At 72.3% G+C, this 49,232-nt stretch carries 52 protein-coding genes; 17 read left to right on the plus strand and 35 right to left on the minus strand.

The window, feature by feature from the left end:
• The 4 genes from ACXJKB_RS20095 to ACXJKB_RS20110 all read right to left on the minus strand — a co-directional run.
• Positions 1-813 (minus strand): NAD(P)/FAD-dependent oxidoreductase (locus ACXJKB_RS20095; protein WP_457191538.1); only part of this gene is annotated, 813 nt, incomplete at its 3' end.
• Entirely contained in the window at positions 810-2,120 is a 1,311-nt protein-coding gene (locus ACXJKB_RS20100; protein ID WP_457191540.1) for a flavin-containing monooxygenase, read from the minus strand. The genes ACXJKB_RS20100 and ACXJKB_RS20095, both read right to left, overlap by 4 nt.
• Positions 2,121-2,191: 71 nt before the next feature.
• Positions 2,192-2,764 (minus strand): OsmC family protein, encoded by a 573-nt coding sequence (locus ACXJKB_RS20105; RefSeq protein ID WP_457191542.1) that lies wholly within the window; start codon positions 2,762-2,764, stop codon positions 2,192-2,194.
• Positions 2,761-3,237: a MaoC family dehydratase gene (locus ACXJKB_RS20110; RefSeq protein WP_457191544.1), complete on the minus strand. Its 477-nt coding sequence runs from the start codon at positions 3,235-3,237 to the stop codon at positions 2,761-2,763. The genes ACXJKB_RS20105 and ACXJKB_RS20110 overlap by 4 nt, the downstream gene beginning before the upstream one ends.
• Before the next feature lie 137 nt (positions 3,238-3,374).
• Here ACXJKB_RS20110 and ACXJKB_RS20115 point away from each other — a divergent pair, with 137 nt between their 5' ends.
• Both ACXJKB_RS20115 and ACXJKB_RS20120 read left to right on the plus strand, forming a co-directional pair.
• On the plus strand, positions 3,375-3,536 hold the full coding sequence (locus ACXJKB_RS20115; RefSeq protein ID WP_457191545.1) for a hypothetical protein: 162 nt from the start codon (positions 3,375-3,377) through the stop codon (positions 3,534-3,536).
• A 12-nt stretch (positions 3,537-3,548) separates the two neighbouring features.
• On the plus strand, positions 3,549-4,232 hold the full coding sequence (locus ACXJKB_RS20120) for an N-acetyltransferase family protein (RefSeq protein ID WP_457191547.1): 684 nt from the start codon (positions 3,549-3,551) through the stop codon (positions 4,230-4,232).
• Here ACXJKB_RS20120 and ACXJKB_RS20125 read toward each other — a convergent pair.
• From ACXJKB_RS20125 to ACXJKB_RS20150, 6 genes are read right to left on the minus strand one after another with little or no spacing between them, the layout of a single operon-like run.
• A complete protein-coding gene (locus ACXJKB_RS20125; protein ID WP_457191548.1) occupies positions 4,184-5,578 on the minus strand; it encodes an amidase in 1,395 nt (464 codons plus the stop codon). The genes ACXJKB_RS20120 and ACXJKB_RS20125 overlap by 49 nt on opposite strands.
• Positions 5,575-6,222 carry an SRPBCC family protein gene (locus ACXJKB_RS20130; RefSeq protein WP_457191550.1) on the minus strand — a complete coding sequence of 216 codons (648 nt, stop codon included), beginning with the start codon at positions 6,220-6,222 and terminating at the stop codon, positions 5,575-5,577. The genes ACXJKB_RS20125 and ACXJKB_RS20130 overlap by 4 nt, the downstream gene beginning before the upstream one ends.
• Positions 6,219-8,630, minus strand: coding sequence for an aerobic carbon-monoxide dehydrogenase large subunit (gene cutA / locus ACXJKB_RS20135; protein ID WP_457191552.1), 2,412 nt, complete (start codon positions 8,628-8,630; stop codon positions 6,219-6,221). Before cutA ends, ACXJKB_RS20130 begins: the two co-directional genes overlap by 4 nt.
• On the minus strand, positions 8,627-9,142 hold the full coding sequence (locus ACXJKB_RS20140; protein ID WP_457191554.1) for a (2Fe-2S)-binding protein: 516 nt from the start codon (positions 9,140-9,142) through the stop codon (positions 8,627-8,629). Before ACXJKB_RS20140 ends, cutA begins: the two co-directional genes overlap by 4 nt.
• Positions 9,139-10,005: an FAD binding domain-containing protein gene (locus ACXJKB_RS20145; RefSeq protein ID WP_457191556.1), complete on the minus strand. Its 867-nt coding sequence runs from the start codon at positions 10,003-10,005 to the stop codon at positions 9,139-9,141. The genes ACXJKB_RS20140 and ACXJKB_RS20145 overlap by 4 nt, the downstream gene beginning before the upstream one ends.
• Complete coding sequence (locus tag ACXJKB_RS20150) at positions 10,002-11,426, minus strand: uracil-xanthine permease family protein (RefSeq protein ID WP_457191558.1); 1,425 nt, start codon at positions 11,424-11,426, stop codon at positions 10,002-10,004. The genes ACXJKB_RS20145 and ACXJKB_RS20150 overlap by 4 nt, the downstream gene beginning before the upstream one ends.
• Before the next feature lie 151 nt (positions 11,427-11,577).
• Here ACXJKB_RS20150 and ACXJKB_RS20155 point away from each other — a divergent pair, with 151 nt between their 5' ends.
• The gene (locus ACXJKB_RS20155; protein WP_457191560.1) at positions 11,578-12,168 is read left to right on the plus strand and encodes a GNAT family N-acetyltransferase; all 591 of its coding nucleotides are present in this window, start codon (positions 11,578-11,580) and stop codon (positions 12,166-12,168) included.
• On the plus strand, positions 12,146-12,598 hold the full coding sequence (locus tag ACXJKB_RS20160; RefSeq protein WP_457191562.1) for a GNAT family N-acetyltransferase: 453 nt from the start codon (positions 12,146-12,148) through the stop codon (positions 12,596-12,598). The genes ACXJKB_RS20155 and ACXJKB_RS20160 overlap by 23 nt, the downstream gene beginning before the upstream one ends.
• 357 nt (positions 12,599-12,955) lie before the next feature.
• Here the strand turns inward: ACXJKB_RS20160 and ACXJKB_RS20165 are convergent, their stop codons facing one another.
• On the minus strand, positions 12,956-14,212 hold the full coding sequence (locus tag ACXJKB_RS20165; RefSeq protein WP_457191564.1) for a PucR family transcriptional regulator: 1,257 nt from the start codon (positions 14,210-14,212) through the stop codon (positions 12,956-12,958).
• A gap of 81 nt (positions 14,213-14,293) precedes the next feature.
• On the opposite strand from ACXJKB_RS20165, the gene ACXJKB_RS20170 reads away from it, so the two are divergent.
• The 3 genes from ACXJKB_RS20170 to ACXJKB_RS20180 are packed head-to-tail and all read left to right on the plus strand — an operon-like array spanning position 14,294 to position 17,924.
• A complete protein-coding gene (locus ACXJKB_RS20170) occupies positions 14,294-15,034 on the plus strand; it encodes an oxamate carbamoyltransferase subunit AllH family protein (protein ID WP_457191566.1) in 741 nt (246 codons plus the stop codon).
• On the plus strand, positions 15,031-16,527 hold the full coding sequence (locus ACXJKB_RS20175) for an FdrA family protein (protein WP_457191568.1): 1,497 nt from the start codon (positions 15,031-15,033) through the stop codon (positions 16,525-16,527). The genes ACXJKB_RS20170 and ACXJKB_RS20175 overlap by 4 nt, the downstream gene beginning before the upstream one ends.
• Entirely contained in the window at positions 16,524-17,924 is a 1,401-nt protein-coding gene (locus tag ACXJKB_RS20180) for a DUF1116 domain-containing protein (RefSeq protein ID WP_457191570.1), read from the plus strand. Before ACXJKB_RS20175 ends, ACXJKB_RS20180 begins: the two co-directional genes overlap by 4 nt.
• Positions 17,925-18,108: 184 nt before the next feature.
• Here ACXJKB_RS20180 and ACXJKB_RS20185 read toward each other — a convergent pair whose 3' ends face one another.
• Genes ACXJKB_RS20185 through moeZ form a run of 8 tightly spaced genes read right to left on the minus strand, consistent with a single transcriptional unit; the run spans position 18,109 to position 24,387 of the window.
• Positions 18,109-18,786, minus strand: a complete 678-nt coding sequence (locus ACXJKB_RS20185; protein ID WP_457191572.1) for a lysophospholipid acyltransferase family protein — start codon at positions 18,784-18,786, stop codon at positions 18,109-18,111.
• 5 nt (positions 18,787-18,791) lie between these two features.
• Positions 18,792-19,124, minus strand: a complete 333-nt coding sequence (locus ACXJKB_RS20190; protein WP_191194974.1) for an MGMT family protein — start codon at positions 19,122-19,124, stop codon at positions 18,792-18,794.
• Positions 19,121-19,606 (minus strand): hypothetical protein, encoded by a 486-nt coding sequence (locus tag ACXJKB_RS20195; RefSeq protein ID WP_457191574.1) that lies wholly within the window; start codon positions 19,604-19,606, stop codon positions 19,121-19,123. The genes ACXJKB_RS20190 and ACXJKB_RS20195 overlap by 4 nt, the downstream gene beginning before the upstream one ends.
• 20 nt (positions 19,607-19,626) lie before the next feature.
• Positions 19,627-20,907 (minus strand): DUF58 domain-containing protein, encoded by a 1,281-nt coding sequence (locus ACXJKB_RS20200; protein ID WP_457191576.1) that lies wholly within the window; start codon positions 20,905-20,907, stop codon positions 19,627-19,629.
• Complete coding sequence (locus ACXJKB_RS20205; RefSeq protein ID WP_457191578.1) at positions 20,904-21,929, minus strand: AAA family ATPase; 1,026 nt, start codon at positions 21,927-21,929, stop codon at positions 20,904-20,906. Before ACXJKB_RS20205 ends, ACXJKB_RS20200 begins: the two co-directional genes overlap by 4 nt.
• Positions 21,926-22,351 carry a hypothetical protein gene (locus ACXJKB_RS20210; protein ID WP_457191580.1) on the minus strand — a complete coding sequence of 142 codons (426 nt, stop codon included), beginning with the start codon at positions 22,349-22,351 and terminating at the stop codon, positions 21,926-21,928. Before ACXJKB_RS20210 ends, ACXJKB_RS20205 begins: the two co-directional genes overlap by 4 nt.
• Entirely contained in the window at positions 22,348-23,145 is a 798-nt protein-coding gene (locus ACXJKB_RS20215) for a DUF4129 domain-containing protein (RefSeq protein WP_457191582.1), read from the minus strand. The genes ACXJKB_RS20210 and ACXJKB_RS20215 overlap by 4 nt, the downstream gene beginning before the upstream one ends.
• Positions 23,146-23,187: 42 nt before the next feature.
• Positions 23,188-24,387: an adenylyltransferase/sulfurtransferase MoeZ gene (gene moeZ / locus ACXJKB_RS20220; RefSeq protein WP_457191584.1), complete on the minus strand. Its 1,200-nt coding sequence runs from the start codon at positions 24,385-24,387 to the stop codon at positions 23,188-23,190.
• A gap of 283 nt (positions 24,388-24,670) precedes the next feature.
• On the opposite strand from moeZ, the gene ACXJKB_RS20225 reads away from it, so the two are divergent.
• The 4 genes from ACXJKB_RS20225 (at position 24,671) to ACXJKB_RS20240 (ending at position 28,480) form a co-directional block, all read left to right on the plus strand.
• On the plus strand, positions 24,671-26,950 hold the full coding sequence (locus tag ACXJKB_RS20225) for an immune inhibitor A domain-containing protein (RefSeq protein WP_457191586.1): 2,280 nt from the start codon (positions 24,671-24,673) through the stop codon (positions 26,948-26,950).
• Between the two features lie 219 nt (positions 26,951-27,169).
• The gene (locus ACXJKB_RS20230) at positions 27,170-27,757 is read left to right on the plus strand and encodes a TetR/AcrR family transcriptional regulator (RefSeq protein ID WP_300051936.1); all 588 of its coding nucleotides are present in this window, start codon (positions 27,170-27,172) and stop codon (positions 27,755-27,757) included.
• A 75-nt stretch (positions 27,758-27,832) separates the two neighbouring features.
• Complete coding sequence (locus tag ACXJKB_RS20235) at positions 27,833-28,051, plus strand: DUF3107 domain-containing protein (RefSeq protein WP_457191588.1); 219 nt, start codon at positions 27,833-27,835, stop codon at positions 28,049-28,051.
• Between the two features lie 144 nt (positions 28,052-28,195).
• Positions 28,196-28,480, plus strand: a complete 285-nt coding sequence (locus ACXJKB_RS20240) for a GlsB/YeaQ/YmgE family stress response membrane protein (RefSeq protein WP_457191590.1) — start codon at positions 28,196-28,198, stop codon at positions 28,478-28,480.
• 68 nt (positions 28,481-28,548) lie between these two features.
• On the opposite strand, the gene ACXJKB_RS20245 is transcribed toward ACXJKB_RS20240, so the two are convergent.
• Positions 28,549-29,223 carry a ferritin-like fold-containing protein gene (locus ACXJKB_RS20245; protein ID WP_457191592.1) on the minus strand — a complete coding sequence of 225 codons (675 nt, stop codon included), beginning with the start codon at positions 29,221-29,223 and terminating at the stop codon, positions 28,549-28,551.
• 155 nt (positions 29,224-29,378) lie between these two features.
• Between ACXJKB_RS20245 and ACXJKB_RS20250 the strand changes: the two genes are divergently transcribed.
• Positions 29,379-30,788, plus strand: coding sequence for a DEAD/DEAH box helicase (locus ACXJKB_RS20250; RefSeq protein WP_457191594.1), 1,410 nt, complete (start codon positions 29,379-29,381; stop codon positions 30,786-30,788).
• Between the two features lie 18 nt (positions 30,789-30,806).
• On the opposite strand, the gene ACXJKB_RS20255 is transcribed toward ACXJKB_RS20250, so the two are convergent.
• Positions 30,807-31,658, minus strand: coding sequence for a ParA family protein (locus ACXJKB_RS20255; protein WP_457191596.1), 852 nt, complete (start codon positions 31,656-31,658; stop codon positions 30,807-30,809).
• Between the two features lie 60 nt (positions 31,659-31,718).
• Between ACXJKB_RS20255 and ACXJKB_RS20260 the strand changes: the two genes are divergently transcribed.
• The gene (locus ACXJKB_RS20260) at positions 31,719-32,471 is read left to right on the plus strand and encodes an SDR family NAD(P)-dependent oxidoreductase (protein WP_457191598.1); all 753 of its coding nucleotides are present in this window, start codon (positions 31,719-31,721) and stop codon (positions 32,469-32,471) included.
• On the plus strand, positions 32,468-32,965 hold the full coding sequence (locus tag ACXJKB_RS20265) for a GNAT family N-acetyltransferase (RefSeq protein WP_457191600.1): 498 nt from the start codon (positions 32,468-32,470) through the stop codon (positions 32,963-32,965). Before ACXJKB_RS20260 ends, ACXJKB_RS20265 begins: the two co-directional genes overlap by 4 nt.
• Before the next feature lie 16 nt (positions 32,966-32,981).
• Here ACXJKB_RS20265 and ACXJKB_RS20270 read toward each other — a convergent pair whose 3' ends face one another.
• The 3 genes from ACXJKB_RS20270 to ACXJKB_RS20280 are packed head-to-tail and all read right to left on the minus strand — an operon-like array spanning position 32,982 to position 34,948.
• Positions 32,982-33,527, minus strand: a complete 546-nt coding sequence (locus tag ACXJKB_RS20270; RefSeq protein WP_457191602.1) for an adenylate kinase — start codon at positions 33,525-33,527, stop codon at positions 32,982-32,984.
• Complete coding sequence (locus tag ACXJKB_RS20275) at positions 33,520-34,365, minus strand: PHP domain-containing protein (protein WP_457191604.1); 846 nt, start codon at positions 34,363-34,365, stop codon at positions 33,520-33,522. The genes ACXJKB_RS20270 and ACXJKB_RS20275 overlap by 8 nt, the downstream gene beginning before the upstream one ends.
• Before the next feature lies 1 nt (position 34,366).
• The gene (locus tag ACXJKB_RS20280; RefSeq protein WP_457191606.1) at positions 34,367-34,948 is read right to left on the minus strand and encodes a histidine phosphatase family protein; all 582 of its coding nucleotides are present in this window, start codon (positions 34,946-34,948) and stop codon (positions 34,367-34,369) included.
• Positions 34,949-34,997: 49 nt separating this feature from the next.
• On the opposite strand from ACXJKB_RS20280, the gene ACXJKB_RS20285 reads away from it, so the two are divergent.
• A complete protein-coding gene (locus ACXJKB_RS20285; protein WP_457191608.1) occupies positions 34,998-36,167 on the plus strand; it encodes an MFS transporter in 1,170 nt (389 codons plus the stop codon).
• An 18-nt stretch (positions 36,168-36,185) separates the two neighbouring features.
• Here ACXJKB_RS20285 and ACXJKB_RS20290 read toward each other — a convergent pair whose 3' ends face one another.
• Together ACXJKB_RS20290 and ACXJKB_RS20295 are read right to left on the minus strand one after the other, a co-directional pair.
• Positions 36,186-36,371, minus strand: a complete 186-nt coding sequence (locus ACXJKB_RS20290) for a DUF5302 domain-containing protein (RefSeq protein WP_191194958.1) — start codon at positions 36,369-36,371, stop codon at positions 36,186-36,188.
• Between the two features lie 69 nt (positions 36,372-36,440).
• Positions 36,441-37,253, minus strand: coding sequence for a class I SAM-dependent methyltransferase (locus ACXJKB_RS20295; RefSeq protein ID WP_457191610.1), 813 nt, complete (start codon positions 37,251-37,253; stop codon positions 36,441-36,443).
• Positions 37,254-37,289: 36 nt separating this feature from the next.
• Between ACXJKB_RS20295 and ACXJKB_RS20300 the strand changes: the two genes are divergently transcribed.
• Positions 37,290-38,465: a hypothetical protein gene (locus tag ACXJKB_RS20300; protein WP_457191612.1), complete on the plus strand. Its 1,176-nt coding sequence runs from the start codon at positions 37,290-37,292 to the stop codon at positions 38,463-38,465.
• A gap of 55 nt (positions 38,466-38,520) precedes the next feature.
• Here the strand turns inward: ACXJKB_RS20300 and ACXJKB_RS20305 are convergent, their stop codons facing one another.
• The 8 genes from ACXJKB_RS20305 to ACXJKB_RS20340 all read right to left on the minus strand — a co-directional run bounded on the left by ACXJKB_RS20305 (position 38,521) and on the right by ACXJKB_RS20340 (position 47,640).
• Positions 38,521-39,564 (minus strand): MaoC family dehydratase, encoded by a 1,044-nt coding sequence (locus ACXJKB_RS20305; RefSeq protein ID WP_457191613.1) that lies wholly within the window; start codon positions 39,562-39,564, stop codon positions 38,521-38,523.
• A gap of 121 nt (positions 39,565-39,685) precedes the next feature.
• Entirely contained in the window at positions 39,686-40,696 is a 1,011-nt protein-coding gene (locus tag ACXJKB_RS20310) for a sugar phosphate isomerase/epimerase family protein (protein WP_457191615.1), read from the minus strand.
• Positions 40,696-41,856, minus strand: coding sequence for a Gfo/Idh/MocA family protein (locus ACXJKB_RS20315; RefSeq protein WP_457191617.1), 1,161 nt, complete (start codon positions 41,854-41,856; stop codon positions 40,696-40,698). The genes ACXJKB_RS20310 and ACXJKB_RS20315 overlap by 1 nt, the downstream gene beginning before the upstream one ends.
• 31 nt (positions 41,857-41,887) lie before the next feature.
• Complete coding sequence (locus ACXJKB_RS20320) at positions 41,888-42,643, minus strand: sugar phosphate isomerase/epimerase family protein (protein WP_457191619.1); 756 nt, start codon at positions 42,641-42,643, stop codon at positions 41,888-41,890.
• The gene (locus ACXJKB_RS20325) at positions 42,553-43,902 is read right to left on the minus strand and encodes a substrate-binding domain-containing protein (protein ID WP_457191621.1); all 1,350 of its coding nucleotides are present in this window, start codon (positions 43,900-43,902) and stop codon (positions 42,553-42,555) included. Before ACXJKB_RS20325 ends, ACXJKB_RS20320 begins: the two co-directional genes overlap by 91 nt.
• Complete coding sequence (locus tag ACXJKB_RS20330) at positions 43,902-45,014, minus strand: ABC transporter permease (protein WP_457191623.1); 1,113 nt, start codon at positions 45,012-45,014, stop codon at positions 43,902-43,904. The genes ACXJKB_RS20325 and ACXJKB_RS20330 overlap by 1 nt, the downstream gene beginning before the upstream one ends.
• Positions 45,011-46,114, minus strand: a complete 1,104-nt coding sequence (locus ACXJKB_RS20335; RefSeq protein ID WP_457191625.1) for an ABC transporter permease — start codon at positions 46,112-46,114, stop codon at positions 45,011-45,013. Before ACXJKB_RS20335 ends, ACXJKB_RS20330 begins: the two co-directional genes overlap by 4 nt.
• Positions 46,111-47,640: a sugar ABC transporter ATP-binding protein gene (locus ACXJKB_RS20340; protein WP_457191627.1), complete on the minus strand. Its 1,530-nt coding sequence runs from the start codon at positions 47,638-47,640 to the stop codon at positions 46,111-46,113. Before ACXJKB_RS20340 ends, ACXJKB_RS20335 begins: the two co-directional genes overlap by 4 nt.
• A gap of 96 nt (positions 47,641-47,736) precedes the next feature.
• Here ACXJKB_RS20340 and ACXJKB_RS20345 point away from each other — a divergent pair, with 96 nt between their 5' ends.
• Positions 47,737-48,930, plus strand: coding sequence for an ROK family protein (locus ACXJKB_RS20345; RefSeq protein WP_457191629.1), 1,194 nt, complete (start codon positions 47,737-47,739; stop codon positions 48,928-48,930).
• Positions 48,931-48,935: 5 nt separating this feature from the next.
• Here the strand turns inward: ACXJKB_RS20345 and ACXJKB_RS20350 are convergent.
• On the minus strand, positions 48,936-49,232 hold a 297-nt coding region (locus ACXJKB_RS20350; RefSeq protein ID WP_457191631.1), incomplete at its 5' end, for an acyl-CoA dehydrogenase family protein.

The following is a 49,232-nucleotide window of genomic DNA, read 5'->3' on the forward strand; positions in this document are numbered from 1 at the left end:
GATCGGGGTGACCGGCCGGAGCCCGCGCGCCCGGTCCGCGGCGGCAGGACCCGCCGCGGCCAGCAGCCCGGCGAACGCCTGCTCGACGCCGAGGCGGCGCAGCCGACGCATCCGCGCGGGGGTGGTGCCCACGAACACGCACGACGCACCGTCGTTGGTCGGGATGACGCCCGAGCCCGCGCCGTCGCCGTACGTCCACTCGAAGCCGTCGCCCAGCGGGTCCTCGACGTAGCGGTAGAGCACCGCGCTCGACGTCCGCCCCTGCCACGTGGTCCTGGCACCGGCCTCCTCGGCGACCCTGGACCGGATCCCGTCGGCCCCGATGGTGAGCCCGGCGGCGAGCTCGACGCGGACGCCGCCGCGGGTGCGGCCGACGACGCCGGTCACGCGGCCCGAGCCGTCGCGGCGCAGCGACGTCACCGCTGTCTCGTGCAGCACCAGCGCGCCGGCCTGCTCGGCGGCCTCGACGAGGAGCCGGTCGAGCAGGTGCCGGCGGGGTGCGTAGAGCGCGTCCACCCCGGCCCGGGGTCGGATGGTGACGTCGGCGACCTCGCCGTCCGCGTAGCGGAAGACGGTGCGCCGGACGGCCGGCGTCCCGGCGGCCACGACGTCGGCCAGCACGCCCCAGCGGGACAGCTGGAGGACTCCGCCTCGCATGAGCGCGTGCGTGGAGGGGGTGTCGCTGCCACGCCGCCCCCGGTCGACCAGGGCGACCGACAGGCCGGCCCGCGCCAGCAGCAGCGCAGTGGAGGCGCCGGCGACCCGGCCACCCACCACGACGACGTCGACGGTGCTCATGCGTGGGGTGTTCATGCCGCCGGCTCCTGTCGTCCGGTGCCGGACTCAGCGGCCACCGGCCCCGGTGCGCCGCTGGCGGCGAGCAGGTGGGCGACCACCGCAGCAGCGTCGTGCCGCGCCCCGTCGATCTGGCCGGAGTCGCGCCGGTGCTGGAAGCGCTGCCCGACGACGTACACGCCCTCGGCGGGCGTCACGCCCCGGTGCTGGCGGACGGCCCCGTCGGGGTCGGTGATCGGCAGCCGGAGCCACGGGTGGTGGGGGCGGTAGCCGGAGGCCACCAGCACGGTGCCGATGCCCTCGGCGCGCAGGTCGACCCGGCGCCGTGGGCTTCCGATCGCGACGGGACGGGGCCGCGGGCTGTCCCACAGCTGGCCGGCCAGGCCGATCCGCTCGACGAAGTGGTCGAGGCTGTCGAGGAGCCGGTCCAGGTTCGCGTCAGCGGCACCGACGGTGGCGGCGAGGTCGTCGCGGAAGTGAGCGGTACGACCGTCGACGGTGTCGAGCCGTCCGACCAGGCGGACGCCGTGCTCCTGCAGGCGGCCGAGGTCGAGGTCCTCGGTGGACCGCTCGGGGTCGTCGCGGCCCACGAGCTGCAGCGAGGTCTCCCCGCGCGCGGCCACCGGGTCGGCCACCTCGTCGATGGTCCTGGCCAGGCGGCCGGTGTTCTCGAGCCACCAGAAGATGTCGAGGCCGCGGTGCCGCCGTGGCATCCGGGTGTGCCGCCCGACCGCCAGGGTGACCTCGCGACCGGCCCGGTTGAGCTCGTCGGCGATCTGCATGCCGGAAGCCGACGCGCCCACGACGAGGACGCCGCCCGACCCGAGCCGGCCGGGGTTGCGGTAGTGGTTCGAGGTCACCAGGTCGACCCCGGAGGTGTCGAGTCCGGCCAGGCCCGCCGGCACGTGCGGCGTCCCGTGCGGCCCGGTGGCGATGACGACGTGGCGGGCGTGCCACGTGCCGCAGCTGGTGACGACGCGGTAGCGACGTGCCGGGCGGCCGCCGGGCGTGGCGGCGACCTCGTGCACGGTGGTCCCGTCGACCACGGGCGCGCCGAACGAGGCGGCGTACGCCTCCAGGTAGCCGATGAAGGAGCCGACGCTGAGGTAGCCGTCCGGGCGGGGCCCGCAGTAGCTCCAGCCGGGGAGCCGGGTCATCCAGCTCGGCGTGAGCAGGTGCAGGGAGTCCCAGCGCTCGGTGCGCCAGCGGTGGCCGATCCGGCCTCGGTCGAGCACGACGTGCTCGTGTCCGGCGTCCGTGAGCAGCTTGCTCACTGCGAGGCCGGCATGGCCGGCCCCGATGACGACGGTGTCGATGGTGGTCATGCAACGTTCCTTTCAGGTGTTCTCCGTGCCAGCGGCCGGCCGGTGGTCCGGCCGGCCGCCCGCACTGGTCTTCAGCCCGTGACGACGTCGATGTGGACGGGCGTCGGGTTGGTGAGGGCGTCGTAGACCGCCGAGCGACGGCGGGACTGGTCGACGATGTCGCGCAGGGTGGCCTCGTCGGCGTCGCCCTCGATGCGGAGCGTGACCTTGACCGCCTCGTAGCCGTTGCGGACGGTGCCTCCCGAGAGCCCGAGGATCCCGAGCAGGTCGATGTCGCCCGTGACGGACGACGACACGTGCGTGAGCCGGACCCCGCGGGCCGCCGCGATGTTGGCGATGCCGGAGGTCAGGCAGGCCGCGATGGCGTGCAGCAGGTACTCGACCGGCGTCGGACCGACGTCCGTGCCGACGAGCACGGCCGGGTGGTCGGACTCGACCACGGTGTCCTGCGCGTGCCGCAGCTCCTGCATGGCGCCGTAGAAGCCGGCGAACGTCGAGCGGCTGTGCGTCCCGGACACCCAGGTGTTGGTGGCCCGGAACTGGAACTCCGCGATCTCGTTCGTCTGCTTCACGGCGTCGCGCGTGCCGAAGAGCGTGGGGACGTCGACTCCGTTGAGGGGCGCCTTCTCGGTGGTGGTGCTCATGCGATCTTCTCCTGTGTCGGTGCCGGCGATCCGGCGTCTGGGTGGGTGGTGGGTGAGGTGGCGGCGCTAACCACGGGGTCGCGCCAGACGACGGCGGTGCCGTCGAGGACGAGCACGTCGTCCTGGTTCGTGATGCTCGTCGCGAGCGTGGTGACCGGCTTGTCCTCGCGGACCGCGGTGACGACGGCCGTGGCCGTGAGGACGTCCCCGGGCCGGACGGGCGCGAGGAAGCGCCACGAGACGTCGAGGAACACGCTCCCCGGACCGGGCAGCTGCTCGGCGACGAGCGCGTTGAGCAGCCCGGACGTCACCCCGCCCTGCACGACGATGCCGCCGAAGCGGGAGCGCCCAGCGAGGTCCTCGTCGTAGTGGACGGGATTGCGGTCACCGCTGATCGCGGTGAAGAGCTCGATGTCACGACGGGTGACGGCCCTGGTACGTCGGGCCGAGGCGCCGACCTGGTTGCTGGTCATGGCACCGAGGTTGGTCGGCGGACCTTCCCCGGGCCTTCCGGATTCCTTCCCCGGCCGGCACGGGCTGCGGAAGGGCGCCGGAAGGACGTCGGACCAACCTCGGACCACTCAGTCCGACACCGACCCAGGAGCCGCTCATGCACCACTCGCTCACCACCGTCCTCGCCACCTCACGCGAACGGGAGCTGCGCACCGTCGTACGCCGCCCCGACCGCCTGATGGCGCGCGTGCTCGAGCTCCAGGCGCTTTCGCCGACGAGCCGGCGCACGCAGCGCTCGCTCCACGCCACCCGTTCCTGAAGGAGATCCCCCATGACCTGCAGCACCACCATGGCCGCCCCCCGCACCACTGCGCCCACCACTGCGCCCACCACCGGCGCAGCGGCCGGGCGGGTGGTCCACCCGGTCCACGTCCACGTCCACGTCCGGCTCCGGGACGGCGGTTCCGTCCTGCTCCGCCCGCTCGTCGGCGGCGAGGTCGCCGTCCTGGAGACGGTGTTCGAGGGGTTGTCGACGCGGTCGCGCAGACAGCGGTTCCTCGTCCCGATGCCGCGCCTCCCGAGCGGCCACCGACGCGCCCTCGCCGACGTCGACGGCCACCGGCACGTCGCGTGGGTGGCGCTCGTCGACGGGGAGCCCGTGGGCATCTGCCGCTACGTGACGACCGCGCCCGACGCCGCGGAGCTGGCCTTCGAGGTGGTCGACGCCCAGCAGGGCCGGGGCATCGCCTCCGCACTGGTCGACGCCGTCACGACGGTCGCCCGCGCCCGCGGCATCACCTGGATCGAGGCGACCGTCGAGTCCGGCAACCTCGCGTCGGAGGCCGTGCTGGCTCGCGTCGGCATCGAGCTCGTCCTGTCCGACGGCCTGCTCGAGGGCCGCGGCGAGCTCCGCCCGGCCCCGTCACGGTCGCGGGTCAACCAGCGGGCCGTGCTGGCCCTCGCGGGTCAGTGGGCGAGCAGCTCCTCGACGGCAGCGGCGACCTCGAGCAGCTGACGGTCGGCACCGTGCCGGGCGACCAGCTGGACGCCGACGGGCAGGCCGTCGGCGGTGCGGCCGGCGGGGACGGAGATCGCCGGGCACCCGGTGACGGTGATGAAGTAGGCCGAGCGCATCCAGGCGAGGTAGTCGGGCATCTGCTGCCCGTTGATCGTCTCGGGGAACTCCTGCTCGACCGGGAACGGCGGCACCTGGGAGGTCGGCAGCAGCAGCACGTCGTGCTCGCCGAAGAAGAGCCGCATCGTCTCCGACAGTGAGGTGCGCTGCGTGTAGGCGCGGGCCACGTCGGCGCCGGTCAGCGGCTCGCCGGCGCGGATGTTGGCCTCCAGCGACGCCTTGAACGAGGTGGGGTGCTCGGCGAGCAGCGGCCCGAGCTTGGCCTGGAAGTGCCAGGCGCGCAGCGTGCGGAAGGTGTCGTCGGCCAGGGAGAGGTCGGGGTGGGCCTCGGCCACCATCGCGCCCGCGTCGGAGAGCCGCGCCGCGGTCGCGCGTACGACGTCCGCGACCTCGTGGTCGACCTCGAACGCGCCGCCGAGGTCCACCGAGCACGCCACCCGCAGCCCGGCGAGCGGCGCGGGCGTGAGCGGCGGGGCGAACGACGTGCCGGGGTCGCCCAGCGCGAGCGGCGCCCGCGGGTCGGGACCGGCGAGCACGGACAGCAGCAGCGCGAGGTCACCGACGTTGCGGGCCATCGGACCGCCGACGGACGTGCTCTCCCACTGGTTGTAGAGCGGCCACTCCGGAACCCGGCCGAGCGAGGGCCGCATGCCGACGACGCCGCAGAACGACGCCGGGTTGCGCAGCGAGCCGCCCATGTCGGAGCCGTCGGCCAGCGGCACCATCCCGGACGCGAGCGCGCACGCCGCTCCCCCGCTCGAGCCGCCCGCGGACCGTGACGGGTCGACCGGGTTGCGGGTGACGCCGAAGACGGTGTTGAACGTGTGGGACCCGGCCGCGAACTCCGGCACGTTGGTCTTGCCGACGAACACCGCCCCGGCGTTGCGGACCCGCTCGACGAGGAGGACGTCGTGGTCGGCGACGGCGTCGGCGAAGATCGGCGAGCCGTAGGTCGTGCGCCACCCCTTCAGCGCGTGGGTGTCCTTCACCGCGAAGGGCAGCCCGTGCAGCGGACCGACCTCCTCGCCCGAGGCCTGGGCCTGGTCGGCGACGGCCGCCCAGGCACGGGCGCGCTCGGCGTCGAGGGAGACGATCGCGTTGAGCTCGGGGTTGCGCTCCTCGATCCGGTCGAGGTGCAGCTCGAGGAGCTCGGTCGCCGAGATCTCCCCGGACCGTACGGCGGCGGCCTGGGCCCGGGCGGTGGAGTCGACCGACAGACCGGTCACCGGCGACGTCCCAGCAGCACGCCGAGCGCGACGAGCCCCGCGCCGACGGCCACGCCGAGGAGGAAGTCCTGCTGGGAGCCGGCACCCGCGAGGGCCGACGGCTTGGCGGGAGCGGTGAACACCTGCCCACCAGCGGCGGGTGCGTCACCACCGCTGGTCGAGGAAGGCGCGCTCGCGCCCGTCACGAGACCAGCCTCGGCCGGCCCGCCCGCGATCGCCTTCTCGACGTTGCCGAAGAACTCCGCGGCCATCCGTCGCGAGACCGAGGTCAGCATCCGCTGGCCGACGCCGCCGACCATGCCGCCGACGACCGCGTCGGCGTCGTAGAAGAGCGTGGTGGTGCCGTCGGGGTTGCCCTCGAAGCGGACGGCCACGTCGGCGCCCACGGTGCCGGGAGCGCCGGCACCCTGGAGGTTCATCATCAGCGACTCGTGCGGCGTCAGGTCGCTGAGCCTGCACGTGCCGGCGTACGTGCCGCGGATGCTCGCGACCCCGGCGGTGACGGTCATGTCGTAGGTGTTGGCCGCGGTCTCCTCGAGCCGCTCGCAGCCGGGGATGGTGCGGACCAGCACGGCGGGGTCGAGCAGCGCGTCCCACACCTGCTCCACGGGGGCGACCAGGGTGGCCTCTCCGGTGATCTTCATGCGGACTCCTCAGTCAGGGGGTGGGGTTCGTCGGCGTGCGCGAGGCGCAGCTCGAAGAGCTCGGACGGCGAGATGGGCATCGACATGATCGGGAAGCCCTCGGCGTCCTCGATGGCGGCGGCGAAGACGGCGGCCGACGGGATGACGCCCGCCTCTCCGGCGCCCTTGATGCCGAGCGGGTTGAGCGGCGACGGCGTCTCGAGGTGGTCGATGTCGATGCTCGTCGGGACCTCGGTGGCGTAGGGCATCAGGAAGTCCATGAACGAGGCGTTCAGCAGCTGGCCCGACTCGTCGTAGGCCATCCGCTCGTAGAGCGCGCCGCCCACGCCCTGCGCGACGCCGCCGTGGATCTGGCCCTCCACGATCATCGGGTTGATCAGGTTGCCGCAGTCGTGCACGACGGCGTACTTGAGAATCTTGATCTCCGCGGTGTCCGGGTCGGTCTCCACGATCACGGCGTGCATGCCGTTGGCGAAGGTGGAGCGCGGCGGGGAGTAGAAGTCCTTGCCCTCCAGGCCCGGCTCGTCGTCCTCGGCCACCGGCGGCTTGCCGGGGTCGCCGACGGAGAACTGGGTGGCGGCCTTGGACGCCTCGTCGAAGGCGTAGCGCAGCGGGTTGGACAGGACCGCGACGGTGCCGAGGTCGATGGACGCGTCGGTGCCGCGCACCGTCACGACCCCGTCGGCGATCTCGAGGTCGTCCTCGGACGCCTCCAGGGCCTCGGCCGCGATCCGCAGCGCCTTCTCCTTCGCGCGCAGGGCGGCGAGGTGGATGGCCGACCCGCTCATCACGGCCGCACGCGAGGCGAACGTGCCCACCGCGTAGGGCATCTTGCGGGTGTCACCGGTGGTGATCTCGACGTCCTCGAACCGCACCCCGAGGGTGTCGGCGACGATCTGGGCGAACGCCGTCTGGTGGCCCTGGCCCTGCGTGGTGAGGCCGGTCGCGACCTTGACCTTGCCGGAGGTCTCGACGTGCACGTGGGCGCCCTCGTAGGGGCCGACGCCAGTGCCCTCGACGTAGCACGCGAGGCCGATGCCGACCTTGCGGCCCTGGGCGGCCATCTCGGCGCGGAAGTCCTCGAACTCGTCCCAGCCGACGAGCTCCTTGAGCTTCACCAGCGAGGCCGGGTAGTCGCCCGAGTCGTAGGTCAGCTCGCGACCGTCCTGGAACACCAGGCCGTGCTCGTAGGGGAACTCGTCGGGCTGGATGAAGTTGGTCGCCCGCACCTCGGTGCGGTCCTTGCCGAGGTAGGCCGCGATCGCGTCCATCGTGCGCTCCATGACAAAGCAGCCCTGCGGCCGTCCGGCGCCGCGGTAGGGCGTGACGATGACGGTGTTGGTGTAGAGCGACTCGAAGACCACGCGGTAGTTGGCCGGCTTGTAGGGGCCCAGCAGCTGGGTCGAGGTGATGATCGGGACGATGAGGCCGTAGGGCGTGTAGGCGCCGTGGTCGTGCCAGAACTCGACGTTGAGCCCGAGCAGCCGGCCGTCGTCGTCGAAGCCGACCTCGACGTGGTGCTGCTGGGCGCGTTCGTGCGCCGAGGAGATGAAGTGCTCGCGCCGGTCCTCGGTGAACTTCACCGGCCTCCCGAGCGTCATGGCCGCCAGGGGTACGAGGAGCTCCTCGGGCCACGGGTGGTTGATCTTCACGCCGAAGCCGCCGCCGACGTCGGGGGTGACCACGTCCACCTTGGCGAGGTCGAGGCCGAGCTTGGCGGCCACGCAGCCCCGCACGCCGGTCGACGTCTGGGTCGAGGACCACACCGTCAGGCGGGACGTGTCGGGGTCCCATCGGGCCACCGTGCCGCGCCCCTCCATCGGCGTACAGGCGGAGCGCTCGACGTCGAGGTCGAGGGTCAGCGTGTGGGGCGCCGTGGCGATGGCCGCGCGGGCGTCGCCGTTCTCCTGCTCCATGCGGGCGCCGACGTTGTCGGGCACGTCGTCGTGCACGGCCGTCGCCGCCGCACGGGCGGCCGCGATGCCGACGACCGGTTTGAGGAACTCGTAGTCGACGCGGATCCGCGCCACGGCGTCCTCGGCGACGTAGCGGTCGACGGCGACGACGAAGGCGATCGCCTCGCCGACGTAGTTGACCTCGTCCTTGGCCAGCGCGTACTGCGTGCGGCCGTGGGTGAGCGTCGGGTGCGGGATGAGCAGCGGGAGCGGCTCGGCCATCGGACCGGTGAGGTCGTCCCACGTCCACACGGCGATGACGCCCTCGAGGTCGAGCACGTCGGAGACGTCGATGTCGACGATGCGCGCGTGGGCGTGCGGCGAGCGCAGCACCGCGGAGTGCAGCAGCCGCGGGTCGTCGGTGAGCAGGTCGTCGACGTAGCGGCCCTGGCCGCGCAGGAAGCGCTGGTCCTCGACGCGCGCCACCTTGGCGCCGAACATCTTCGTGGTCATGCGTCACCCCGCTCGCGCTCGGCCACGATCTCGCTGGCGCGGAGCACCGACTTCACGATGTTCTGGTAGCCCGTGCAGCGGCACAGGTTGCCGGCGATCATCTCGCGGGCCTCGTCCTCGGTCGGGTCGGGCGTCTCGCGCAGGCCGGCCGTGATGGTGGTGAGGAAGCCCGGCGTGCAGAAGCCGCACTGCAGGCCGTGGCAGTCGGAGAACGCCTGCTGCACCGGGCTCAACCGACCCTGGGCGGACCCGTCGTCCTCGGTCAGCCCCTCGACCGTGGTGATCTCGGCGTCGACGGCGGAGACGGTGAGCATCAGGCACGAGCGCATCGGCGTGCCGTCGACCAGCACCGTGCAGGCGCCGCACACGCCGTGCTCGCAGCCGACGTGCGTGCCGGTCAGCCCGCAGTCGTGGCGCAGCGCGTCGGACAGCAGGCGCCGGGCCGGCACCTGCACCTCGTGGACGGATCCGTTGACGTGCAGGCGTACGTCGTGGAGCTGTTCGGTGGTCACGGGTGGATCGCCTCTCCTGCCCGCGAACGGGCGTGGTCGGTCGCGGCCGCCAGGACGCGCGGCGCCAGCACCTTCACGAGGTGGGTCCGGTAGGCGGCGGTGGCATGGATGTCCTCGGCGGGGTCGATCTCGGCCAGGGCCGTGGCGGCGGGATCGCCGGCCGGGTCCTGGACCGCGTCGGTGACGTCGACGACGACAGGGACGTCGCTCACCGACACGAAGCCCACCCGGGCGCGGGTGACGGCCTCGCCGTCCGTCTCGACGTGCGCGGCGACGCCGACGAGGGCGTAGTCGCCGTGGCGCCGGGCGATCTCCTGGAAGGCGACGCCGGCACCGGGCGCGAGGCCCGGGAAGAACGCCTCGACCGCGATCTCGTCGTGGGCGAGGGTCGACTCGAGCGGTCCGGCGAACAGCTCCGCTGCCGGGATCGTACGACGACCGCGCACCGACGCGACGTCGACCGACCCCTCCAGCAGCCGCAGCACCATCGGCATCTCTGCCGCGGCGTCGGCGTGCACGATCGAGCCGACGGTGGTGCCGCGGTTGCGGATCGTCGGGTGGGCGACGTGGCTCAGCGCCATGCCCAGCAGGGGCTGGGCCTGCGCGGCCTCGGCCGAGGCGAGCACCTCGGCGTGGCGGGCCAGGGCCCCCACCCTGACCCCGTCCTCGGCCACGCGGACGTGGCCGAGGTCGGGCAGGGCGTTGATGTCGATGAGCATCGAGGGAGCGGCCAGCCGCATGGAGAGCAGCGGGACGAGCGACTGACCGCCGGCCAGCACCTTCGCCCCCTGCTCCCCCGCGAGCGCCGCGAGGGCTTCCTCGAGGGTGGACGGTCGCAGGAAGGCGAAGGGTGCGGGCTTCATAGCTTGTGCGTGCCTCCGGAGGCTGCGTCGTCGACGCCCTCGTCGTAGTCGGGGTGGCTGAGGTTGCGGGTGACGGTGCCGGAGCCGTCGCTGCCGCGGCCCTTGACCATGTGGAAGAAGACGATGACCAGGATCGTGCCGAGGGCGATGCCACCGAGCTCGAAGTCGTCGCCGAAGGTGAGCGTCACGCCGCCGATGCCGGCGATGATGCCCGCCGAGAGGCCGACCATGTTGACGGGGTTGCCGAAGTCGATGTTGTTCTCGACCCAGATCTTCGCCCCCACCAGACCGATCATCCCGTACAGGACAACCGTGATGCCGCCCAGGACGCCGCCGGGCGTCGCGTTGACGACCGCGCCGAACTTCGGGCAGAGGCCGAGCAGGATGGCGACCAGCGCAGCGACGTAGTAGGCGGCCGAGGAGTAGACCCGGGTCGCGCCCATGACGCCGATGTTCTCGGCGTACGTCGTGGTCGGGGAGCCACCGAACGCGCTGGAGAAGGCGGTCGCGATGCCGTCGGCACCGATCGCACGGCCCATGTAGGGGTCGAGGTCCTCGCCGGTCATCTCGGCGACGGCCTTCACGTGGCCGGTGTTCTCCGCGACGAGCGCGATGACGCCGGGCAGGACGAGCAGGATCGCGGTGAGCGAGAACGACGGGCCGTGGACGACCGAGACGCCGTCGGCGAGGGTGCCGCTCGGCAGGCCGATCCAGTTCGCGGCCTCGACGCCGGCCCACGAGACGCGGTCGTGCTCGGTCGCCTCGGTGGCGCCGCCGAGGACGGAGGTGATGGGTCCGAGGACGAGGTCGGCGAGCCAGGACAGCAGGTAGCCGAAGATCAGGGCGAGGAGGACCGCGATGCGCGACCAGAAGCCGGGGAGCACCACGGCCGCGAAGACCATGAAGGCCGCCGTCAGCAGGGCGATCCACTGGTCCTGGGGCCAGTAGATCCCGGCGACGACGGGAGCGAGGTTGAAGCCGATCAGCATGACGACCGCACCGGTGACCGCCGGCGGCAGGATCCGGTGGATCAGCTGGGCGCCGGCGAAGTGCACGAGCACACCGATCGCGGCGAGGACGAGGCCGCCGACGAGGATCGCGCCGGTGACGTACGACGAGTCGTTGTCCTGGTCGAGCGCGCGGATCGCCGCGACCGAGGCGACGAACGACGCGCTCGTGCCGAGGTAGCTGGGCACCCGGTTCTGCACGATGAGCAGGAACAGGATGGTGCAGAAGCCCGAGAACAGGATGGCGAGGTTGGGGTCGAGCCCCATCACCAGGGGGAACACGAAGGTGGCGCCGAACATGGCGACCACGTGCTGGGCACCGAGACCGATCGTCTTGCCCCACGGCAGGCGCTGCATCGGCAGCACTGCTTGCCCCGGTGCGGGATCGACTACTTCCCACTTGAACATCGACATGTGCAGGCCTCCAGATTCGACGGGGTGGTTACCCGAGAAGCCACAAACTAGTGCGGTCCATCTCACACCCTCACTGGCGACATCTGCCGAAGGAACGCCGGAGTCGCTGACAAGTTCTCGGGCGGGTCGGCCCGCTGTCTACCCTGCGTGCATGGGCCTGCCTCTCACCGTCGACGCCTGGCCGGGCGGATCGGTGCGCACCGAGCGGCTGCTCCTGCGCGCACCCGAGGCCCGTGACCGCGGGGAGTTCCTCGCCCTCGGCTCGGACCCCGTCGTCAACCACCACCTCGGCGGCGGCCAGGACCGCGTGACGCTCGAGGCCACCCTCCCCGCGGTGCCGGCGGACCGGCCCGCGCAGTACGTGATGGAGCGCGACGGCCGGTTCCTCGGGTGGATCGGGCTCAGCCGACGTGAGGCGGACCGCCCGGGCGGGTCGTCCGTCGAGGGCCACGGTCCCGCCGGCGTCCTGGAGCTCAGCTACGTCCTCCCGGTGCACGCGTGGGGGCACGGGTACGCCGCCGAGGCGTGCGCGGCGCTCCTCGCCAGGTCCGACGACCGTCTCGGCGAGCCCGTCGTGCTGTGCACGCAGGTCGGCAACACGAGGTCGCGGGCGCTGGCGGAGCGGCTCGGGTTCACCGAGGTCGAGCGGTTCGAGGAGCTCGGCGCCGCGCAGTGGTTCGGCGTACGCCTCCCGGGCTGGGCGCTGCCACAATCGCGGGGTGACCGAGCTACGTCGGGCTGACCCGGGCGACGCGCCTGCGCTGCAGCGCATCGCGTCGGCGGCGTACTCGCCCTACCTGCCGCGGATGGGCGGGCAGCGCCCGCGCCCGCTGGACGCCGACTACGCAGCCGCCGTCGAGGAGTGCGAGGCGTGGCTCGCCAGCCTGGACGGGTCGCCCGTCGGCTTCGTCGTGCTCGCGGCCGAGGGGCCGGACGTGCTGGTCCTCGAGAACGTCGCCGTGCTCCCCTCCCACCACGGGCGCGGCGTCGGCCGCGCCCTGCTCGAGCTGGCCGAGGCCCGTGCTACCGCCCGCGGCTGCACGCGCATCCGCCTCTTCACCCACGTGACGATGGTCGAGAACCAGGCGCTCTACGAGCGCATCGGCTACGTCCGGACCCACGACGCCACGGACGACGGCGTCACGCGGGTGTTCTACGAGAAGGTCCTCTGACCCGAGCCAGCTGGTCGAGGAGGTCGCGCAGCGACCGTCACGAGACCTCGCGAACGACGGGTGGGTCGTCACCCGAGGATCGGGGAGCGCCGGGTGGCCCAGGCCGACGCGATCCGAGCTGTCCCACGAGGCGACGCTCGCCCTGCTGGGTGACGTGCTCGACCTCGCACACCGGCTCCCGCGGCTGTGGGCGATGGTCCGATCCCTGCGGGTGCCGGTGCGCCTGGCCCGGGAGGCCGCACTGGTCTCCCACGACCTCGACGATGGCCACCACCATGCGCACCCTCGGCCACCCAGTGCGCTCGGTGTCCGCCGCGCCCACGCCGTCGGGCTGCTCGCCGGCGGCGGACTGAGCGGTCAGCCCACGATCTCCAGCGCCCGGAGCGCGACGGCGACGTCGAGGCGAAGGTGGGGATCCGTGGCGACGGGGCCGAGGATCCGCTGGAGCTTGCCGACGCGGTAGCGCATCGTGTTGTAGTGGAAGAACTGGGCGCGGGCTGCCTCGGCCACGTTGAAGTTCGTGTCGAGAAGCACCTGGAGCGTCTCGCGGAGGTCGGCGGCCTCGGGCGTGCGCTCGGAGAGCGGGCCGAGGACGTCGGCGGCGAACGACGTCAGCTCGGCGCCGTCGGGGACGAGGGCGAGCAGCCGGTGGAGACCGAGCTGGTCGAAGCGGGTCACCGATCCGCCGCCGTGCACCCGGCGCCCGATCTCGACGGCGCGCTGGGCCTGGCGGAACGCCTCGGGCAGCTCGCCGAGCCCGTTCGAGACGCGGCTGACGCCGGCCGAGAAAGCGATCCGGCCGCCTCCGCGGTCGCCACGCACGGCGGCGATGATGCGGTCGACGGCGACGTGGGCGTCGGTGGGGTCGGCCGGGTCGACGGGCACCAGGGTCACCACCTCGCGGCTGAAGGCGACGGACGCGATCGTGGGGTCCACCGTCGCCGAGACCTGCCGCCACGCGTGGGCGAAGCGGTCCTGCCACGCCCGCCGGTCCTCCGGGTCGGGGGCCAGGGACGCGATCGCGTCGGGGTCGAGCACTGCGACCACGACCATCACCGGGCGGTCGAGGTGCCAGCCGAACGCCTGCGCGTGCTCGGCGACGTACTCGTCCTCGCCGGCCCGGTCGAGGAACACGTCGCGCAGGAAGTCGCCGCGGTACTTGTTCTCCACCGCCGTGATGGCCTCCACGCGCGTCACCAGCAGCGCCGCCACGATCGCGGCGCGCTCGAGCGCCTGCACGTCGGAGGAGTGGATCTTGCCGTCGGGGCGCAGCGCGACCAGCCGCGCGAGGTCCACGCCGGCCGCGACCACGCGGCGTACCAGCGCCTCCCCCTTGCCCGCGGCCGTGCCCTCGGGATCGATCCGCTCCACCCGCACGCGACCGGTCGGGTCGAGCAGCTCGGCGTCCGTCATCGCGGCCCGCTGCGCCTCGTCGAGGTGCGCGGCGCGCTCGCGGCCGTCGGTGGAGGTGAAGACCACGCCGCAGCCCAGCGCGTTGCCGACGGCCTCCGCGATCGCGGCCAGGTCGCCGCCCTCCAGCACGATGTGCGTCAGGGCGGTGTGGAGTGCGTCGGCACGCTCCAGCGCGGCGACGGCCTCCGGGTCGCTTATCAAGTCTTGGCGCACATTCACCCCTTGGTCCGACAAGTTCTCACATTCGCGAGTGTCGCACGAGCCGTTAGCGTCTGGGGAGTGATGTCCGCACCGATCCCCGTCGCGGCACCGCTGCGGGTGCACGATCGGCTCCGCGGAGCTTCCGACGGTCCTCGCCGGGTCGTCCACGCGAGCAGCACCGCCGTGTACGTCGACCTCGACGGCTGGTGCCTCGGCCTCGTGTCGGCGACGGCGACCCGCGTGCCGTGCGCGCTCTGGTCGACGCTGCCCGACCTCGGCGTCCTCGACCCGGTCGCCCAGGTGCGCGACGGCCTGCTGGTGGTCGGTGACCGGCCGGTCCGGATCACCCGTCTCGTCGACCCGCGCGCCCCCCGCGTGGGACGTCATGAGGAGGGGTCGCCCTGGCGACCGGACGCCATGACGTCCGCGCTCGACGGCCTCGTCCTCCCCGCCGACGGCCGCCTCACCCCGGCCGACGTCGACCACCTCGTCGGCCGCGGACCGGGCCTGACGCCGCTCGGCGACGACGTGCTGGCCGGGTGGTTCACCGCCCGCGCCGCCCTGGGCCGGCCCGACGACGTGCTGGCCGCGGCCCTGCGCGGTCGCCTCCACACGACGACGCTGCTGTCCGCCACGCTGCTCGACTGCGCGATCCGCGGCGAGGCGCTGCCCCAGCTCGCCGACTGGCTCGCCGACCCCACTGGATCAACGGCCGACGCGCTGCTCGCCGTCGGCGCCACCTCGGGCGCCGGCCTCCTCGCCGGCGCCGGGCTCGCCCTGGCATCGATCGAGGACCACACCACATCCCGGAGGGTTGCATGACCACGCCGACCAAGGACCACGTCGAGCTCCGCAGCGGTGCGTACGCCGACTCGGTGACGCTGCTGCAGGTGAGCCGGGCCGTGCAGGCCACCCCCGGCGTCGTGGCCGCGCAGGTCGCGATGGCGACCGGCCTCAACCTCGAGGTGCTCGAGGGGATGGGCTTCGACATCCCCGGCTCCTCCCCCAACGACATGGTCGTCGCCCTGCGCCTCGACGCCGACGCCGACGTGTCCGCGGCCCTCGCCGCGGTCGACGTGGCGCTCACGCCCACCCGCCCGACGGGCGGCGACACCACGATCGCCCCGCCGCGCACCACCGGGAGCGCGCTGCGGCGCTCGGCTCCCGACGCGATCGCGCTCGTCTCGGTGCCCGGCGCCAGCGCCACCGTCGAGGCGATGGACGCGCTCGAGGCCGGCCGCGACGTGATGGTCTTCAGCGACAACGTGCCGGTGGCCGAGGAGGTCGCCCTCAAGCGGTACGCCGCCTCGCGTGGCGGGCTGGTCATGGGACCGGACTGCGGCACCGCGGTCGTCGACGGCGTCGGGCTCGGCTTCGCCAACACGGTCCGTCCCGGACGGATCGGCATCGTCGCCGCCTCCGGCACCGGCTGCCAGCAGCTCCTCGCACTGCTCCACCACGCCGGCGAGACGGCCGAGGGGGTCGGCGTGCGCCACGCGCTCGGCGTCGGCGGTCGCGACCTGTCGTCGGCCGTCGGCGGGCTCGCCACGCGCGAGGCACTGCGCCGGCTCGACGCCGACCCGGACGTCGACCTGGTCGTGGTGGTCTCCAAGCCCCCGGCGCCCGAGGTCGCGGAGGCACTCACGAAGGAGACCGGGGCGCTGGGCACGCCCGTGGAGCTGGGCCTGCTCGGCCGCGGCCAGCGCGACCTCACCGCGGTCGCCGAGACCGTGCTGGAGCGGCTCGGTCACACCCCGCCGGAGTGGCCGGTCCACGGCGCCGACAACACCGGCCCCGCGACCGGACCCCTGCTGCGCGGGCTGTTCGTCGGCGGCACGCTCTGCGACGAGTCGATGCTGATGGCGTCCGCGGCCCTCGGCCCGGTCCGCAGCAACATCCCGCTCTCCGACGACCTCGCGCTGGGGGACGACCTCCTGGTCGACGACCACACGATGGTCGACTTCGGTGACGACGCGCTCACCCAGGGACGCGCGCACCCCATGATCGACCCGACCCTGCGCAACGAGCAGCTGGCCAGGGCCGCCGCCGACCCCGCGACCGGCGTCATCCTGCTCGACCTCGTCCTCGGCCACGGCGCCGAGCCCGACCCGGCTGCGCTCCTCGCCCCGGCGATCGCGGCGGCCCGGAAGGACCGTCAGGTCCCGGTGGTCGTCAGCCTGGTCGGCACCGACCTGGACCCGCAGGGCCTCGACGCCCAGCGCGACGCCCTCGTCGCCGCCGGCGCCGAGGTGCACCTCTCCAACGCGAGCGCCACCCGCCGCGCCATCCAGCTGATCGAAGGAGCTGCCCGATGAGCCAGCCCACCGTCGTCACCGTCGGGGCGGACATGTTCGCCGACTCCGTGGCGGGTCAGGCCGTCGACGTCGAGCGCGTCGACTGGCGTCCGCCGATGCCGGGAACCGAGGCCGACCTCGCGAGGGTCGCCACCGATCCCCGCCGCCCCGACGCCAACCGCCGTGCGGTCGAGGCGATGCTCGGCGTCACGGCCCACCTCGTCGACGTCGCGCCCGCCTCCGAGGTGCTCGGCCTCGAGAAGGGCCAGTTCCTCCACGCGGGCCCGCCGATCGAGTGGGCACGGACGTCTGGCCCCCTGCGCGGCGCGCTCATGGGCGGCGCCGCCCTCGAGGGCCTCGTCGACGACCCCGAGGACGCCGCAGCACTCTTCGAGTCCGGGAGCTCGGTCAGCCTCGAGCCGTGCCACCACCGCAGCGCCGTCGGCCCGATGGCCGGCGTCGTGACGCCGTCCATGTGGATGTGGGTCCTCGAGGACCGCGCGACCGGGCGCCGGACGTACTGCTCCCTCAACGAGGGGCTCGGCAAGGTGCTGCGCTACGGCGCCTACTCCCCCGAGGTGCTCACCCGGCTGCGCTGGATGGGCGACGTGCTCGGCCCCCTGCTGCAGGCCGCCGTCCGCGGCACCGAGGAGGCGACGGACGTCACCGGCATCCTCACCCAGATGCTGCAGATGGGCGACGAGGCGCACAACCGCAACCGCGCCGGCACGCTGATGCTGCTGCGCGACCTCTCCCCCGCGATGGTCAGCAGCGGGTCCGACGCCGGGTTCGACAGCTTGGACGTCGCCGACGTGCTGCGCTTCGTCGGCGGCAACGACCACTTCTTCCTCAACCTGGCGATGCCCGCGTGCAAGCTCGCGCTCGACGCCGGTCGCGACGTGCCGGGCTCGACGATGGTCGTGGCCATGGCGCGCAACGGCACCGACTTCGGCATCCAGGTCTCCGGCACCGGCGACGAGTGGTTCACCGGGCCGGCCCAGGTGGCCGAGGGCCTCTTCCTCGGCAGCTACGGCCCCGACGACGCCAACGCCGATATCGGCGACTCCGCCATCACCGAGACCGCCGGCATCGGCGGCTTCGCGATGGCGACCGCCCCGGCGATCGTCCGCCTCGTCGGCGGCACCGTGCCCGACGCGCTGGCCACCACCCGGCGGATGCACGAGATCACGCTCGCGGAGAACCCCCGCTGGACGGTGCCCGTCCTGGAGTTCATGGGCACGCCCACCGGCATCGACGTGACCAAGGTGTGCCGTACCGCGATCCTGCCGCAGATCAACACCGGCATGGCCGGAAAGGTCGCCGGCGTGGGCCAGGTGGGCGCCGGTCTCGTCACCCCGCCCGCGGAGATCTTCCCGAAGGCGCTTGCCGCGCTCGCTGCGCAGGTCCCCTCCGCCTGAGCGGTGCGTGAGCCACATTCCACGGCGAGCGGTGCGTGAGCCACCTTCCGCAGCACGGCGATGTGGCTGGCACACCGCCGACCGGCGTGCCGACGGAAGACACGCCCGGGAGGGGTGTGTGAGCCACAGCCCACGGTAGAGGAATGTGGCTGGCACACCGCCCACCCGGGCGACCGCGGGCGGGTCAGGCCGGGGAGGCCGGCCGCTCGTTGTAGACGCCGGCCGGCTCCTGCCCGGTGAGGCCCGCGATGGCACCCATGATCCGGTCGGTCAGGTCACGTCGGGCCCGGCCGCTCGGCACGCGGTCGTACTCGTCCGCGACGGTGATCGGCTCGCCGACCCGCACGGTGACGTCGACCTTGCCCAGCCGCGGGCGGCTGGCGCCGACCGGCTGGATCTCCTCGGTCCCCAGCAGGCCGACCGGCAGGACCGGGCAGCCGGCGGTGAGGGCGAGGTGCGCCACGCCCGTACGACCGCGGTAGAGCCGGCCGTCGCGCGAGCGGGTGCCCTCGGGGTAGATGCCGAACGCCTCCCCGCGCCGCAGCACCTCGAGCGCGGTGTCGAGGCTGGCGATCGCCGCCTTGGTGTCGTCCCGGTCGACCGGCAGCATGCCGAGCCCCTCGAACCACGCGCGGACCAGCGTGCCCTTCACCCCGGTGCCGGTGAAGTAGTCGGACTTGGCGAGGAAGACGACCTTGCGGGGGACGACGACCGGGATGACGACGCTGTCGAAGAAGGACAGGTGGTTGCTCGCCACGATGACGGGTCCGGTGGCGGGCACGTGGTGCAGCCCCTCGACCGCCGGGCGCCACATGGCACGGGCGAGCGGGGGGATGACTCCGTGCGCGACCGTGTAGAGCATGGCAGTCATTCTGCCCCGAGGCGCGGCGACCAGAACGCCCGTGTCAGATCCACGGCCCCGCTCGGCCGCAACGGGGTGGCCTCCTCGAGGTAGGCCTGCCGGGCCTCCTCCCCGTGCGAGGGCGGCAGCGAGCCGTCCGCGCGGACCACCCGCCACCACGGCACGCCTCCGCCGTGGGCGGCCAGCACCGACCCGACCAGCCGCGGACCGCCGCGCCCGAGCCGCTCACCGACGACGTCGGCGATGGCGCCGTACGTCGTCGCGCGACCACGCGGCACCGACTCGGCGCACTGCAGCACCAGCTCGGCGTAGAGCTCGCGCTCCTCCTCGGTGGTCATTGCTCCTCCGGCCGGATCAGGCGGGCGGTGACGACCAGCAGGCCGACCGCTGTCACCCCGGCGAGCAGCCACAGCCACGACGGGGCCAGTCGCGGGTCGAGGCCGCGGACGGCCAGCCAGGTGACCGGGAGCGGGACCAGCGCCAGCCCACCGCGGGCGAGCCACAGCCGTGCCAGGCGCGGGTCGATCGCGAGCGTTGCGGGGCCGTACGACACCAGGGTGGCGGCGACGTGCGCGGTGGCGAGCAGCACGCCGACCACCATCAGCCGCCAGTCGACGACGTCGTGGACCGTCCACCAGCCCGCGACGAGCGCGAGCGGCACGACGCCGACGGCGTGGTCGGGCAACCACGCCCAGGCCGCTGCGGACAGCACGACCCCGGCGACCACCAGGCCGTGCGGCACCTGCGGCAGCGCGAGCGCCAGCGCGGCACACGGCAGCACGAGGAGCAGCGCGCGCAGCACGACCACCGCTGGGCTCACGCCGGGACGCAGCACGCGCATCAGGCACGCACCCGGGGCACCTGCGCGCGACGCGACAGCTGGTGGAGGACGGTGTCGAGGGTGCCCGGTCCGCGCCACGGCACCACGGGGGCACCGAGGGCGGCCAGGCGTCGTAGCCGGTCGTCGCGCTCGATCTTCTGCATCCGCATGGCGAGGCTCGACAGGGCGAGCCGGTCGGCGCCATCGGGTTCGGTCAGGGCGTCCCCGAGCGTGTCGACGACGACGACCGACGTCCCGCCGCGCTGGAGGCTGACCGTCGCGGTGACCAGCGGCGTGAACAGCATCGGCGACAGGACGTGGACCACGCTCCCGGACTGCGTGCCGAGGTCGAGGCGTTCCGGTGGGGTGCTGCGCGCGTCGGTGCGGATCCGGGCGAGGGTGCCGAGCAGCCGCTGCAGGTGGCGGGGACCCGACCCGAGCGGCACCCGCGCCCCGTTGGCGGCGACCACGAGCAGCCCGACCCGGTCACCGGTGCGGACGTGGTGCTCGGCCAGGGCGGCCGCCGCGCGCACGGTGAGGTCGAGCGTGCTGGCGCGGCCGTCGATCCCGCCCGAGACGCCGATGTCGCGCAGGGCGTCGACGAGCAGCCAGACCCCGGCGTCCTGCTCGGCGCGCGTGGTGACGACGTGCAGCTCGCCGGTCCGGAGCGAGACCGGCCAGTTGATCCGCTTCAGGCGGTCGCCGGTGGCGAAGGGTCGGATCCCCTCGAACTCGGTGCCGCTGCCCACCCGCCGCGACCGGTGCCCGCCGACGAGGCCGTCGGGCTGCGGCACCTCGGCCCGGGTGTCGTACGGCACCCTCCTGGGCAGCACGACCAGGCTGGTCTCGGGGAGGTGCACCGGACCCCAGCGCCAGCCGGCCCACGCGCTGGTCAGCGCGACACGCTCGGCGCCCACGGCGCGGCGACCCCAGCGACGCGGGCTGAAGCCGATGGTCGGCAGTCCCTCGTCGACGAGGGAGCCGACCGTGCCGTACGTCGGGGCGCTGGCGACGTGGGCCGCACGCGCGGCGACCCGGGTGACGTGCTCGACCCCGGCGAGGTCATCGACGTCGAGGCGGGATGTCGCGCCCTGCCCCTCGTGCAGGCTGCGGTGGTCGAGGCGGGCGGCGACCAGCGGCCTCCGGCGCGGGCGGCCGGCGAGCCCGGTCGCGGCGAGGACCACGAACGGGGCGCACAGCACGGCCAGCACCTCCTGGCCGAGCACGATCCCGAGGCTCACGCCGCCGAGCCCGAGCAGGCAGGCGCGCACGAGCGCTGGCGTCGGCCGCCAGGAGGTCACGGGCGGCCGCCCCTGTGCGCCTCCAGCGTGCGCGGCGTCTCGACCGAGGCCAGGACGGAGTCGACGACCCGCGAGCCGGACGCCTCCGTCATCCAGAGGTCGGGCTTGACCGTGATCCGGTGCGCCAGCACGGCCCGGGCGACGACCTTCACGTCCTCGGGGACGACGAAGTCGCGTCCCCGGATCGCCGCCCACGCCCGGGCGGTCAGCACCAGGCCCAGGCTGCCGCGCGGCGAGGCGCCGGTGAGGACGTCGGGGTGGGAACGGGTCGCCGCGACGAGGTCCACGCAGTAGCGCGCCACGGACTCGTCCACGACCACCCGCTCGACCGCGGCCTGCGCGGCGGCCAGCCCGGCGGCGTCGGTGACCCGGGCGATGTCGACCTCCTCGCGCTGCCGGTCGAGGCGGCGGCGCAGGACGTCGTGCTCCTCGCCGGCGGTGGGGTACCCGAAGGCGACGCGGAGCAGGAAGCGGTCGAGCTGCGCCTCGGGCAGCGGGTAGGTGCCCTCGTACTCCACCGGGTTGGCGGTGGCGAGGACGTGGAACGGGCTCGGCAGCGGGTGGGTCCTCCCCTCGACCGTGACCTGGCCTTCCTGCATCGCCTCGAGGAGCGCTGCCTGCGTCTTCGGCGGGGTCCGGTTGACCTCGTCGGCGAGCAGCAGCCCGGCGAAGACCGGTCCAGGGCGGAAGTCGAACTCCGCCCGGCGCTGGTCGTAGACGTAGGAGCCGGTGAGGTCGGCCGGGAGCAGGTCCGGGGTGAACTGCGCGCGGGAGAAGTCCAGGCCCAGGGCACCCGCGAAGGAACGCGCCGCCAGCGTCTTGCCCAGGCCCGGGAAGTCCTCGAGCAGCACGTGCCCCTTCGCCAGGATGCCGGCCAGCACCAGCGAGAGCACCTCGCGCTTCCCCACGACGGCGCGGGCCACCTCGTCGAGGACGCGGTCGGCGAACGCGGCGACCTGCCCGGGCTCGAGGGACTCTGCGGGCTCTGGGCGCTCGGTGCTGGGGTGGTCGGCGTCGCTCACGGGACGTCCTCGATTCGGGTCAGGATGCGGTCGATGTCGGCAGGCGAGAGCCTGCGGGTGTCGGCGAGCTCGCGCCGGACGGTCTCGCCGAGGTCGGGGTCGCGCGCGCGGGCGAGCGCCACGATCCGGTGGGCCAGCGCGGTGGACGGCTGGTCGGACTGCACGTGGCTGGAGAGCACGCGGAGGTCGGAGGAGGCCTCGTCCACCCGGTCCGTTGCCGGCGGCCCCTGAAGCCACTCCGCGGTGGGGACGTCGAGGGTGTCGATGACGAGGTACGCCGTGGTCAGCACGACCACCGACCAGACGACGTACGGCAGGGGCTGGGGCTCCATGTCGAACAGGACCGCGGCGACGAAACCCGCCACGGCCAGGCCGACCCCCTTGGCGACCCGCCCGGTCAGGCGGTCGGAGAGCGAGGTCATGCCCCCACCTCCAGGCTGTGCCGGATGTCGGCAAGGGCGGCGAGGGCCCGTGCGCGGTGCTCCTCGGTGACCGGGTGGTCGGAGAACCGGGCCTCCCGGTAGAGCTCGGCGAGGCGGTTCACCGAGCCGTTGTCGGCCGCGGCGAGGTCGAGGATGCGCAGGCCGTACTCCGACGACGTCTCCGAGGCCCGCCGGGCCACCCCCGCTCGCTCGCCCTGGACCTCGAAGTGGTGCCAGGCGGCCACGATGGCGTTGCGCGGGTCTCCCTCGCGCAGCAGCGTCTCCTGCTCCTCGGCGTCGGCGGCCACCTGTCGAGCCACCCGGACCGGCTCGTCGAGAACGGTGAAGCCGACCGCGGTGCGCTCCCCCTCGCGGAGGCGGCGCGCCCGGACCTCCCGGATGACCATGGCAGCGAGCCACACCAGGACCGCCAGGCCACCCGCTGCTGCCGCGGCGAGCAGGAGACCGGTGAGCACCCCCACCCACAGCGGCGGCGCCTTCTCGGTCACGTCCCCCGAGTCGTCACCGCCGAAGCCCGGCGGTGGCTCGCAGTAGTTGCGGGCGGCGAAGTCGTCCGGGATCTCGACGGTCGTCGAGCCATCGGCGGCCGTGGCCACCGGCAGCGGGATGCACGTCTCCGTCGTGGTGGTCGGGGCCTGCACCCGCCCCGCGCCGGTGAACACCTCGTCCGGACCGATCAGCGTGGCCCAGGCGACCAGGACCATGAGCAGGCACGACGCGGCGACGGCCAGCACGGCGCGCAGGCCCGGCGGCCACTCCCCGAACGCACGCATGGCGCGACCCTAGGTGACGGGGTCGCGCCATGCGAGGGCGCGTCAGTAGGCCGGCTGGCTCGGGTCGACCTGGCTGACCCACGCGACGACGCCGCCGCCCACGTGCACGGCGTCGGCGTAGCCGGCGCCCTTGACGATCGCGAGCACCTCGGCGGACCGGACGCCCGACTTGCAGTGCAGGACGATCGGCTTGTCGCTGGGCAGGTCGCCGAGGGCGTTGCCGTTGAGGAACTCGCCCTTCGGGATCAGCTTGGCGCCCGGGATGCGGTTGATCTCGAACTCGTTGGGCTCACGGACGTCGATGAGCTCGAAGTCGCGGGTGCCCTCCTCGCGCTCCTTGAGCATCACCTCGAGCTGGGTGACCGAGATCGTCGAGCCGGCGGCGGCCTCGGCGGCCTCGTCGGAGACGGCGCCGCAGAAGGCGTCGTAGTCGATGAGACCGGTGACCGTCGCGTTGTCACCGCACAGCGCGCAGCTCGGGTCCTTGCGGACCTTGAGCTTGCGCCACTCCAGCTCGAGGGCGTCGTAGATGACGAGCTTGCCGATCGCCGGGTCACCGATGCCGGTGATCAGCTTGATCGCCTCGTTGACCTGGATCGAGCCGATGCTGGCGCACAGGACGCCGAGCACGCCGCCCTCGGCGCAGCTGGGGACCATGCCCGGCGGCGGGGGCTCGGGGTAGAGGCAGCGGTAGCACGGGGCGTCGTCCGCCAGGGTCGGCGCGAAGACGGACGCCTGGCCGTCGAAGCGGTAGATCGAGCCCCAGACGTAGGGGATCTTCAGGAAGTAGGCGGCGTCGTTGACCATGTAGCGGGTCGCGAAGTTGTCGGTGCCGTCGACGATGAGGTCGTAGCCCTCGAAGACCTGCAGCACGTTGTCGTTGTCGAGGCGCTCGTTGTGCACGATGACCTCGACGTAGGGGTTGACCTCGGCGATCGACTCCTTGGCGGACTCGGCCTTGGGGCGACCGATGTCGGACATGCCGTGGATGATCTGGCGCTGGAGGTTGGACTCGTCGACCTCGTCGAACTCCGCGATGCCGAGCGTGCCGACTCCGGCCGCGGCCAGGTAGAGCAGGGCGGGCGAGCCCAGGCCGCCGGCGCCGATGACGAGCACCTTGGCGTTCTTCAGCCGCTTCTGCCCGGCCATCCCCACGTCGGGGATGATCAGGTGGCGGCTGTAGCGGCGCACCTCGTCGGTGCTGAGCTCGGCTGCGGGCTCGACAAGTGCAGGGAACGACACGTCTTCTCCTCGACTCGGGTGTCGGTGCAACAGCACCGACGACTCCCATGTTCCCCGCGGGCCCCACATGCCCTACACCGGTCCCGCGATGCGGACGCGGGCCCGCCGGCTGCCGGCACCGCAGCTTCTTCGGCCTCCGGGGTGGATTCAGAAGATTTTCCTTGCCACCGTGCGCTCCCTGCGGTGGAGTGACCGGTTGGTGACTCGTTCTGACCACCTCCGGGTGGCCCGTACGGGTCATGCACCACCATCCCCCCACCTCTCGGAACACGGAGAACTCCCTGTGAAGAAGACAACCCTGCCCGGCCTGATGGCCGGTACGGCGTGCCTGGCCCTCGGCCTCGCCGCCCTCCCCGCGGCAGCAGTCCCCTCCGACGGCGCCCCAACGTCGTCCGACCAGGCCCGCGCCAAGCCCGACAACCGCACGTCCCCCCAGATCAGGAAGCAGGCGCGCCTCAAGGCGAAGGCCCGCGCGATGGTCGAGAACGGCTCCGCCAAGGCTCGCACCCTGAGCGACGGCAGCCAGGTCGTCGAGGTCACCGACGGCGAGTTCGTCGAGCTCGGCGAGACCGGCACCGACAAGATCTGGACGGTCCTGTCGGAGTTCGGCACCCAGGGGTCGAAGAAGCTCGGCCTCACCCCCGGCCCGCTTCACAACGCGATCCCGAAGCCCGACCGCTCGAAGGACAACTCCACCACCTGGGAGCCGTCCTACGACAAGGCCTACTACGACGACCTGTTCAACGGCCCCGGCGAGTCGATGGCGAACTTCTACACCGCCCAGTCCAGCGGCGCGTACAGCGTCGACGTGACCACCGAGGACTGGGTCACCGTGCCGGGCAACGCGTCGACGTACGGCGACAACGCGGTCGAGGACGACGGCGGGTCGTGGGCCTTCATCAACGACACGGTCGACGCCTGGGCCACCACGTCCGGCAAGTCGACTGCCGACCTCGACGCCTACCTGTCGCAGTTCGACGAGTGGGACCGCTACGACTTCGACGAGGACGGCAACTTCGACGAGCCCGACGGCTACATCGACCACTTCCAGGCCGTCCACGCCGGCGAGGGCGAGGAGGCCGGCGCCGACCCCGACGCCATCTGGTCGCACCGCTGGTACGTCAACCCGACCACCGCCGGCTCCGACGGCCCGGTCGTCGCGGGCAAGCCCAACCTCAACGGCGGCGCCCGGATCGGCAGCTCGAGCTACTTCATCGGTGACTACACCGTCGAGCCCGAGAACGGCGGCCTCGGCGTCTTCGCGCACGAGTACGGCCACGACCTCGGCCTGCCCGACTTCTACGACACCAACGGAGGCGACAACGGCACGTCGTTCTGGACCACCATGTCCTCGGGGTCCTGGCTCGGCCACGGTGGCGCCGACGAGGGCATCGGCACCCAGCCCGGCAGCTTCGGCCCGGAGGAGAAGCTCTTCCTCGGTTGGCTGAAGTACGCCGAGGTGAACAAGGGCGCCGGCACGCAGGGCATCACGCTCAGCCCGTCGGAGAAGCAGGTCGACGGCGCCTACCAGGCCGTCAAGGTGAACCTCAAGGACGTCAGCACCACCCAGGCCCAGGTCGACATCCCCGGTGGTGACTACGCCTGGTGGTCGGGTCGCGGCGACGACCTGCGCAACACGCTGACCCGTGACGTGCCGAAGGCAAGCTCCGTCACCGTCACGGCTGACGCCTGGTACCAGATCGAGAAGGGCTACGACTTCCTCTACGGCCAGTACTCGGTCGACAACGGCGACACCTGGACGACCGTCGGGCAGCCGATCACCGGCGACAAGACTCGTTGGGGCGGCCTCCGCTTCTCCTACAAGCCGGGCGGCAAGGCCTCGAAGTTCCGGTTCCGCTACGCCACCGACGGTGGCGCCAACGAGGCCGGCGCCTTCCTGGACAACATCGCCATCAAGGCTGACAAGACGACGTTCACCGACGACGTCGAGACCGAGGCGACGCCGGCGTGGGCCGCCAAGGGCTGGAAGCGCTCGACCGGCACGGAGACGGTGACCGACAACCGCTACTACCTGATCGAGAACCGGCAGTACGTCGGCTACGACGCCACCCTGGCGCAGGGCCCGTACAACTTCTCCGAGGCCGTCACCCGGCCCAACTGGGTGGAGTTCTTCAAGTTCCAGGACGGCATGCTCGTGTGGCTCGTCGACCCGACCGCGGCCGACAACAACACCTCGGTGCACCCGGGCTCCGGGTACGCCCTGCCGGTCGACGCGACGCCGAACTCGTTCACGTACGGCGACGGCACGAGCCCGACCAACCGGCGTGAGCCGTTCGACGCCACCTTCGGCCTCGACGTCATCGACCGGACGTGCCTGCACAAGCAGGTGGCCGCCGACAACGCTGCCGGCTACACGACGCTGGAGACCTGCTCGGGCGGCGTCCCGCAGCAGGCGACCTTCGACGACACGCTGGTGTCGACGTACTACGACGAGGCCAACAACCCGCAGAACTCGGTGAAGGTCGCCGGGGAGGGCGTGAAGGCCACCGTCAAGAGCGTGGACGGCACCAGCCGCAACATGCTCGTCGACGTCACCTACTGAGCGACACCACGACACGCGAGGAGGGGCCCCGGGACACCCGGGGTCCCTCCTCGCACGTCCGGCTGCCGATAGGCTCGCCGTGGCCTACCCGGCAGTACCTTCCAGCCGCACGGCCCATCGCCACTCGGCAACACCCCCGGCAAGCAGGAGCACGACGTGACCGCAGGCAGCACCGACACCACGTCCGACGGCGTCAACCCCCGACCGCGCGGCGGCCGGATGCCGCGGCGCGAGCGTCGCGTGCAGCTGCTCGAGTCCGCGCTCGAGGTCTTCGTGGCGCAGGGCTACCACGCTGCCGCGATGGACGACATCGCCGACCGGGCCGGGGTGTCCAAGCCGGTGCTCTACCAGCACTTCCCCGGCAAGCTCGACCTCTACCTCGCGCTGCTCGACACCTCGTGCGACCTGATCATCGACAACTGCCGCGAGGCGCTCGCCTCCACCACCGACAACAGGGACCGCGTCGCGGCGACGATGAAGGTGTTCTACAGCTACGTCGCGTCCGAGGAGGGCGCGTTCCGGCTGGTCTTCGAGTCCGACCTGACGAGCGAGCCCGACGTGCGCGAGCGCGTGGACCGGGTCACCACCGAGTGCGCGTCCATGATCGCCGACGTGATCCGCACCGACACCGGCCTGGCCGACGAGGCCTCGGAGCTGCTCGCGGTGTCTCTGGTGGGAATGGCACAGGTGTCCGCGCGGTTCTGGCTCGCAGGCGGCGGCCAGATCACCCAGGACGACGCGGCCGCCCTGATCGCCGGGCTGGCCTGGCGCGGCATCCGGGGCTACCCCATGACCGACGACCACTGACCGGACCACCGACCCGACCACCCACCCGGCATCATCAAGACGTCACCCAACACCCCTGAGCTGAGGAGCAACATCGTGGAGGTCAAGATCGGCGTGCAGCACGCGCAGCGCGAGCTGGTGCTCGACACCGACAGCACGCCCGAGGACATCGAGTCGCGGCTGACCGAGGCGCTGTCCGCCAACGGCGTGCTGCGCCTGGCCGACACGAAGGGCCGCTCGGTCGTCGTGCCGGCCGACAAGATCGCCTACATCGAGCTGGGGTCGCCGAGCGCGAGCACCGTCGGTTTCCGCTGACGCTTCACCGGTGGGGGTGAGACACCCCATCCCTCCGGGCGGCGTGGTGATTGATCCGACCCCCTTCGGGGAACATGATGAGGACGCCGGCACACACTGCCGGCACTCCCGTCACGAGCTCGTGGCAAAGAAAGGTGGCCCATCATGGTCGTAGATCTCATCGTCCTCATCATCGTCGGCGCGATCATCGGACTGCTCGGCAAGCTCGTCGCACCGGGCGACAAGGACAACATCCCGATCTGGCTCACGATCCTGTGCGGCATCGGCGGCGTGCTGCTCGGCTACTGGATCTACTCGCTGTTCGGTGGTGACGGCTCGCGCGGCATCGACTGGGTCCGCTGGTTCGTCGCGATCCTTTCCGCGGCAGTCCTGGTCGTGATCGCCTCGACGGTCACCGGCCGCAACACCGGGTCCCGCACGCGGGTCTGACCCGCACGCACCACCGCACGAGGCCCCGCATCCGACGGATGCGGGGCCTCGTCGCGTCTGGCGGTGACTCAGGCCTCCAGGCCCAGCCGGGCCATCCGGTCGGTGTGCAGCTCGGTCAGCCGGGTGAACATCCGGCCCAGCGCGGCCAGGTCGAGACCCGGGCGGTCCACTCCTCCGGCGAGCAGCGCCGTGAGGGAGTCACGGTCGCCCGCGACGCGCTGCGCCTGGGTGAGGGCCTCGCCCATCAGCCGACGTCCCCACAGGGCCAGCCGACCGCCGAGCCGGTGGTCCTCGGCGATGCCGGCGCGGACCCGCTCGACGATGAACGCCGTCTGTCCCGTGTCCTGCAGCGAGCTGATGATGACCTCGCGGGTCTCCGGGTCGAGGTAGGCGGCGATCTCGCGGTAGAAGTCGGCGGCGAGCCCGTCGCCGACGTAGGCCTTGATCAGGCCCTCGTAGTAGTCGGAGGGCGCGGTGTGCGCGTGGAAGCTGTCGAAGCTGTCCCGGAAGGCCTGCATCGCCTCGGCCGGGTCGGCACCGAGCTGCTCGAGCCGCTCGACGAGCTTCTGCAGGTGCCCGAACTCGGCGGTGGCCATCGCGCCGATGGCGATCTTGTCGTCGATCCCGGGCGCCATCTTGCCGTCCTCGACGAGGCGCTCGAAGGCAGACAGCTCGCCGTAGGCGATGGCTCCGAGGAGGTCGACTGCGGCGCGTCGGTAGTCCTCATCGGGCGATTCCGTCATGTTCGCAGCCTAGCGATAGCATCATGGTGACCGAGCCGCCGACTATCTGCCGGTGGCCGCCTGTATGTGCGCGGTCGGCACTCGCCCGCCAAGGGCCTCTCGAGTGGGCTGACCGCATACGTGGGACATCCGACTCAGCAGAGAGACACCATCTCGTGACCACCTTCCGTGAACTGGGCGTGCTGCCCGACATCTGCGACGCGCTCGACCGCGCCGGCATCACCACCCCCTTCGCCATCCAGGAGATGACCCTCTCGGTCGCCCTGATGGGAACCGACCTCATCGGCCAGGCCCGCACGGGCACCGGCAAGACCCTCGCCTTCGGCATCCCGGTCCTGCAGCGCAGCGTCGCCCCCAAGGACCCGGCCTACGCCGACATGCCGCAGGGCAAGCCGCAGGCCCTCATCGTCGCGCCGACCCGCGAGCTCGCCCTGCAGGTCTCCAACGACCTGCACCTGGCCAGCAAGGACCTCGGCCTCCGCGTCCTCACCGTCTACGGCGGCGTCGGCTACGACGCCCAGCTCGAGGCGCTCGAGTCCGGTGTCGACATCGTCGTCGGCACGCCGGGTCGGCTCATCGACCTGGCCAACCGTCGCTCGCTCGACCTCTCGCACGTCCACGCGCTGGTCCTCGACGAGGCCGACGAGATGCTCGACCTCGKCTTCCTGCCCGACGTCATCACGCTGATCTCGAAGACGCCCGAGACCCGCCAGACGATGCTGTTCTCGGCGACCATGCCGGCCGCCATCGTCTCGCTGGCCCGCATCCACATGCGGCACCCGATGAACATCCGTGCCGAGTCGTCGTACGACACCACGATGGTCCCGGCCACCGCGCAGTTCATCTACCAGGCCCACGACCTCGACAAGCCGGAGATCATCGGCCGGGTCCTGCAGGCCGAGGACGCCGAGAAGATCATCGTCTTCACCCGCACCAAGCGCCAGGCCCAGCGCGTGGCCGACGACCTCGCCGAGCGCGGTTTCCTGGCCTCCCCGCTCCACGGAGACATGGCCCAGGTCGCGCGCGAGAAGGCACTCGCCAAGTTCCGCGAGGACAAGATCCGCGTCCTGGTCGCCACCGACGTCGCGGCCCGGGGCATCGACGTCCGCGGCGTCTCGCACGTCATCAACTACACCTGCCCCGAGGACGACAAGACCTACGTGCACCGCATCGGTCGCACCGGTCGCGCCGGGGCCACCGGTACGGCGATCACCTTCGTCGACTGGGCCGACCTGCACCGCTGGAAGATGATCAACAAGACGCTCGACCTGCCCTTCGACGTGCCGCAGGAGACGTACTCGACCTCCGAGCACCTGTTCCACGACCAGGGCATCCCGGCCGGCACGAAGGGCCGCATCGTCGACCCCGCCCCGGTCGAGAAGAAGGAGCGCGCGCCGCGCGAGCGGCGCTCGGGCTCGGGTTCGGGCTCGGGTTCGGGTTCGGGTTCGGGCCGCAGCGGCTCCGACGCCGGCTCCCCGGAGAAGTCCGGTGACGCACCCCGCCGCCGCAACCGCAACCGCCGTCGCACCCGCGGTGGCGAGTCGGTCGAGGCCCCCAAGGCCTGATCTCCGGCCTCCGGGCCACTACTTCGCGCGAGCGGGCTTCTTCGCCACCTTCTTCTTGGGGCGGGAGGCCCGCTCGACGAGGTTCCGGGCGACCTCGCGGTAGGCGTTCGCGCCCTTGCTGCTGCGACTCGTGGCGAGGATCGACCGGCCGGCGGCCGGGGCCTCGGCGAACTTGATCGTCTTGGGGATCGGCGGCTCGACGACCTCGAGGTCGTAGGTCTCGCTGATCGTCTCCAGCACCGTGCGGGAGTGGTTGGTGCGGCCGTCGTAGAGCGTCGGCAGCACGCCCCAGACCTCGAGCCCGCGGTTGGTGAAGCGGCGCACGTCGTGGACGGTGTCGAGCAGCTGGCCCACGCCGCGGTGCGAGAGCGTCTCGCACTGCAGCGGGATCAGCACGCCGTCGGCGGCGGTGAGCGCGGCGACCGTCAGCACGCCGAGCGAGGGCGGGCAGTCGAGCAGCACCCAGTCGTAGGCCCCCTCCTCGGAGTCCTCGAGGTCCTCGGCCAGCTGCTCGAGGGCGCCCTTGATGACGTGCTCGCGCCCGGTGCGGGTCAGGAGGTCGGCCTCGGCGCGGGCCAGCTCGATCGTGGCCGGCAGGACGTCGACGCCCTCCTCGGTCTCGATGATGACCTCGATCGGGTCGACGCCCTGGGTGAGGACGTGGTGGACCGAGGTCTCGAGGTCCTCGGGGTCGATGCCGAGGGAGAAGGTCAGGCAGGCCTGCGGGTCGAGGTCGACCAGCAGCACGCGGTGCCCGAGCTCGGCCAGCGCGGCGCCGATCGAGGCGACGGACGTGGTCTTGGCGACCCCGCCCTTCTGGTTGGCGACGGCCAGCGTGACGGGGGCCGCTCCCCGGCTCTTGGTGCTCATTGCCGGCAATTGTGCCGGACGGGCTCGCGGAGGGTGGGGCGGTCCTGAAATGCTGGTGGCATGAGCACTTCACTGATCACCGGCGCGACCGCCGGCATCGGCCACGAGTACGCCGTCCAGCTCGCCGCCCGCGGCGACGACCTCGTCCTCGTGGCGCGCGACTCCGCCCGCCTCGAGGAGGTGGCCGAGGAGCTGCGGCGCACCCACCAGGTCCAGGTCGAGGTGCTGGTCGCCGACCTCACCGACCGTGACCAGCTCGCCACGGTCGAGGCCCGGCTGGCCGACCACGACCGACCGATCGACCTCCTGGTCAACAACGCCGGCTTCGGGCTGAAGAAGCGCTTCCTCGACAACACCGCCGACGACGAGACCGCGATGCTGGAGGTCCTCGTCACCGCGGTGCTGCGGCTGAGCCACGCCGCGCTCGGAGCGATGGCCGAGCGCGGCCACGGCGGCATCATCAACGTCTCCAGTGTCGCGGCCTTCCTCCCCCGCGGCACCTACTCGGCGTCGAAGGCGTGGGTCAACAGCTTCAGCGAGTGGGCGCACCTGGAGTACAAGTCGCGCGGCGTGAAGGTGATGGCCCTGTGCCCGGGCTTCACCAAGACCGAGTTCCACCAGCGGATGCAGGTCAAGCGTGGCGAGGGCTTCATGTGGCTCGACGCCGACTTCCTCGTCCGCACGTCGCTCGAGGACTTCGAGAAGGGTCGCGCCTACTCGGTCCCCGGTGCGCAGTACAAGACGATCCGGGTGCTGACGACCGCCATCCCGAACCGCGTCCTCCGGCTCACGCAGGGCATGGGCCGCCGGTGAAGGTGCGCATCGCACCCCCTCTCGTCGGCGACGCCGAGCAGCTGGCCGACCTCCACCTCGACGTCTGGGAGGAGGCGTACGCCGACCTGATGCCCGCGTCGGTGTTCGCCGACCGGCGCTCGCGCCGCGACGAGCGGGTCACGAGCTGGAGCCGCATCATCGCCACCGGCTCGAGCGACAACCTGCTCGCGTGGTCGTCCGACGGCCGGCTGCTGGGCTTCTCCAGCACCGGCGGTGGCCGCGACCCCGACGACGGCCTCCCTCCGCTCGAGCTGATGGGTCTCTACGTGCGGGCGTCGTCGTACGGCACCGGGGTCGGGCACGCCCTCCTCGAGGCCGCGATCGGCGACTCCCCCGCCTACCTCTGGGTCCTCGACGGCAACCTCCGGGCGATCGGCTTCTACGAGCGCCACGGGTTCGCCTTCGACGGCGCGACCAAGCCCGAGGACGTCGGGCTCGAGCGGCGGATGGTGCGCGGCTCGACGTCAGGCTGACGCCTCAGGGCCTCGCTCAGGTGTCACCCGCGGCGGGGCCGAGCGTGGCGATCCACGACTCCAGGTCACGCGGGCGCCGGAAGAGAATCACCTGCGGTCCGTCGGGCGAGGCGGCCCAGGCGCGCATGCGGGTCCTCTTGCGGGCGAAGGACTGGAAGTGCCACCCGATGATCGAGTCGCGCGCGACGACCTTGCGCCAGGTCTCGACGTTGCCGTTGCAGCGGGGCTCCTTCGTGATCGCCGCCGAGACCGTCCTCCGCACCAGCCGGCCGAGCGAGAGCCAGCGCGGGTAGTCGAGCCCGACCACCAGCTCGGCGTGCGGGAGCACCAGGTCGAGCCAGGCGCCGTACGCCGAGTCGAGGAGCCACCGCTCCCCCGCGACGACCTCGCTGATGAGGTCCCGCTGGACCGCGCCGTCGACCGGCACCCAGCCGGGGAGCCAGGTCAGCTCGTCGACCAGTGTCACCGGGTGATCGGTGCGGGCGCCGATCGTCAGCGCAGCGGTCGACTTGCCGCTCCCCGTGACGCCGTAGACGAGGACGCGGTCCGGCAGCTCAGCCACCGAGCGGGTTGCCGGCCAGCGAGAGCAGCCGCTCGTACTGCTCGGGGTCGGTCGTGTTGACGCCCAGGTCGTGGTCGACCTTGCCGAGGCCGTGGTGGTCGCTGCTCCCGGTGGCGACGAGGTCGAGGTCGGCGGCGATGCCGCGCAGCCGCTCGCGCAGCTCCGGGGGGTGGTCCTGGTGGTCGACCTCGATCCCGGCGAGGCCGAGGTCCTTCAGCATGGCGAGCGCGGTCTCGTCGAGCACGGTGCCACCGCGCCTCCCCCACGGGTGGGCGATCACAGGCACGCCGCCGGCGCCGGTGATGATCGGGATCATCTCCTCGAGCGCGGACGCGTAGCGGTTGACGTAGCCCGGCTGCCCCGGGCTCAGCAGCGTCGCGAACGCCTCGGTGCGGTCCCGGACCACGCCGAGCCGGGCGAGCGCGTCGGCCACGTGCGGGCGTCCCGCCGCGACCGAGCCCCCGGACTCACGGCGTACGTCGTCCTCGGTGATGTCGACGCCGTGCGCGCGGAGGGCCGCGACGATGGCCGGCGTCCGCGCGGTGCGCCCCTCGAGGATCCGGTCGAGCTCGAGCACCAGCGCCGGGTCCGTCGGGTCGGGCAGGTAGCCCAGGAGGTGCACGCCCCGATGGCCGAAGCGCGTGCTGATCTCGAGGCCCGGCACGAGCGTGATCCCGACCTCGTCGGCCACCTCCTGCGCCTCGGCCCAGCCGGACATGGCGTCGTGGTCGGTCAGCGCGACGACGTCGAGGCCGGCGGCTGCGGCCTCGCGCACCAGGTCTCCCGGGGTGTCGGTGCCGTCGCTGGCGGAGGAGTGCGTGTGGAGGTCGATCCGCACGTCAGCTGTTCCACTTCAGCAGCGCCGGGTGGTCGCGCTCGAAGCCCAGCACCGACACGGTCGAGGTGTCGAGCTTGAAGAACCGGCCCACGTCGGCGGGCTGCTCGACCCAGCGCGCGGTCAGCACGCGCAGCGAGTGGCCGTGGGCGAAGACGAGGGTGCGGTCGTGCTCCCGCGCCCGCGCCACGACGCGGTCCAGGCGGGCCGAGACCTCGTCGGCGGTCTCGCCGCCCGGCGCGGGGTGCGTCCAGATCGTCCAGCCGGGCACGTCCTCGCGGATCTCCGCGGTGGTCACGCCCTCGTAGTCGCCGTAGGCCCACTCGACGAGGTCCTCGTCGACCGCGGCGTCGGGGAACCCGGCCAGCTCGGCCGTACGACGCGCGCGTTGCCGCGGGCTCGTCAGGACGAGGTCGAACTCGACCTCGGCCAGCCGGGACGCCAGCGCCTTCGCGCCCTCCTCACCGGTCTCGGTGAGCGGCAGGTCGGTCACCGAGGTGTGCCGACCGTCGCGGCTCCACTCCGTCTCACCGTGCCGGACCACCCAGAGCTCGGGGCCATCGGAGTTCGCGCCACCGGAGGTCATGTCCGCGAGTCTGCCACGGGCGCCGGGCGGGGCTGTCACGATGCTCGGCATGACGACCGCCGACCTCCGCCGGGCGCGACGCGCGATCGCTGCGGCGTTCGCCGTGCAGGGCCTGGTGTTCATCAGCCTGACCACGCGGCTGCCCCGGTTCCAGGACAGATGGGACCTCGGCGAGCTCGCGCTCTCGGGCGTCCTGCTGATGATGGTGCTCCTCGCCGGGGCGGGGTCGCTCGTCGCCGAGCGGCTCGCCCCGCGCCTCGACAGTGCCGTGGTCCTCCGCGCCGGGCTGCTGGTCGTCGCGGTGTCGGTGGCGGTGACCGTCCTCGCCCCCACCCGACCGGTCTTCGTCGTCGGGCTCGCGGCGTACGGCGTGGGGCTCGGGCTCGTCGACGCCACGGGCAACATGCAGGCGGTGGCCCTCGAGCACCGGTGGGGCCGGGTCGTGCTGCCGTCGTGCCACGGGGCGTGGACGATGGGCGGCATCGTCGGCGCCGTCGTCACCCTGGCCACCGGGGACGTCCCGTGGTCGGCGGTCGCGCTGGTCGCCGCGCTCCCGCTCGCTGCCACGATGGCGCCGTACCTCCGTCGCGACCACGGCGGTCCGGCGACCACCACGGAGACGGACGTGCCGTGGCGGGCGATCGTGATGGTCGGGCTGGCGCTCGTCGCCTTCTACACCGTCGACACCGCCGCGGCGACCTGGGGACCGGTCTACCTCGACGACGTCTTCGACGCCCCCGAGGACCTGGTCGCCCTGGCCACGCTGCCCTACCTCGTGGCGAGCGGCGTGGTGCGTCTCGCCGGTGACCGCCTGACCGAGCAGGTCGGCGCGGTCCGCCTGGTGCGGGTCGGGGCGGCGATCGCCCTCGTCGCGCTCACCGTGGTGGTCGCCGCACCGTCGTGGCCGGTCGCGGTGCTCGGGTTCACGCTGCTGGGCTGCGGGGTGGCGGTCGTGGCGCCACTGAGCTTCTCGGCCGCCGCGGCGCTGGCCRGCCGGGACGCCGACCCGGCGACGCGGCGGGCCCGGGTCGACGCCGTGGTGGCGCGCTTCAACCAGTTCAACTACGCCGGTGCGCTGCTCGGCGCCGTGATGACGGGGGCCGTCGGCTCCAGCTCGCTGAGGATCGGCTTCGCCGTGCCTCTCGTGCTGGTGGTGGCCCTGTTCTGGCTCGCGAAGGCGTTCGCGCCGGCGGACGAGGTGCCCGCCGGCGCGCGCTAGGACTCGGGCGGGACGGCCTCAGACGCCGCCGCCACCGGCCTTGCGTCGGTGCATCGGCTTGGCGACGTTCTTGTCGTTGACCTCGGAGCCGTGCGCCTTCTCCCGCGAGCCCGCACTGTCGTCCGGATGGTCGTGGCCCTTCTTGCGATCGAGGGCCTCCCGCATCTTCGCCTTGATGTCGGCGTTGGGGTCCTGATCGGCCATGAGGTCCTCCTGGATCGATGAACGGTCGGAACCCCCACCCTGTCAAACCCGGCAAGCAGGGTCGAGCGGTTAACCCTTGCGCAGCACGTCGATCCGCGCGCCGAGCTTGCCCATCGTCCGGTAGACCTGCCAGCGGCAGTCGCCCAGCATCACGTCGTACGCCGCGTCCCCGAACTCGGCCCGGTAGCGCTCGGGCTCGCGCAGCAACCGCGCCAGGTGCAGGAGCGCGCGGCCCCCGCTGCCGTCCTGCTCCTGCGACCACTCGCCCCACTCGGTGGAGAGGTCGATGGTGTCGACCACGTGCAGCCCCGACCGGGCGATCGCGTCGTCGACGACCCGCGGGTCGGCGGAGGCGGGCACCACGCCCATGACGTCGAAGAGCCAGTCGGCCTCCTCGTCGCCGAGCAGGTCGGTCGCGACGGCCTGGAACGCCACGACGTGTCCGCCGGGTCGCAGCACGCGGGCGAACTCCGCGAAGGCGTCGTCGGGATGCTCGACGTGGACCATCACGTCGCGGCACCACACCAGGTCGAGCGTGGCGTCGGCCACCGGCAGGTCCGTGGCCGTGCCGCGCTCGAACGCGAGCCGGGAGGAGATGTCGGGCACGAGGTCGCGACGGGCGGCGCGGGCGAGGTCGAGGTGGCGCTGCACCGGGTCGATGCCCAGGACGCGGAAGCCGAAGTGGGTCGCGAGCCGGACGGCGTGGGCGCCCTCGCCGCACCCGACGTCGACGACCCGGCTGTCGGGGCGCAGGTCGAGCTCGCGCACCACCTGAAGCAGTACCGACGGGTCCCGCGGTGCGAGGCTGTCGTCGAGGCGCGCCGAGAAGGCCGCCTCCAGCCGCGGGTAGGTGTCGTAGAAGAAGGTGCGATCCCAGGCCACGGACCGAGTCTGCCGCCACCCAGTAGGCTCACCCGCATGGCTCGCCGCGTGTTCCTCCACGTCGGCACGGCGAAGTCGGGGACCTCCTTCCTGCAGGACCTCTGGTGGCGACACCGCGACGAGCTCCGCGGCCGCGGGCTCCTGCTGCCCGGCGCGCGCCGCGACCACTTCGCCGCAGCCGCCGTCGTGAAGGGCATGACCGCCGTCGTCGAGACGCTCGTCGACCGCGAGCGCGACGCCTGGCGGCGCCTCGTCGAGGAGGCTCGGCACTGGCCGGGCGACGTGCTGCTCACCAACGAGCACTTCGCCGACTCCCCCGCCGAGGCGGCGAGGGCCGCGCTCGACGACCTCGCGGACGCCGCGGACGAGGTCCACGTGGTCGTCACGGCCCGCGACCTCGGACGGGTGCTGCCCTCGGCGTGGCAGCAGCGGGTCAAGATGGGCGCCCGGCAGGCGTACCGCCGCTTCCTCGCCACGGTCCGTCGCGACGAGGACGACCAGAAGTTCTGGCGCTACCAGGACGTGCCCGCGATCCTCGAGCTCTGGTCCGCCGGCCTCCCCGACGAGCGCGCCCACCTCGTCGTCGTACCTCCTCCCGGCGCGCCGCGCGAGGAGCTGTGGCTGCGCACCGCCTCGGTCCTCGGCGTCGACGTGGCCGGTCTCGACACCGAGGCCGAGCGCCCCAACGCCTCCCTCGGCCTGGTCGAGGCGGAGCTCCTGCGACGGATCAACGAGCGCCTGCCACGGTCCGAGCGGTCCCCCGAGCTGACCCGCCACGTGAAGGGGACGTTCGTCCCCGAGGCGCTCGTCGGCTCGGCGGTCCGCGAGTCGTTCGTCCTGCCCGCCCGGCACCACGCCTGGGTGCACGAGCGCTCGGCGGCGATCGTCGCCGACCTCCGCGCCAGCTCGTACGACGTCGTGGGCGACCTCGACGACCTGCTGCCGGCGCCGCTCCGCGACGGTCGCACCCCCGACGACGCGACCGACGAGGAGCTTCTCGCGGCGGCCAGGACGGTCCTGCCGCGCCTCGGCACCGACTCCGAGCCCGCGTCGCTCGAGGAGGCCGTCGGGCTGATCGCCGACGACCTGCTCGGCCGCGTGTCGCCGGTGGCGCCCGACCGAGCGGTGTCCCAGCCACCTTCCGAGGCTCCCGGAGGTGGCTCAGGCACCGCCCTCGGGAGGGTTCTGCGTCGGCTCACCGACCAGCGGTGAGCCACGGGCACTCCGGTCGCCGGGGATGCCCCTGACACACCGCCGAGCGCAGGGCTCAGCGCGGGACGAGCGCCCAGCAGTCGAGGTCGAGCAGGACCCCGTCGGCGTACGTCCCGTCGTCGCCGCGCAGCGTCATCGACTCGTCGCGCCCGCGGGTGGCGACCAGCCGCAGGCGCAGTGCCCCGACGCCGGGTGCGTCGAGGATCGCGGTGTCGAGCACCTCGGACCAGGCGTGGACGGTGTCCCCGGCGAACGCCGGGGCGACGTGGGCGCCGGCGTTGATCGCGGAGACGAGCTGAGCGTTGGCCAGGCCGTTGAAGGACAGCGCCCGCGCGAGCGAGATCACGTGGCCGCCGTAGACGAGCCGCCGGCCGTCGGGACGCGCGTCGGTGTTGAAGTGCACCTTGGCGGTGTTCTGCCACAGCCGGGTGGCCATCATGTGCTCGGCGTCGGTGAGCGTCACGCCGTCGACGTGGTCGATCCGCTCCCCCACCTCGTAGTCGCCGAGCCGGTGCGGCTCGCCGGCGGCCACGACGTCGTACGCCGAGAAGTCGAGGCCGGCGGGCACCACCAGGTCCTCGGGCGCGACGACGTCCGAGAGCGACGGCACGACGGTCTCGGGGGCGGGCGAGTCGGCCGACCGCTTGTGCACCATCACCCAGCGGGCCCAGTCGATCGCGACCTCGCCGCGCTGGTTGGTGGCGGTCGACCGCACCCAGACCACCCCGGTGCGGCCGTTCGAGTTCTGCTTGAGGCCGATGACCTCCGAGCGGGTGCGGAGGGTGTCACCCGGCACGACCGGCACGTGGAAGCGGCACTCCGCGTAGCCGAGGTTGGCCACCGCGTTGATCGAGACGTCGGGCACCGTCTTGCCGAACGCGACGTGGAAGCCCATCAGCTCCTCGACCGGGTGGGCCGTGAGCCCGACCGACGCCGCGAACTCCGCCGACGACGGGACGGCGAACCGCGTCGGGTAGATCGCGCCGTAGAGCGCACGGTCACCCTCCGTGACCGTGCGCGGGGTGGCGTGCTCGATGACCTGCCCGACGGAGAAGTCCTCGAAGAAGTTGCCCGGGTTGGTCTTGGCCGCAGAACTCATGTCGCACATCGTGTCGCAGGCGCAGGGCTTCCGTCAGAGCTGGGCAGGTGCGATGCGTCACGCAGGCACCATGAAGGCAGTTCGGGGTGGGCCCGGACGACCCGACCGGCGGCGAGGAGTCCTAGCCCTCCGACTGCTTGCTGAAGGCGGCGTCGAAGGACTGCGCAGGCGGCTCGAAGTCGAGCGCCCGCAGGCGCTCGAGCGCCTCGGGGGCACCGCGCAGGCGGTCCATGCCGGCGTCCTCCCACTCGACCGAGATGGGACCGTCGTAGCCGATCGCGGTGAGGGCACGGAAGCAGTCCTCCCACGGGATGTCGCCGTGGCCGGTGGACACGAAGGTCCAGCCGCGGCGCTGGTCGTCCCACGGCAGGTGCGAGGAGAGGATGCCGTTGCGGCCCCCGCCCATCCGCATCCGGGTGTCCTTGCAGTCGACGTGGTAGATCCGGTCGGCGAAGTCGGAGATGAACGCGACCGGGTCGATGCCCTGCCACATCATGTGGCTCGGGTCCCAGTTGATGCCGAACGCCGGACGGTTGTCGATCGCGTCGAGCGCGCGTCGGGTGGTCCAGTAGTCGTAGGCGATCTCGGAGGGGTGCACCTCGTGGGCGAAGCGCACGCCGCACTCGTCGAAGACGTCGAGGATCGGATTCCACCGGTCGGCGAAGTCCTGGTAGCCGGCCTCGATCCGCTCCGCGGGCACGGGCGGGAACATCGCGACGTACTGCCAGATGGAGGACCCGGTGAAGCCGACGACGGTCTTCACGCCGAGCTTCTGCGCGAGCCGGGCGGTCAGCTTCATCTCCTCGGCGGCGCGCCGGCGCACGCCCTCCGGGTCGCCGTCGCCCCACACGTGGTCGCGGACGATGGCCTGGTGCCGGAAGTCGATCGGGTCGTCGCAGATCGCCTGGCCGGTGAGGTGGTTGGAGATGGCGTGCAGCTGGAGGCCGTGCTTCTCCAGGATGCCGAGCCGCTCGGCGACGTAGTCCGCGTCGTCCCAGCGCCAGGCGTCGAGGTGCTCGCCGGAGACGGCCACCTCGAGGCCGTCGTAGCCCCACTCGGACGCGAGCCGGGCCACCTCCTCCAGGGGCAGGTCGACCCACTGGCCGGTGAAGAGGGTGAACGGGCGACCCATCAGATCGGGCCCCCGTCGACCTCGACGCAGCTGCCACCGCGTGCGGAGCTGGCCTCGATCGCGGCCAGGACGCGCTGGACGGCGATCCCGTCCTCGAACGACGGCGTGGGCTCCCGGCCCGCGGCGAGCGCGGCGAGGAAGTCCGAGGCCTGGTTGGTGAAGGTGGCGTCCCAGCCGAGGACGTGCCCGGGCGGCCACCAGCCGTCGATGTAGGGGTCGTCCTGCTCGGTGACGAGCTCCCGGCTGAAGCTGTCGGCGCCGTCGAGGCAGACGTCGAGGTGGTTGAGCGACTCGAGGTCGAAGCGCAGGGCGCCGTTGCTGCCGTAGACCTCGATGCCGAGGGCGTTCTTGCGGGCGGTCGCCATGCGGGTGACCTCGAGGCTGACCACGGCACCGCCGTCGGTGCGCAGGGTGCCCCACGCGGCGTCGTCGACGGTGACCTCCTCGGGGCCGTCGGCGCCGGTGCGCTGCGGGACGAAGGTGTGGGTGATCGCGTTGACGGCGGTGACCTCCTGGCCGAGCAGGAAACGCACCTGGTCGACGGCGTGGGAGGCCAGGTCGCCCAGCGCGCCGGAACCGGCGAGCTCGCGGCGCAGCCGCCAGGTCATCGGGGCAGCGTCGTCGGCGAGCCAGTCCTGCAGGTAGGAGACGCGCACCTGCCGCACGTCGCCGAGACGGCCCGCGGCGATGTGCCGCTTGGCCAGCGCGAGCGCCGGCACGCGCCGGTAGTTGAAGCCGACCATCGAGTGCACGCCGCGCTCGCGGGCGGCCTTCGCGGTGGCGACCATCTTCTCCGCCTCTGCCATGGTGTTGGCCAGGGGCTTCTCGGCGATCACGTGCTTGCCTGCCTCGAGGGCGGCGATCGCCACCTCGGCGTGCAGGTGCCCGGGGACGCACACGTCGACGATGTCGATGTCGTCACGGTCCAGGACCTCACGCCAGTCGGTGGCCGACTCGGTCCAGCCGTACTGCCCGGCCGCGGCCGCCACGGCGTCCGCGTCACGACCGACCAGCACCTGCTGGCGTACGCCGGGAGCGCCGGGGCGCAGGGCCGCGACGTTGCGCCACGCGTGGGAGTGCGCCTTGCCCATGAAGGCGTATCCGATGACGGCGACTCCCGGGGACCCGGCGGCGCCCGATGCGCTGGGTGTGCTGGTCACGTGCTTCTCCTGACTTGCGGTGGACGGTCGCTCAGGCGAGGGACCGGAGGAAGGACAAGCCGTCTCGGGCGAGCTCGTCCTGGGTGGCTGCCAGCGGACGCCAGATGGAGGCGGCCGTGGCGATGGATGCGTTGTCTGCGGTGAAGCTCTCGATGACGAGGGGGCCGTCGTAGCCGACGTCGTCGAGGGCGGACACCAGGGCCTTCCAGTCTGTCTGGTCGCCGCCCGGCGCGCCACGGTCGCTGCCGCAGACCTGGACGTGCGCCAGGTGCTGACCGGCGGCCCGGATCGCGCCCGCACTGGACCGCTCCTCGATGTTGAGGTGGTAGCTGTCCAGGGCCAGGCCGAGTCCCTCGCCGAGCAACGGCTCGAGGGCGGTCAGGGCCTGGTCGACGGTGTTGACCAGAGAGGTCTCGTAACGGTTGAGCGGCTCGATCCCGAGCCGGACGCCCTGCGCGACCGCGTGGTCGACCACTGGTGCGAGGTGCGTGCGGAGGTCGTCGTACGCCGTCTGCCGCTGGTCGGCGTCCATCCGCCAGACGCGGCCGGTCGAGGCGTAGAACGGGCCGCACACCGACCGCGCGCCGATGCCGGCGGCGAAGTCGATGCAGGCGCGGAGGTAGTCCTGGGTGTCGGCGACGCACGAAGCGTCGACGAGGTCGCGTCCCGGAGCCATTGCTCCCACGACGCACGGCGTCAGGCCGGTCTCGGCGAGCACGTCGGAGACGACGGGGACGGTGAGGTCGCCGGCGTTCTCCAGCGGGAGCTCGACGGCGTCGAAGCCCATGCCGGCGATCCGTCGCAGCATGTCGGCCACGCCCGCATCGGTGAGCGGCGAGGTCCAGACCCACGTGTTGACGCCGATCTCGCGCATGGAGCGGTCCTTCCGGGGCGGTGTGCGGTGTGGGGTGTGCTGGGTGCGTTCTGGGTGCGTTCTGGGGTGGTGCGGGGACAGGTGTCGGGGGGGCGGGGGCGCCCCGCCCACCCACGGGGGGGTAAAAGAAGGAAGTTGGAGTAGACGGGCGCCAGGCCGGTCAGCCCGGTCTCCTCCCACTTGCGCAGGAAGGTCATCTCGTCCTCGCCGGTCATGACCGGGTAGTCGGCACCGAAGTCCTCGAAGGCCTCGATGGCGGCGGCAGCGCCGTCACCGGCGTCCATCCAGACGCCCTGGACCTCGCCCTTGCCGAGCTCGTCGGTGATGATCTTCTTGATCTCGGTCGGGTCGGCACCGGTGAAGTAGTCGACCGCCTCGATGCCGTTCTCCTCGAAGAGCTTCTCGGCAGCCGCCCAGCGCTGCTCGAGCACGTCGACACCGGGCAGGATGCGCAGCGCGACGACCTTGTCGCCCTCCTCGAGGTTGTCGATGAGGAACTCGGCGGTGTCGATGCCCCACGCGAAGCCACCGATCGGGTGGATGAAGGTGGTGGCGCAGTCGGTCTCCACGCCGCGGTCGAACACCACGACGGGCTTGCCGGTCTCGCAGGCACGCTCGACCGCGTCGGTCATGGCCGCGGTGGAGTTGGGCGAGATGATGAAGGCGTCGCAGTCACCCTCGGAGATGAAGTAGTCGATGTCGGCGATCTGGGTGTTGTCGTCGTCACCGGCGTCGCGGGTCTCCATCTCGGAGATGACACCCTTGTCCTGGAGGTCCTTGAGCTGCTGGTTCATGGTGATCCAGCCGGTCTGGCGCCACGGGTTCGAGATCGAGGCGTTGGCGAAGCACGCCTTCATCTCACCGTTGGCCTTGTAGTCGCCCGTGTCGGTCATCTCGCCGTCGATGTACTGGAGGTAGGGGGTCTCGGGGTCACCCTCGAACGTCGCCGAGCGCTGCTCGTACTGCTCGTCGTAGACGGCCTGGTCGAACCATTCCTGCTCGTCGCCCGAGCCCTCCTCCTCCGACGCCTCGGGGGACTCGGACGTCTCCGAGCTCTCGTCGGTGCCCGACGTGGAGTCGGTCGGGTCCTCGGTGCTGCACGAGGTGGCGAACACCCCGAGCAGCAGGGCCGAGGCCACTGCCATCGGCGCGCGGTGGATCTTGTGGCGCATCAGTTTTCTCCTGTTTCAGTGCCCGGGCGGGCAGTGGTGGGTGATGGTGCAGGTGCTGCTGGGGTGGACCGAGAGGGGGGACGACGACCCAGGGACCACGCCCGCGCCGAGGCGGCGACGGCGAGGATGATGATCACGCCCTGGACCGTGTTCCTCCAGGTGGACTCGACCTCCTGGAAGTTGAGGAACGAGAAGAGCAGCTCCAGTGCGAAGGCGCCGGCGGCGGCCGAGAGCACCCAGCCGCGTCCGCCGCCCAGCACGACGCCGCCGAGGACCACAGCCGTGATGGCCTGGAACTCGTAGCCGGCGCCGACCGAGGGGTGCACTCCTGCGTAGCCGACGAGGAGGATGCCGGCGATGGTGGCCGAGAGCGAGGACAGGATGAACGCCCGCGTCTTGACCCACCAGACCTTCGCGCCGGCCAGGCCGGCGGCGTCCGGGTTGTCACCGGTCGCGATCAGTGTGCGGCCGAACGGTGAGCGCATCAGCCAGAAGCTGCCGGCGGCGACGGCGACGAGGATGATGACCGAGTAGGGCAGCACGTCGAGGACAGGCACGTCCTGGATGCCGCCGCGCCCGATCTCGCGGAACGTGTCGACCGGGTTGCCGGTGGCGGCGCCGCCGGTCAGGTATCTCACCAGGCCGCCGAGCGCGAGCATCGTGCCGAGGGTGACGATGAAGCTCGGCACCTGCAGGATCGTGGTGCCCAGTCCGTTCACGATGCCGACGGCCACGCCGATCACCAGCATGAGCGCGATGGCCGGGAGCACCCGGCTCTCGTCGTCGCCGATGTAGTTGCCCGCGATGACGACCTGGGTCGCGATGACCGCCCCCATCGAGAGGTCGAACTCGCCGGCGACGATCACGTAGTACTGGCCCATCGCGGCGATGGCGATCGGCGCCGTGCGGCCGATGAAGCGGATCAGCTGCGGCGGCTCGCCGAAGGAGGGGTTGACCCAGACGACGGCGATGAAGAGGACGGCGAGCAGGATGAACACCGCCCCACCCGGCGTCAGCGCGCCACGGAGGACGCGCTGCGGGAGCGAGCCCTCGGTGAGCGGGAGCGTGCGGCCGGCCGCGGAGGCCTCGGGGCTGGAGGTCGCGGTGCTCATGCGGTCTCCTCCTTCGTGGTCGATCCGGGGACGGGCAGCGAGGGCCGGCTACCGCTGCCGAAGCGTGGTGGACGGCGTACGACGCTGCGGCGGGCGTAGACGGCGACGGCGAGCACGATCACCAGGCCGCGGATGAAGTCCTTGAGGAACGGGTTGACCTGCATGACACCCATGACGCTGTCGAGGACGGCGAAGATCGCGACGCCGCCCATCGTGCCGACCACGCTGCCCTTGCCGCCGGCGAGCAGGGTGCCGCCGAGCACGACCGCCGCGATGGACAGCAGGTCGTAGCGGCCCTGCGACCCGATCGTCGGTGACCCGACGCCGGTGCGCGAGAGCAGGAGCAGTGCGGCGAGGCCGACCAGCACCGAGCAGAGCACGTGGGCCGAGACCACCGGCAGGACGGTCCGCACACCCGACATGCGGGCGACGTCGCGGTTGCCCCCGATGGCGTAGACGTGGTGACCCAGCCGGGTGTAGCGCAGCATGAGCGTCACCAGGACCGCACAGGCGAGCAGGACGAGGAACGCGGTGGGGATCCAGCCCACGATCCCGCTGCGGCCCAGCAGCCTCAGGCCGGGCGCCGCAGAGCCGTGGCTGCCCTGGTAGTTGGTGGCGAGGTAGCCGCTCACGATCAGGCCGACGCCGAGGCTGGCGATGAAGCCGTGGACGTGCAGGACGCTGACCAGCAGCCCCATCGCGAGGCCGACCACCGCGCACACGGCGAGGGTGTTGAAGACCGCGGCGGGGATGTTGCCGTCGAGGCCCTTCATGCCGCCGGCCGCGACCACCGTCGCGAGGCTGACGACGTAGGGCACCGAGAGGTCCAGGCTGCCCACCAGGATCACGAGGGTCTGGCCGATCGAGATCAGGCCGAGCACGCTCATCGCGGTGAGGACGGCCCAGATGTTGCCCTGGCTGAAGAAGTTGCGGCCCTCGAGGGCCGTGAGCACGGTCGAGACGATGATGACGCCGACGAGCACGAGGTAGATCAGTGCGGTCGAGTCGAGCTGCTTGGCACCGCGCGGTCGCGCGGCGCGCCGACGGCGTACGGAGTCGCGGGACTCCACGCTCGCGGCCGGGTCGGTGGTGGCACTCATGCTGCTTCCTCGCTCGCTGCTCCGGTGGCCATCGCCAGCACCGCTTCCTCGCTCGCACCCGCCGAGAGCTCGCCGGCGAGCCGGCCGTCACGCATCACGAGGATGCGGTCGGACATGCCGATCACCTCGGGGAGCTCGCTGGAGACCATCAGCACGGCGACGCCCTGACGGGTCAGCTCGCGCATCAGCTCGTAGACGCGGTGCTTGGCGCCGACGTCGATGCCGCGGGTGGGCTCGTCCATCAGCACCACCAGCGGGTCGATGCTCAGCCAGCGGGCGAGCACCACCTTCTGCTGGTTCCCGCCGGACAGGAACTGGACCTCTTGGCCCAGGCTGTGGGCGGCGACGTCGAGACCGGACAGCACGCCCGGCATGTCCCGCCGCGCGGTTCCGGTTCGCCGCGGGAAGACCGCGCGCACCACGCCGAGGGCGTTGTCGAGGATCGACTGGTTGAGCGCGAGGCCCTTGGCCTTGCGGTCCTCGGTGATGAAGGCCAGCCGGGCGCGCACGCCCTGGCGAGGGCTGCTGACCTTGAGGGGCGACCCGTCGAGGGCGATCGAGCCGCGCGACACGGGGTGCACGCCGAAGACGGTCTCGAGCAGCTCGGTGCGACCCGAGCCCTGCAGCCCCGCGATGCCGACGATCTCGCCGGCGCGGACCTCCAGCGAGACGTCGTCGACATAGCCGTTCCCGACACTGGACAGCGCCAGCCGCACGTCGCCGACGGCGACGTCGACGGGCTTCTCGGGGAAGTACGTCGTCAGCGGGCGACCGACCATCAGGCGCACGAGCTCGGCCTCGGAGAGCTCGGCGGCCGGCCGCGTGGCCACGTGCTCGCCGTCCTTGAGGATGGTGATGGTCGTGCAGAGGTCGAAGATCTCCTTGAGCCGGTGCGAGACGTAGACGATGGCGACGCCACGGTCGGTGAGGCGACGGATGATCGAGTAGAGGAGCTCGACCTCGTGGTCGGCCAGCGCCGCCGTCGGCTCGTCCATCTGGATCACCTTGGCGTCGAAGCTCACCGCCTTGGCGATCTCCACGACCTGCTGCTCGGCGACCGACAGGTTGCGCACGAGGGTGCCGGCCCTGAGGCCGGCCACGCCGAGGCCGGTGAGCAGCTCCTCGGTGTCACGGCGCATGCGGCCGGTGTCGACCGGGCCGAAGCGGCCGAAGCGCCGCGGCTCGCGACCGAGCCAGATGTTCTCGGCGATCGTCCGCTCGAGGAGGAGGTTGAACTCCTGGAACACGGTGGACACGCCGGCGCGCTGCGCCTGGACCGGGTGGCTGAACGACACCTCGTCGCCGCCGACGACGATCGTGCCGCTGTCGGGTGTGTAGACGCCGGCGAGCATCTTCATGAGCGTCGACTTGCCCGCGCCGTTCTCGCCGACGAGGCCGTGGACCTCACCGGCGCGCAGGGTCAGGTCTAGACCGTCCAGCACGGTGTTGCCGAAGAAGCTCTTCGTCATCCCGGTCGCGACGAGGGCGTTCTCGACCGGGTGGTTCTCGGGGGTGATCGGGGGCACGGGCGACACTGTGGCACGCGTCACGGGCTTTTGTCGAGTACCTCTCAAAAGTGTTACCTCTGGCGTGCAAAGTCGTGCATGTGCTTGACTCCGCCCGTGCGAACCGGTGAGCTTTTCGATCTCCTCCGTGACGGAAGGCCCTGGACGCGGGCCCAGCTGGCCGAAGCGACGGGCCTGGCGCGTTCGACGATCACGGCCCGCATCGACACCCTCATGCGGCTCGGCCTGGTCGCCCCCTTCGGCGGCGCCCGGTCCACCGGCGGCCGTCCCCCTGCCCTCTTCGCCCTCAACCCCACCGCCAAGGTCGTGGTCGGTGTGGACGTGGGCGCGACCCACGCCAGCGCGGCCCTCACCGACCTCAACGGCTCGATCCTCGGCGAGGTCGACGCGCAGATCGCGGTCGCCGACGGCCCCGAGGCGGTCCTGTCCTGGGTCGTGGAGTCCGTGCGCGACCTCCTCGAGACCAGCGAGCGCCCCGCCGAGGACCTCGCCGCCATCGGCATCGGCCTCCCGGGCCCCGTGGAGCACTCCACCGGGCGCCCCATCAACCCGCCGATCATGCCCGGCTGGGACCGCTTCGACGTGCCTGCCTACCTGCAGGAGAAGTACCCGGTGCCGGTCCTCGTCGACAACGACGTCAACATCATGGCGCTGGGCGAGCGCCGTCGGCACCTGCGCGACGTGGACGACCTCGTCCTCATCAAGGTCGCGACCGGCATCGGCGCCGGCATCGTGTCCGGCGGCATCCTGCAGCGCGGCGCCCAGGGCACGGCCGGCGACCTCGGGCACGTCCGGGTGCCCGGCGCCGACGACGTGCCGTGCCGGTGCGGCAACTCCGGTTGCCTCGAGGCCGTCGCAGCCGGTCCCGCGCTCGCGGCCGCCGTGCGCGCCCAGGGCGAGCAGGCCGAGAACGGCGGCGACGTGGTCGAGCTCGTGCGCTCAGGAAGCCGGGTCGCGATGGGCGTCGTGCGCCAGGCCGGGCGCGACATCGGCGAGGTCGTCGCCACCATGGTCAACCTGATCAACCCGTCGGTGGTCGTCATCGGCGGCCAGGTCGCGGGCGCCGGGGAGCACCTGCTGGCCGGGATCCGCGAGTCGGTCTACCACCGGTCCCTGCCGCTGGCGACCGAGCACCTGCGCATCGTCACCTCGCGCGCCGGCGGCGAGGCGGCGGTGCTGGGAGCGTCCGCGCTCGCGATCGAGCACGTCCTCTCCCCCGACGCCGTCGAGGCCGCCAGCGAGGCGCTGGCCGCCGCCGACGCCGCGGCCGAGGCGACCGGCGGTCGCTGACCGGCTCAGCGCAGCTGGTAGTCCTTGAGCAGGCTGCGGCCGATGATCATCTTCTGGATGTCGGAGGTGCCTTCGCCGATGAGCATGAACTTGACCTCGCGCATGAGGCGCTCGATCTCGTACTCCTTGGAGTAGCCGTAGCCGCCGTGGATGCGGAAGGAGTCCTCGACGACCTCGTTGGCGTACTCACTGGCGACCATCTTCGCCATCCCGGCCTCGACGTCCATCCGCTGCCCGGTGTCCTTCAACCGCGCGGCCTTGACCATCATCGTGTGGGCGACCTCGACCTTGGTGGCCATCTC

The organism is Nocardioides sp. P5_E3 (genome assembly GCF_054049275.1).

Coding starts and splice junctions, on each gene's coding strand:
- ACXJKB_RS20100 (WP_457191540.1), bottom strand. CDS start 2,120: ATGACCACCATCGACACCGTCGTCATCGGGGCCGGCCATGCCGGCCTC.
- ACXJKB_RS20170 (WP_457191566.1), top strand. CDS start 14,294: ATGTCCGCACCGATCCCCGTCGCGGCACCGCTGCGGGTGCACGATCGG.
- ACXJKB_RS20290 (WP_191194958.1), bottom strand. CDS start 36,371: ATGGCCGATCAGGACCCCAACGCCGACATCAAGGCGAAGATGCGGGAG.
- ACXJKB_RS20130 (WP_457191550.1), bottom strand. CDS start 6,222: ATGAAGATCACCGGAGAGGCCACCCTGGTCGCCCCCGTGGAGCAGGTG.
- ACXJKB_RS20105 (WP_457191542.1), bottom strand. CDS start 2,764: ATGAGCACCACCACCGAGAAGGCGCCCCTCAACGGAGTCGACGTCCCC.
- ACXJKB_RS20120 (WP_457191547.1), top strand. CDS start 3,549: ATGACCTGCAGCACCACCATGGCCGCCCCCCGCACCACTGCGCCCACC.
- ACXJKB_RS20180 (WP_457191570.1), top strand. CDS start 16,524: ATGAGCCAGCCCACCGTCGTCACCGTCGGGGCGGACATGTTCGCCGAC.
- ACXJKB_RS20145 (WP_457191556.1), bottom strand. CDS start 10,005: ATGAAGCCCGCACCCTTCGCCTTCCTGCGACCGTCCACCCTCGAGGAA.
- ACXJKB_RS20320 (WP_457191619.1), bottom strand. CDS start 42,643: ATGGGCTTCGACGCCGTCGAGCTCCCGCTGGAGAACGCCGGCGACCTC.
- ACXJKB_RS20245 (WP_457191592.1), bottom strand. CDS start 29,223: ATGACGGAATCGCCCGATGAGGACTACCGACGCGCCGCAGTCGACCTC.
- ACXJKB_RS20300 (WP_457191612.1), top strand. CDS start 37,290: ATGGCTCGCCGCGTGTTCCTCCACGTCGGCACGGCGAAGTCGGGGACC.
- ACXJKB_RS20260 (WP_457191598.1), top strand. CDS start 31,719: ATGAGCACTTCACTGATCACCGGCGCGACCGCCGGCATCGGCCACGAG.
- ACXJKB_RS20310 (WP_457191615.1), bottom strand. CDS start 40,696: ATGGGTCGCCCGTTCACCCTCTTCACCGGCCAGTGGGTCGACCTGCCC.
- ACXJKB_RS20110 (WP_457191544.1), bottom strand. CDS start 3,237: ATGACCAGCAACCAGGTCGGCGCCTCGGCCCGACGTACCAGGGCCGTC.
- ACXJKB_RS20215 (WP_457191582.1), bottom strand. CDS start 23,145: ATGCGTGCGTTCGGGGAGTGGCCGCCGGGCCTGCGCGCCGTGCTGGCC.
- ACXJKB_RS20335 (WP_457191625.1), bottom strand. CDS start 46,114: ATGAGTGCCACCACCGACCCGGCCGCGAGCGTGGAGTCCCGCGACTCC.
- ACXJKB_RS20325 (WP_457191621.1), bottom strand. CDS start 43,902: ATGCGCCACAAGATCCACCGCGCGCCGATGGCAGTGGCCTCGGCCCTG.
- ACXJKB_RS20240 (WP_457191590.1), top strand. CDS start 28,196: ATGGTCGTAGATCTCATCGTCCTCATCATCGTCGGCGCGATCATCGGA.
- ACXJKB_RS20280 (WP_457191606.1), bottom strand. CDS start 34,948: ATGACCTCCGGTGGCGCGAACTCCGATGGCCCCGAGCTCTGGGTGGTC.
- cutA (WP_457191552.1), bottom strand. CDS start 8,630: ATGACCACGAAGATGTTCGGCGCCAAGGTGGCGCGCGTCGAGGACCAG.
- ACXJKB_RS20330 (WP_457191623.1), bottom strand. CDS start 45,014: ATGAGCACCGCGACCTCCAGCCCCGAGGCCTCCGCGGCCGGCCGCACG.
- ACXJKB_RS20255 (WP_457191596.1), bottom strand. CDS start 31,658: ATGAGCACCAAGAGCCGGGGAGCGGCCCCCGTCACGCTGGCCGTCGCC.
- ACXJKB_RS20210 (WP_457191580.1), bottom strand. CDS start 22,351: ATGACCTCGCTCTCCGACCGCCTGACCGGGCGGGTCGCCAAGGGGGTC.
- ACXJKB_RS20115 (WP_457191545.1), top strand. CDS start 3,375: ATGCACCACTCGCTCACCACCGTCCTCGCCACCTCACGCGAACGGGAG.
- ACXJKB_RS20190 (WP_191194974.1), bottom strand. CDS start 19,124: ATGACCACCGAGGAGGAGCGCGAGCTCTACGCCGAGCTGGTGCTGCAG.
- ACXJKB_RS20305 (WP_457191613.1), bottom strand. CDS start 39,564: ATGAGTTCTGCGGCCAAGACCAACCCGGGCAACTTCTTCGAGGACTTC.
- ACXJKB_RS20175 (WP_457191568.1), top strand. CDS start 15,031: ATGACCACGCCGACCAAGGACCACGTCGAGCTCCGCAGCGGTGCGTAC.
- ACXJKB_RS20150 (WP_457191558.1), bottom strand. CDS start 11,426: ATGTCGATGTTCAAGTGGGAAGTAGTCGATCCCGCACCGGGGCAAGCA.
- ACXJKB_RS20185 (WP_457191572.1), bottom strand. CDS start 18,786: ATGCTCTACACGGTCGCGCACGGAGTCATCCCCCCGCTCGCCCGTGCC.
- ACXJKB_RS20155 (WP_457191560.1), top strand. CDS start 11,578: ATGGGCCTGCCTCTCACCGTCGACGCCTGGCCGGGCGGATCGGTGCGC.
- ACXJKB_RS20230 (WP_300051936.1), top strand. CDS start 27,170: ATGCCGCGGCGCGAGCGTCGCGTGCAGCTGCTCGAGTCCGCGCTCGAG.